Origin of the sequence: Alteromonas marina (genome assembly GCF_000808575.1) — a bacterium.
Lineage (GTDB): Bacteria > Pseudomonadota > Gammaproteobacteria > Enterobacterales > Alteromonadaceae > Alteromonas > Alteromonas marina_A.
The window spans coordinates 57,672-113,701 of the sequence record NZ_JWLW01000013.1 but is presented as its reverse complement, the minus strand read 5'-3'; the positions used below and the strand labels follow the sequence as shown (position 1 = coordinate 113,701).

The 56,030-nt window shown below is 44.4% G+C and carries 62 protein-coding genes, 1 tRNA gene and 1 pseudogene (1 of these 64 only partly in view); 34 read left to right on the top strand and 30 right to left on the bottom strand.

Features of this window, described 5'->3' with window-relative positions:
* Positions 1 to 174 precede the first annotated feature (174 nt).
* The 11 genes and pseudogenes from RJ41_RS08705 to RJ41_RS08645 all read left to right on the top strand — a co-directional run bounded on the left by RJ41_RS08705 (position 175) and on the right by RJ41_RS08645 (position 7,196).
* Positions 175 to 687, top strand: coding sequence for a hypothetical protein (locus tag RJ41_RS08705; RefSeq protein ID WP_039219443.1), 513 nt, complete (start codon positions 175 to 177; stop codon positions 685 to 687).
* Positions 688 to 807: 120 nt separating this feature from the next.
* Positions 808 to 1,191: a hypothetical protein gene (locus RJ41_RS08700; protein WP_039219442.1), complete on the top strand. Its 384-nt coding sequence runs from the start codon at positions 808 to 810 to the stop codon at positions 1,189 to 1,191.
* Between the two features lie 119 nt (positions 1,192 to 1,310).
* Positions 1,311 to 1,616: a hypothetical protein gene (locus tag RJ41_RS08695; RefSeq protein ID WP_039219440.1), complete on the top strand. Its 306-nt coding sequence runs from the start codon at positions 1,311 to 1,313 to the stop codon at positions 1,614 to 1,616.
* A 125-nt stretch (positions 1,617 to 1,741) separates the two neighbouring features.
* Positions 1,742 to 1,975 (top strand): DUF6429 family protein, encoded by a 234-nt coding sequence (locus RJ41_RS08690; RefSeq protein WP_039219472.1) that lies wholly within the window; start codon positions 1,742 to 1,744, stop codon positions 1,973 to 1,975.
* A 175-nt stretch (positions 1,976 to 2,150) separates the two neighbouring features.
* Positions 2,151 to 2,606: a hypothetical protein gene (locus tag RJ41_RS08685; RefSeq protein WP_039219438.1), complete on the top strand. Its 456-nt coding sequence runs from the start codon at positions 2,151 to 2,153 to the stop codon at positions 2,604 to 2,606.
* Between the two features lie 111 nt (positions 2,607 to 2,717).
* Positions 2,718 to 3,257, top strand: a complete 540-nt coding sequence (locus tag RJ41_RS08680) for a hypothetical protein (protein WP_039219437.1) — start codon at positions 2,718 to 2,720, stop codon at positions 3,255 to 3,257.
* Positions 3,258 to 3,320: 63 nt separating this feature from the next.
* Positions 3,321 to 3,713, top strand: a complete 393-nt coding sequence (locus RJ41_RS08675; protein ID WP_039219435.1) for a nuclear transport factor 2 family protein — start codon at positions 3,321 to 3,323, stop codon at positions 3,711 to 3,713.
* 1,593 nt (positions 3,714 to 5,306) lie between these two features.
* Positions 5,307 to 5,438: pseudogene (locus RJ41_RS19550) on the top strand (excalibur calcium-binding domain-containing protein); the annotation flags it as partial.
* Positions 5,439 to 6,135: 697 nt separating this feature from the next.
* On the top strand, positions 6,136 to 6,468 hold the full coding sequence (locus RJ41_RS08655; RefSeq protein WP_014998550.1) for a hypothetical protein: 333 nt from the start codon (positions 6,136 to 6,138) through the stop codon (positions 6,466 to 6,468).
* Between the two features lie 153 nt (positions 6,469 to 6,621).
* A complete protein-coding gene (locus RJ41_RS08650) occupies positions 6,622 to 6,900 on the top strand; it encodes a type II toxin-antitoxin system RelE/ParE family toxin (protein WP_039219425.1) in 279 nt (92 codons plus the stop codon).
* Complete coding sequence (locus RJ41_RS08645) at positions 6,900 to 7,196, top strand: HigA family addiction module antitoxin (protein ID WP_039219423.1); 297 nt, start codon at positions 6,900 to 6,902, stop codon at positions 7,194 to 7,196. Before RJ41_RS08650 ends, RJ41_RS08645 begins: the two co-directional genes overlap by 1 nt.
* Before the next feature lie 122 nt (positions 7,197 to 7,318).
* Here RJ41_RS08645 and RJ41_RS08640 read toward each other — a convergent pair whose 3' ends face one another.
* A complete protein-coding gene (locus tag RJ41_RS08640; protein ID WP_039219422.1) occupies positions 7,319 to 7,612 on the bottom strand; it encodes a type II toxin-antitoxin system RelE family toxin in 294 nt (97 codons plus the stop codon).
* Positions 7,602 to 7,850, bottom strand: a complete 249-nt coding sequence (locus RJ41_RS08635) for a type II toxin-antitoxin system Phd/YefM family antitoxin (RefSeq protein ID WP_039219417.1) — start codon at positions 7,848 to 7,850, stop codon at positions 7,602 to 7,604. The genes RJ41_RS08640 and RJ41_RS08635 overlap by 11 nt, the downstream gene beginning before the upstream one ends.
* A 213-nt stretch (positions 7,851 to 8,063) precedes the next feature.
* On the opposite strand from RJ41_RS08635, the gene RJ41_RS08630 reads away from it, so the two are divergent.
* A complete protein-coding gene (locus RJ41_RS08630) occupies positions 8,064 to 8,657 on the top strand; it encodes a hypothetical protein (protein WP_039219410.1) in 594 nt (197 codons plus the stop codon).
* Positions 8,658 to 9,065: 408 nt separating this feature from the next.
* On the opposite strand, the gene RJ41_RS08625 is transcribed toward RJ41_RS08630, so the two are convergent.
* The gene (locus RJ41_RS08625) at positions 9,066 to 10,220 is read right to left on the bottom strand and encodes an IS110 family RNA-guided transposase (protein ID WP_039219407.1); all 1,155 of its coding nucleotides are present in this window, start codon (positions 10,218 to 10,220) and stop codon (positions 9,066 to 9,068) included.
* Positions 10,221 to 10,339: 119 nt separating this feature from the next.
* Between RJ41_RS08625 and RJ41_RS08620 the strand changes: the two genes are divergently transcribed.
* The gene (locus RJ41_RS08620; protein ID WP_039219404.1) at positions 10,340 to 10,645 is read left to right on the top strand and encodes a hypothetical protein; all 306 of its coding nucleotides are present in this window, start codon (positions 10,340 to 10,342) and stop codon (positions 10,643 to 10,645) included.
* A 99-nt stretch (positions 10,646 to 10,744) separates the two neighbouring features.
* On the opposite strand, the gene RJ41_RS08615 is transcribed toward RJ41_RS08620, so the two are convergent.
* Both RJ41_RS08615 and RJ41_RS08610 read right to left on the bottom strand, forming a co-directional pair.
* Entirely contained in the window at positions 10,745 to 11,047 is a 303-nt protein-coding gene (locus RJ41_RS08615) for a type II toxin-antitoxin system RelE/ParE family toxin (protein WP_039219402.1), read from the bottom strand.
* Entirely contained in the window at positions 11,044 to 11,286 is a 243-nt protein-coding gene (locus RJ41_RS08610) for a type II toxin-antitoxin system ParD family antitoxin (RefSeq protein WP_039219400.1), read from the bottom strand. The genes RJ41_RS08615 and RJ41_RS08610 overlap by 4 nt, the downstream gene beginning before the upstream one ends.
* Positions 11,287 to 11,462: 176 nt before the next feature.
* On the opposite strand from RJ41_RS08610, the gene RJ41_RS08605 reads away from it, so the two are divergent.
* On the top strand, positions 11,463 to 11,771 hold the full coding sequence (locus RJ41_RS08605) for a DUF6980 family protein (RefSeq protein WP_084081809.1): 309 nt from the start codon (positions 11,463 to 11,465) through the stop codon (positions 11,769 to 11,771).
* 110 nt (positions 11,772 to 11,881) lie between these two features.
* Here the strand turns inward: RJ41_RS08605 and RJ41_RS08600 are convergent, their stop codons facing one another.
* Both RJ41_RS08600 and RJ41_RS08595 read right to left on the bottom strand, forming a co-directional pair.
* A complete protein-coding gene (locus tag RJ41_RS08600) occupies positions 11,882 to 12,172 on the bottom strand; it encodes a type II toxin-antitoxin system RelE/ParE family toxin (RefSeq protein ID WP_039219392.1) in 291 nt (96 codons plus the stop codon).
* Entirely contained in the window at positions 12,165 to 12,386 is a 222-nt protein-coding gene (locus tag RJ41_RS08595; RefSeq protein ID WP_012518669.1) for a TA system antitoxin ParD family protein, read from the bottom strand. The genes RJ41_RS08600 and RJ41_RS08595 overlap by 8 nt, the downstream gene beginning before the upstream one ends.
* A gap of 218 nt (positions 12,387 to 12,604) precedes the next feature.
* On the opposite strand from RJ41_RS08595, the gene RJ41_RS08590 reads away from it, so the two are divergent.
* From RJ41_RS08590 to RJ41_RS08565, 6 genes are all read left to right on the top strand, one after another.
* Positions 12,605 to 12,883 carry a type II toxin-antitoxin system RelE/ParE family toxin gene (locus RJ41_RS08590; protein ID WP_039219384.1) on the top strand — a complete coding sequence of 93 codons (279 nt, stop codon included), beginning with the start codon at positions 12,605 to 12,607 and terminating at the stop codon, positions 12,881 to 12,883.
* Entirely contained in the window at positions 12,883 to 13,176 is a 294-nt protein-coding gene (locus RJ41_RS08585) for a HigA family addiction module antitoxin (RefSeq protein ID WP_039219381.1), read from the top strand. Before RJ41_RS08590 ends, RJ41_RS08585 begins: the two co-directional genes overlap by 1 nt.
* A gap of 116 nt (positions 13,177 to 13,292) precedes the next feature.
* Positions 13,293 to 14,081 (top strand): YwqG family protein, encoded by a 789-nt coding sequence (locus tag RJ41_RS08580; protein ID WP_039219379.1) that lies wholly within the window; start codon positions 13,293 to 13,295, stop codon positions 14,079 to 14,081.
* A gap of 47 nt (positions 14,082 to 14,128) precedes the next feature.
* Positions 14,129 to 14,557: a GNAT family N-acetyltransferase gene (locus RJ41_RS08575; RefSeq protein WP_039219376.1), complete on the top strand. Its 429-nt coding sequence runs from the start codon at positions 14,129 to 14,131 to the stop codon at positions 14,555 to 14,557.
* Between the two features lie 66 nt (positions 14,558 to 14,623).
* Complete coding sequence (locus tag RJ41_RS08570) at positions 14,624 to 15,079, top strand: GNAT family N-acetyltransferase (protein ID WP_039219374.1); 456 nt, start codon at positions 14,624 to 14,626, stop codon at positions 15,077 to 15,079.
* A 24-nt stretch (positions 15,080 to 15,103) separates the two neighbouring features.
* Positions 15,104 to 15,433, top strand: a complete 330-nt coding sequence (locus tag RJ41_RS08565) for a zinc ribbon domain-containing protein YjdM (RefSeq protein WP_014948132.1) — start codon at positions 15,104 to 15,106, stop codon at positions 15,431 to 15,433.
* 90 nt (positions 15,434 to 15,523) lie between these two features.
* Here the strand turns inward: RJ41_RS08565 and RJ41_RS08560 are convergent, their stop codons facing one another.
* Complete coding sequence (locus RJ41_RS08560; RefSeq protein WP_014978205.1) at positions 15,524 to 16,381, bottom strand: LysR family transcriptional regulator; 858 nt, start codon at positions 16,379 to 16,381, stop codon at positions 15,524 to 15,526.
* Positions 16,382 to 16,552: 171 nt separating this feature from the next.
* Between RJ41_RS08560 and glyA the strand changes: the two genes are divergently transcribed.
* The gene (glyA, locus tag RJ41_RS08555) at positions 16,553 to 17,809 is read left to right on the top strand and encodes a serine hydroxymethyltransferase (RefSeq protein WP_039219372.1); all 1,257 of its coding nucleotides are present in this window, start codon (positions 16,553 to 16,555) and stop codon (positions 17,807 to 17,809) included.
* 9 nt (positions 17,810 to 17,818) lie between these two features.
* Here glyA and RJ41_RS08550 read toward each other — a convergent pair whose 3' ends face one another.
* From RJ41_RS08550 to RJ41_RS08535, 4 genes are all read right to left on the bottom strand, one after another.
* Complete coding sequence (locus RJ41_RS08550) at positions 17,819 to 18,232, bottom strand: hypothetical protein (RefSeq protein WP_240485763.1); 414 nt, start codon at positions 18,230 to 18,232, stop codon at positions 17,819 to 17,821.
* A gap of 204 nt (positions 18,233 to 18,436) precedes the next feature.
* A complete protein-coding gene (locus tag RJ41_RS08545) occupies positions 18,437 to 19,708 on the bottom strand; it encodes an NRAMP family divalent metal transporter (RefSeq protein WP_039219365.1) in 1,272 nt (423 codons plus the stop codon).
* Between the two features lie 182 nt (positions 19,709 to 19,890).
* Positions 19,891 to 20,688 (bottom strand): substrate-binding periplasmic protein, encoded by a 798-nt coding sequence (locus tag RJ41_RS08540; protein ID WP_039219362.1) that lies wholly within the window; start codon positions 20,686 to 20,688, stop codon positions 19,891 to 19,893.
* Between the two features lie 19 nt (positions 20,689 to 20,707).
* Positions 20,708 to 21,826, bottom strand: coding sequence for a TonB-dependent receptor (locus RJ41_RS08535; protein ID WP_014975544.1), 1,119 nt, complete (start codon positions 21,824 to 21,826; stop codon positions 20,708 to 20,710).
* 345 nt (positions 21,827 to 22,171) lie between these two features.
* Here RJ41_RS08535 and RJ41_RS08530 point away from each other — a divergent pair, with 345 nt between their 5' ends.
* The 4 genes from RJ41_RS08530 to RJ41_RS08515 all read left to right on the top strand — a co-directional run bounded on the left by RJ41_RS08530 (position 22,172) and on the right by RJ41_RS08515 (position 24,192).
* Complete coding sequence (locus tag RJ41_RS08530) at positions 22,172 to 22,426, top strand: Rho-binding antiterminator (protein ID WP_039219360.1); 255 nt, start codon at positions 22,172 to 22,174, stop codon at positions 22,424 to 22,426.
* Between the two features lie 48 nt (positions 22,427 to 22,474).
* A complete protein-coding gene (locus RJ41_RS08525; protein WP_039219358.1) occupies positions 22,475 to 22,861 on the top strand; it encodes a VOC family protein in 387 nt (128 codons plus the stop codon).
* A 92-nt stretch (positions 22,862 to 22,953) separates the two neighbouring features.
* Positions 22,954 to 23,265 (top strand): hypothetical protein, encoded by a 312-nt coding sequence (locus RJ41_RS08520; protein ID WP_039219357.1) that lies wholly within the window; start codon positions 22,954 to 22,956, stop codon positions 23,263 to 23,265.
* A 222-nt stretch (positions 23,266 to 23,487) separates the two neighbouring features.
* The gene (locus RJ41_RS08515; protein ID WP_039219356.1) at positions 23,488 to 24,192 is read left to right on the top strand and encodes a YitT family protein; all 705 of its coding nucleotides are present in this window, start codon (positions 23,488 to 23,490) and stop codon (positions 24,190 to 24,192) included.
* 446 nt (positions 24,193 to 24,638) lie between these two features.
* Here RJ41_RS08515 and alr read toward each other — a convergent pair whose 3' ends face one another.
* Complete coding sequence (alr, locus tag RJ41_RS08510; protein ID WP_039219354.1) at positions 24,639 to 25,715, bottom strand: alanine racemase; 1,077 nt, start codon at positions 25,713 to 25,715, stop codon at positions 24,639 to 24,641.
* 190 nt (positions 25,716 to 25,905) lie between these two features.
* Between alr and murQ the strand changes: the two genes are divergently transcribed.
* Together murQ and RJ41_RS08500 are read left to right on the top strand one after the other, a co-directional pair.
* Positions 25,906 to 26,919, top strand: coding sequence for an N-acetylmuramic acid 6-phosphate etherase (murQ, locus tag RJ41_RS08505; RefSeq protein WP_084081806.1), 1,014 nt, complete (start codon positions 25,906 to 25,908; stop codon positions 26,917 to 26,919).
* Between the two features lie 18 nt (positions 26,920 to 26,937).
* Complete coding sequence (locus tag RJ41_RS08500; protein WP_039219352.1) at positions 26,938 to 28,461, top strand: exo-beta-N-acetylmuramidase NamZ family protein; 1,524 nt, start codon at positions 26,938 to 26,940, stop codon at positions 28,459 to 28,461.
* Positions 28,462 to 28,620: 159 nt separating this feature from the next.
* On the opposite strand, the gene RJ41_RS08495 is transcribed toward RJ41_RS08500, so the two are convergent.
* Positions 28,621 to 29,691, bottom strand: coding sequence for a mechanosensitive ion channel family protein (locus RJ41_RS08495; RefSeq protein ID WP_039219350.1), 1,071 nt, complete (start codon positions 29,689 to 29,691; stop codon positions 28,621 to 28,623).
* A gap of 118 nt (positions 29,692 to 29,809) precedes the next feature.
* Positions 29,810 to 31,783 carry a glycoside hydrolase family 3 N-terminal domain-containing protein gene (locus tag RJ41_RS08490; RefSeq protein WP_039219349.1) on the bottom strand — a complete coding sequence of 658 codons (1,974 nt, stop codon included), beginning with the start codon at positions 31,781 to 31,783 and terminating at the stop codon, positions 29,810 to 29,812.
* A 196-nt stretch (positions 31,784 to 31,979) separates the two neighbouring features.
* Here RJ41_RS08490 and RJ41_RS08485 point away from each other — a divergent pair, with 196 nt between their 5' ends.
* Both RJ41_RS08485 and ggt read left to right on the top strand, forming a co-directional pair.
* Positions 31,980 to 33,356, top strand: coding sequence for a Na+/H+ antiporter NhaC family protein (locus tag RJ41_RS08485; protein ID WP_039219347.1), 1,377 nt, complete (start codon positions 31,980 to 31,982; stop codon positions 33,354 to 33,356).
* Between the two features lie 77 nt (positions 33,357 to 33,433).
* On the top strand, positions 33,434 to 35,152 hold the full coding sequence (ggt, locus tag RJ41_RS08480) for a gamma-glutamyltransferase (protein ID WP_039219346.1): 1,719 nt from the start codon (positions 33,434 to 33,436) through the stop codon (positions 35,150 to 35,152).
* 100 nt (positions 35,153 to 35,252) lie between these two features.
* Here the strand turns inward: ggt and RJ41_RS08475 are convergent, their stop codons facing one another.
* Positions 35,253 to 35,723 (bottom strand): LabA-like NYN domain-containing protein, encoded by a 471-nt coding sequence (locus tag RJ41_RS08475; RefSeq protein WP_014948113.1) that lies wholly within the window; start codon positions 35,721 to 35,723, stop codon positions 35,253 to 35,255.
* A gap of 77 nt (positions 35,724 to 35,800) precedes the next feature.
* Here RJ41_RS08475 and RJ41_RS08470 point away from each other — a divergent pair, with 77 nt between their 5' ends.
* Entirely contained in the window at positions 35,801 to 36,520 is a 720-nt protein-coding gene (locus tag RJ41_RS08470) for a PepSY domain-containing protein (protein ID WP_039219345.1), read from the top strand.
* Positions 36,521 to 36,647: 127 nt separating this feature from the next.
* Here RJ41_RS08470 and RJ41_RS08465 read toward each other — a convergent pair whose 3' ends face one another.
* From RJ41_RS08465 to RJ41_RS08445, 5 genes are all read right to left on the bottom strand, one after another.
* Positions 36,648 to 37,064 (bottom strand): VOC family protein, encoded by a 417-nt coding sequence (locus RJ41_RS08465; protein ID WP_039219344.1) that lies wholly within the window; start codon positions 37,062 to 37,064, stop codon positions 36,648 to 36,650.
* Between the two features lie 11 nt (positions 37,065 to 37,075).
* Complete coding sequence (locus RJ41_RS08460) at positions 37,076 to 38,482, bottom strand: aldehyde dehydrogenase family protein (protein WP_039219343.1); 1,407 nt, start codon at positions 38,480 to 38,482, stop codon at positions 37,076 to 37,078.
* Between the two features lie 316 nt (positions 38,483 to 38,798).
* On the bottom strand, positions 38,799 to 40,097 hold the full coding sequence (locus RJ41_RS08455) for an adenylosuccinate synthase (protein WP_014948109.1): 1,299 nt from the start codon (positions 40,095 to 40,097) through the stop codon (positions 38,799 to 38,801).
* Positions 40,098 to 40,600: 503 nt separating this feature from the next.
* Positions 40,601 to 40,783 carry a DUF2065 domain-containing protein gene (locus RJ41_RS08450; RefSeq protein ID WP_039219340.1) on the bottom strand — a complete coding sequence of 61 codons (183 nt, stop codon included), beginning with the start codon at positions 40,781 to 40,783 and terminating at the stop codon, positions 40,601 to 40,603.
* Positions 40,784 to 40,839: 56 nt separating this feature from the next.
* Positions 40,840 to 42,018 carry an aminotransferase class V-fold PLP-dependent enzyme gene (locus RJ41_RS08445; protein ID WP_039219336.1) on the bottom strand — a complete coding sequence of 393 codons (1,179 nt, stop codon included), beginning with the start codon at positions 42,016 to 42,018 and terminating at the stop codon, positions 40,840 to 40,842.
* Positions 42,019 to 42,282: 264 nt separating this feature from the next.
* Here RJ41_RS08445 and RJ41_RS08440 point away from each other — a divergent pair, with 264 nt between their 5' ends.
* Positions 42,283 to 42,708, top strand: a complete 426-nt coding sequence (locus RJ41_RS08440; RefSeq protein WP_039219334.1) for a hypothetical protein — start codon at positions 42,283 to 42,285, stop codon at positions 42,706 to 42,708.
* 144 nt (positions 42,709 to 42,852) lie between these two features.
* Here the strand turns inward: RJ41_RS08440 and trxA are convergent, their stop codons facing one another.
* Positions 42,853 to 43,722 carry a thioredoxin gene (gene trxA / locus RJ41_RS08435; protein WP_052235438.1) on the bottom strand — a complete coding sequence of 290 codons (870 nt, stop codon included), beginning with the start codon at positions 43,720 to 43,722 and terminating at the stop codon, positions 42,853 to 42,855.
* Between the two features lie 288 nt (positions 43,723 to 44,010).
* Here trxA and RJ41_RS08430 point away from each other — a divergent pair, with 288 nt between their 5' ends.
* Positions 44,011 to 44,343, top strand: a complete 333-nt coding sequence (locus tag RJ41_RS08430) for an Mpo1-like protein (protein ID WP_039219332.1) — start codon at positions 44,011 to 44,013, stop codon at positions 44,341 to 44,343.
* A 283-nt stretch (positions 44,344 to 44,626) separates the two neighbouring features.
* Positions 44,627 to 46,735 (top strand): S9 family peptidase, encoded by a 2,109-nt coding sequence (locus RJ41_RS08425; RefSeq protein ID WP_039219330.1) that lies wholly within the window; start codon positions 44,627 to 44,629, stop codon positions 46,733 to 46,735.
* Positions 46,736 to 46,935: 200 nt separating this feature from the next.
* On the opposite strand, the gene RJ41_RS08420 is transcribed toward RJ41_RS08425, so the two are convergent.
* The 6 genes from RJ41_RS08420 to purE form a co-directional block, all read right to left on the bottom strand.
* Positions 46,936 to 48,117 carry a PQQ-dependent sugar dehydrogenase gene (locus tag RJ41_RS08420; protein ID WP_039219328.1) on the bottom strand — a complete coding sequence of 394 codons (1,182 nt, stop codon included), beginning with the start codon at positions 48,115 to 48,117 and terminating at the stop codon, positions 46,936 to 46,938.
* A gap of 194 nt (positions 48,118 to 48,311) precedes the next feature.
* Complete coding sequence (locus tag RJ41_RS08415) at positions 48,312 to 48,785, bottom strand: Dps family protein (RefSeq protein WP_014948101.1); 474 nt, start codon at positions 48,783 to 48,785, stop codon at positions 48,312 to 48,314.
* Between the two features lie 186 nt (positions 48,786 to 48,971).
* Entirely contained in the window at positions 48,972 to 49,517 is a 546-nt protein-coding gene (locus tag RJ41_RS08410; protein WP_039219463.1) for a copper chaperone PCu(A)C, read from the bottom strand.
* A gap of 66 nt (positions 49,518 to 49,583) precedes the next feature.
* A tRNA-Thr gene (locus RJ41_RS08405) sits at positions 49,584 to 49,659 on the bottom strand.
* A 60-nt stretch (positions 49,660 to 49,719) separates the two neighbouring features.
* A complete protein-coding gene (locus tag RJ41_RS08400; RefSeq protein WP_014978177.1) occupies positions 49,720 to 50,856 on the bottom strand; it encodes a 5-(carboxyamino)imidazole ribonucleotide synthase in 1,137 nt (378 codons plus the stop codon).
* Complete coding sequence (purE, locus tag RJ41_RS08395; protein WP_014948098.1) at positions 50,853 to 51,347, bottom strand: 5-(carboxyamino)imidazole ribonucleotide mutase; 495 nt, start codon at positions 51,345 to 51,347, stop codon at positions 50,853 to 50,855. Before purE ends, RJ41_RS08400 begins: the two co-directional genes overlap by 4 nt.
* Before the next feature lie 278 nt (positions 51,348 to 51,625).
* On the opposite strand from purE, the gene nhaA reads away from it, so the two are divergent.
* Entirely contained in the window at positions 51,626 to 52,900 is a 1,275-nt protein-coding gene (gene nhaA / locus RJ41_RS08390; RefSeq protein ID WP_014948097.1) for a Na+/H+ antiporter NhaA, read from the top strand.
* Here the strand turns inward: nhaA and RJ41_RS08385 are convergent.
* Both RJ41_RS08385 and RJ41_RS08380 read right to left on the bottom strand, forming a co-directional pair.
* Positions 52,862 to 55,693: a hybrid sensor histidine kinase/response regulator gene (locus tag RJ41_RS08385; protein ID WP_039219321.1), complete on the bottom strand. Its 2,832-nt coding sequence runs from the start codon at positions 55,691 to 55,693 to the stop codon at positions 52,862 to 52,864. The two genes, nhaA and RJ41_RS08385, sit on opposite strands and share 39 nt — an antisense overlap.
* Positions 55,694 to 55,715: 22 nt before the next feature.
* Positions 55,716 to 56,030, bottom strand: the 3' end of a protein-coding gene (locus RJ41_RS08380) for an amidohydrolase (protein ID WP_039219319.1). Its footprint extends 984 nt past the window's final position; only the last 315 of its 1,299 coding nucleotides appear in the window; its start codon lies beyond the right edge, outside the window; it ends in the stop codon at positions 55,716 to 55,718.

Genomic DNA, 56,030 nt, shown 5'->3' with positions numbered 1-56,030 from the left:
TTGCTCTAGATGTGCTGCTAGCTTTTTATTTACTTTCGCCATTTTTTACCTATTTCAGCTATCGTGAAATAATCAAAAATAGGAATAAAATTAAATAATGTTGCTAGGTAGTAGTGGGTTTACGGGTACTAACAACCCAATCAACACACTCACTGCGTTCGCTGGGACGCATACATGCGGGGCGGCTTCGCCATTATGCCCCACATGCCTGCGCCCGTTATTGGAAAGTTATATGCCAAGGTACCTATGGTTCAACATTCCAAGAAAATAAGAGTACTTGCATACACTTGTGCGGTGATACTAATGCCTGTCTACATCGGTAGCCCACTTTCTATGATTTACATTTCAGCAAACCGGATACCAGAAGCTGACGTTTCAACCTCTATCTTCTTGGTTGTCGTTTGCGGCGTTTTGACATTCGTATTTGGAAAGTTCGCCTACTTAATGTTTAGGTTCTTAAAATCTCTAAAGGTAAGTTTTACATTTAATGAAAGTGGCATTTCCCTTACAAATAATGGAAAAACTGATGTGTATTCTTGGCGTGAACTAGAAAAATCCAAAGAATACGCAAGCTGCCAAATATTCTGCTTAATTGACTCAAAAGGCCAGCATTTGTTCTCTGTTTGGGAATACGCTGATAATTATGCCGAATTTCGTCAGATGACAGCGGACCAAATTGGCACATAACAAGCGCATTAACACTCGCTTCGCTCGCTAGGGACAAAAACACGTAGGCTCCCTGCGCTTCGCTTGGTATTGTAGCCTACGTATTTGTGCCCGTTATGCGGGTGTTAGGTGCCTTTGAGTATGGATGAACCAAATTTCGCATCTTATACATTGGAAGAACTAGAAGATGTCTTGACGCAAATAGATAAAGCTCAGTTCCCCGATAGAGTTTTAACAATTAAGAAAGAAATAGCACGAAGGAGAAGCGGTGTTCCTGCTGAAAATCACAGCCCATTGGATACTACCAACTCTTCACCGCACAACACCAAAAAAGGAAAAAAATCAGCACGAGGAATAGTGCTCGCTGTATGGCCTGCCACTGTTTTTTTTTCAGTTTATTTTGGAAAAATCCCTTCGCGAAACGGCTTTATTTATTACGCTGAAGAACCTCGCTTATTCATAATATGCTTATTAGTTTTTATTGGCGTTGGGTTTTACTTTTATCATAGTAGGGACGACACCTAACAAACCACTCAAGGCTCTCGCTCCGCTCGCTGGGACGCTAACACATGGGCTGCGTCACTTCGTTCCTAATTTTAGCCCATGTGTTATCGCCCCTTAGTGGGGTGTTAGGTGCTACTGGTATGAGTAAAGTTTTCATCTATGGTTTTACTGGCACTTTCACTGAAACACCTGAGTACGATTACGCTCACCCAGATATTGGCGCTACTCATAAATGCATGCTTTTTCTTCGCCAAGAGTCAGAAACAACAGAGTTTTTGAATGCGGAGACAGAAGCTAAAAAATTTGGCTTCTCAAGTATCACTAATTTAGCAGGCAATCAGCTTCAAGTTGACATATTGAATACTGATGCTTACAAGGGATTTACTGGTTATTACGACGAAGCGTTAAAAGAAGGGAGTTCTCTTGTTTATTACCCACGCACCTAACAACTCAATAAACTCACTCACTTCGTTCGTTGGGACGCATACACGCAGGGCGGCTTCGCCATTATGCCCTACGTGCCTGCGCCCGTTATTGAAAAGTTAGTAGCCATATGAAAATGGAGACAGCAGTGGAAATAGATGAAGATAAAATCGATGAAGCGGCACTTGCTCTATTTTACCTTACTCTGCACGACAAGTTTGGTAGGGCTTGGAAGCAAATAGATTGGAGTATAACCGAACGGCTTTATGAAAAAGGTTATATTCACGACCCTGTTGGCAAATCAAAGTCTGTTGTTTTAACTGAAGAAGGGCTCGCCAAATCGGAAGAGCTCTTCAAAAAGTTATTCGTCAAAAGTGAGTGAGTATTGTGCGCATAGCTCAGCTGTTAATCTAGGATGTATCAGCGTGGCAACTAACAAGCCAATTAACGCACTCACTTCGTTCGCTGGGACGCATACACGCGGGGCGGCTGCGCCATTATGCCCCACATGTCTGCGCCCGTTATTGGAAAGTTATGCACTTAATAGGAAGATTTAAATGAAATGGAATTTTTGGGTCGCACTGGTTTTGCTTTTCTTATTTTCCAACGAATACTTGTCCAAATTTGCGCTCGGATTATTTGTAGGTGACTTAGGGGTATCAAATGCAATCGATAGAACATTTCAGTTTGCTTCCTTTTCGAGTTATTTTTTCTCTGCTGGTTTTCGCGCCATACCTTTTCTTGCACTAGCAGTAATATCAGTTAAGTCGCATTATCGACACAAGGCCGCTGGCAGATTTGCATTATGGCTTGCATTATTTGGTATTTCCGCTTTTCATTTGTTTGGTTATTGGGAAATGCAGCACTCGCTTTTCACCAACGAAAGAGCGTCATCTACTGCAGCCATCGCGGTTATTTGGATACCGGTTTGGGCTACAATTTTATTGGGGTTAGGCTACGCAATATTGCGTATAGCAGAACAAATCTTAAGGATGTTTCGTGCACGTGCATAACAAAGCGCTTAACACGTTCACTGCGTTCACTGGGACAGTAACGCAGCGGCGCTTCGCTATTATGCCGCTACGTCACTGCCCGTTAGCTTAGCGTTAGCCACCAAAGACACTATGAGCCAATTTTTTTCATTTTCATTTTTTATTGCATATAGTGCCGCTATCCTTCAGCTTAGTTTTTTAGCCTTTAGCGATGTACTCGATGATGGCATTTTGACATACATCGCTGTTGGGCTTGGTATTTCAGGCGCTCCTGCTATAAGGCTATTTCAAAAGTGGAAACATGCTAAATCTGCAAGTTATTTAATAATAGACGAACCTGGAAAAACGCCATTCCATCAACGGTTGATTAACTTTCCCCTGCTCATAGTGTTCTCTACGTTTGGATTTATTGGCTTTATTTCAATATCTAATCATATATTCGCATCTGAAGAAGTGCACGTAGAGGAATTTGTAGTGAAAGCTATCGGGAAAAGACGTGTTAGATACGATTTATTTGAATACATTTTAATCTCAAATGGCGATTATGCAACGTCACTCAATCTTGGAGAAACTCCAAAAACGACATACAGTGTCGGAGACAAACTTGAGGTAACTCTTAAAACAGGTTTATGGGGTTACTATATAGTTGAGGATGTTGTAAATGGTGGCTAACAAGCCAATAAACACACTCTCTACGTTCGCTGGGACGCATACACGCAGGGCGGCTTCGCCATTATGCCCTACGTGCCTGCGCCCGTTATTGAAAAGTTAGGTAGCAGTATGGAATTCGACACTATAAGAAATTTGGAATTAGAGCTAAATGATCTTGCTACCCGAAAAAACAAGCAACGTCTGGAAGTTTTAATAGCCGATGAATTCGAGGAAGTCGGAAAATCAGGCAAGAGGTTTTCTAAATCGGATATTATCAACGAACTGGTCAACGAAGAATCAGTGGCTTTTTCAGCCCATGATTTTAGCTTCGTTGTACTAGCCAAAGACTGTGTTTTGGTTAAGTATCTAACCACAATAAATCAACAAAGTGCATATCGGTGTTCTATATGGAAAAAATCACAAAACAATTGGCAAATTCAATATCACCAAGGCACTCCGATTAAACATGCTACCTAACAAAAAACTAAAGGCGCTCGCGCTGCTCGCTGGGACGCTAACACATGGGCTGCGTCACTTCGTTCCTAATTTTAGCCCATGTGTTATCGCCCCTTAGTTGGGCGTTATACACAAGGAGGGAACCCTACGGGTCAGAAGAAAATATTAAAAAAATTGTAAAGCGATACAAACTTCTTTCATCTTTTTGGCTGTTTGCTTTTTTAATTATCGCAATGTTTGCCAACTGGGCGCTAGTAGATTCAAATATTCGTAACCACTCAGAGCTTGGCCTTGAATACTATTCAAGTGATACAGGCTTTATTTGGGGCGCTATCATTTTTGGCTTAAATGTAGTTTTGCAGTTACTTTTCTACTCTCTAGAAAAAATCCTGCTCTTTTTGCAGCAAGAAAGCAGTTCTTCGAATTAAATTGTGTATAACAAAAAAATCAAGCTCGCCCACTGCGCGGGCTGGGACGCAAACATGTGGGCTGCTCACTTCGTTCGGATTTTAGCCCACATGCCTGCGCCCCTTATTTAAAAGTTATACGCCATGATGAAATACTGTTGCTGCAACTGCCATATTAAGTTTCCTTGCACGGATGCTGTAGATGGATACAAGCTGGGCTTTAATAAAGGTTTTTTGTGCCCTTCCTGCAAAGCGAACTTAACAGAATCGTTTCTTAGTAGTGGCAAGAAAAAAGTGAAATTTGATAGTAAAGCCCATGAAAAGTGGATGTCTTACTCAGGTTTAGTTGGCATTGTCACTTTCATAACATTGTTTGTTGTTTCCGACGGCTCCTGGATAACTTTTTTCGTTACATTTGGTGTCATTCTTTCTTATTTGCTATGCGGTTATTGGCTCTGGGGTTTTACACCATACCCAAATGTTATTAGCACAAAAAAGCTATGAAAGGTTGTTCTGACTTGGCGTATAACAAAAAAATCATGTCGCCCGCAGGCGGGCTGGGACACAAACAGGCAGGCGGCTTCGCCATTATAGCCTGCCAGTTTGTGCCCCATATTTAAAAGTTATAAGGCGTCAGCCTAAACCGCGTTTGGCTTTATAAAAATCCCAGTGTAACTGCCCTCACCTGTTTTCATTAGCATCGCTCTGGCTTGTGGTAGGTTTAAATCCGCCGCTCATAACTCAAAGGTGGTGTAATAGGCGCTTTATCGCCAAGTTATTAGTTGAACCTCGCAAGCGCCATTACACTCGACAGCTCAGATGGCGGCTAGCTTCAGTCAAATCAAAAACATCACTGCACAGTCGTTTTTCTTGTCTGCGTTGACAATCAATCGTATGCTGGCTTTATCAGTTTTTAAAAAGACCAAAGGAACTGGCTCTGCTTATAACAAGGCGCTTAAGACCACTCCCTTCGGTCGCTCGGACGCATTTACGCGGGGCGGCTTCGCCATTATGCCCCACGCAACTGCGCCGCTTAGCTTAATGTTATGTACTCAGGGAAGAAATTTAGATGTCAAAGAAATTATTACTACTTTTAGCCGTTCTAATTGGAGCCTTTATTTACTCTAAGAACGATCAAAACGTGGAAGTATTGCCACAACCTGCCTTACCTACACAAGAAACTCTAATTCAAGCAGACCGTTTTTCATTTCGTTGCGATGGTAGACAACATTGCAGTCAAATGACATCTTATGAAGAAGCAAAATTTTTCTTAGAAAACTGCCCAAATACAAAAATGGATGGCGACAATGACGGAATACCATGTGAAAGGCAGTTTTAGCAACGTACATAACAACCCAATCAACTCACTCACTGCGTTCGTTGGGACGCATACACGCGGGGCGGCTTCGCCATTATGCCCCACATGTCTGCGCCCGTTATTGGAAAGTTATATGCTAATTGGTACTTAACTCATGGAAGAATATTTCACTGGTCTAAGAAAAATCAAGCTTCGTTCTGACAACCTACATTCTGCTCGCTGGCCGTGCTTTTATTTAGTATCAATAGGTATCTTTCTTGGCTTATTATTTCCGCCACTAGGATTCATTGCCCCACTATTCATCTACCTTTTTCTCTTTTTATTGCTTCGACTGTCATTATCAACCTGCCCACGTTGTGGTAAACGCTTTTATTCCTTGTTAAACATCATATTCAACGGTAGTTTTTATTCTAAATCAGGTATGTGGGCTGTCTCATGTAATTCATGTGGCTTAAAGTTAAGTGAACTCCCAGAGGTCGACGAAGTTACAATCAAGTCTCACAAAGACGAGTGGTTTAAATGAGCAACGCATATAACAAGCCAATTAACACACTCACTTCGTTCGCTGGGACGCATACACGCGGGGCGGCTTCGCCAGTATGCCCCACATGTCTGCGCCCGTTATTGGAAAGTTATATGCCAAAGGAATACGGACATTATCTGGTTTAAAAAACTCAAAAGCCCTCACGTACCTTTAGACATTCCAATAGAAGATGGATTGGCTATATTAAAAAAGGTTGGCAGCCCCGTCTTTTTTGAGTCCGAAGAGGAAAGGCAATATAAAGTTTCAAATGCAGCTTACAATGTAGCTATTTATGAAACGGATGGCATTGTTTCAAGTGCTTGGTACGACGATCCCATTGGAAGGTCTTGGAACCTTGGGAGACAGAAAAAAGTAAATCTATACCTTTCTCGCTACGACAATATCAGTAACTGGGAAGCTAGGCTCAATAATGGATATATTCAGTTCTATTTTAACGACACGCTTGGATTGAGCATGTCTTATGGGTTACACAAAGATGTCATCAGGTTTAATAAACAAGGCATATAACAATCCAATAAACTCACTCACTACGTTCGCTGGGACGCATACACATGGGGCGGCTGCGCCATTATGCCCCACATGTTTGCGCCCGTTATTGGAAAGTTATACGCGCCGAAAATTCCACTGGCAACTCGTAACCCATGAGGTTACAATAACTGCATGATTAAGAGTTTTATACATAAAGGCCTTCAGAAGTTTTACGCTAAAGGAACCACATCAGGAATTCAGAAGAAGCATGAAAATAAGCTTCGTCTGATCCTGTCCAATCTCGATCAAGCCGAAGCGCCTGATGACATGGATTTGCCCGGTCTTTATATGCATAAACTCAAAGGTAGCAGAAATGATATTTGGTCTGTCAGAGTGAGTGGTAACTGGAGAGTTACTTATCGCTTTGTTGGACGAGATGTCGAAATCGTTAACTACGAGGATTATCACTAATGAATATGCATAACCCAGCACATCCCGGTGAGATACTCAAAGAACTTGTTATTGAAGCTCTAGAACTCACTATAACTGATGTCGCTCAGCATTTAGATGTTAGCCGCAAAACACTGTCAAAAGTGCTTAATGGCAAAGGAGCCATCACCCCAGAGATGGCACTTCGTCTGGAGCTGGTCTTTGGTAAGCCTTCAGCTGACCATTGGCTACGTTTGCAAAATGCTTTTGATTTATGGCAAACGCGACAATATCAAAGTTCTTTACATGTATCTCCCTATAATCTGGCGGCGGTATAAAGGCGCGTATAACAATCACATTAAGTCGCTCGCAGGCTCACTGGGACAGTAACACGTGGGCTCAGTCGCTTCGCTTGGATTTTAGCCCACGCGTTACTGCCCCTTATGTGGGTGTTGAACCCTTATTCAGCATCAAGTCTCTTTAATGCTTTTTTGTAAGCCTCATTTCTCTCGCGTTTTCCCACTGCAATTACTGTAACTACAACTACGTCATCAAGTACCCGATAAACCAACCTATATCCTGATTGACGTAATTTTATTTTATAAACATTATCGGCACCTAACACTCTATCTGGGGCTACGTGCGGTGTTTTTAATCTCTCTGCTAACTTCTTTTTCAGTTGTTGCTGCAAAGTGCTACCTAGTTTATTCCATTCTTTTAGGGCGCTTCTCTTAAACTCTAATTTATAGGTCATCCAAATTCACCGAAACGCTTTCTTCACCTTGCCTTTCACTAACAAGCTGTAGTAGTTCCAGATCCTCCAAACGATCCATCATTTTTTCGTAAATCTCAGCCGGGACACAGTAGAATGCGGGTTCATTCCTATTCAATATAGCGACAGGGTCGCCATATGCACTGCTCGCAACTTTCATAGGGTTAGCTTTTAGTTCAGTAATACTTGCAGCAACATCTGCCAAAACTCTCGCCGCCATAACGGTCTCCTAAAAGGTCTTTAATTAGGTCAGTTTAGGCCATCATTGTTGGTTTAACAAGCGCATAAACTCGCTCACTACGTTCGCTGGGACAAAAATACGTAGGCTCCCTGCGCTTCGCTTGGTATTGTAGCCTACATATTTTTGCCCGTTATGCGGGTGTTATATGCCTAGCGCTTCGACTTATATTTTTCATCATTTAAAAGGATTAAAATGCTTTACATAATACTCACTATTCTTCTTTGTTTTCTTGGTGTCTTTACGTTTATACCTAAATTTAAAAGTGTTATTGAGCGTTATAGTGTCGGAATTAATTTCTTTCTTACTCTTGTTGCGACATTAGTTGGTGTTCTATTAGCTATATCTATTACAAATTACGAAGCGAAACAAAAAGAAAAACAAGATGTAATTAAACTTTTACAGTCATCGATTTCTTCAGTAGAGACTTGTTATGAATATAGTGAAGAATTGATAGAATATTTTAATAAATTGCCAAAAGAAGATGAATTGAAGGCTGAGTTCTTTTTAAAAAACCCACCACCATACCCAGAATATTTAGACACTTTCTTAATGCAAAATATAGTCAGCAAAAATTTATCAGGGACAACGTTAAGTGATCTGAACGAATATTTAATCAACCTTAAAAGAAGTCGTACATATAATGCTCCTTTATATCTCAAGGTTTTAGAACAAACACTAAAACTCTTGGAATTTGAAATGGCATATCAAAAAGGTCATATTAATGAAGCTCAATTGGACTTACAGTTAAGTGCAATCGAGAAAATTTTAACGACTACAGGCATATAACAAGTTACTTAAAAGGACGCAAAACGCTTGGCTTGTGCTCCTTCGTCGCTAATTTTAGCCAAGCATTTATGCGCCCCTTAGTAAGGCGTTGGTATGACTCCCTTTGTCAACCCTGAACGAGTATTTTCCTGACACTCTTTCAGCCCATAATTAGCTTTGTTTCCCACTCATTATAAATTGAGCTAACGCACCGGATGAGGCAGTAATGTCGTCGGTTATCAAGCTGGTATTCGTGGATTATTCATTAATTTAATGAATAGCGCCTACCTTACTCACTCCGCCGTGGCCACCTTCTCATCAGTCTATGCTCGTGGTTCAATCACAGTTAAGTGACTGCCATCATAACGACCTCGTAGGTTGTGCCACATTCCGCGGCCTGATCCGAACGCGTTAGCTCAAACTCGTTTATCATGCAGGTACTCGGCTCAGTCTTAGTTTTGGATTAACCGGTGTAAGTACCACTTCTTTTGCGATAGCCCAGATATATGCGGCCATTTCTCTGGCTATCGCGGTGATGATTAAATTGTAGTGTTTACCCTTTTTACTCATGCGCTGATAGCGTTTGTACAGACGCAGCTGTGCTTTCCAAGCAATATCGACGATGTCTTTGGGTAAGCCTTCTTGCCTTAACTGTAATTCGGTAGAGACATTCGCTGGATACCGATAGCTGTACGCGCCTTCAATCAGCAAACGCCGTGCTCGGCCATTTCCCGCTTTAGTAATAGCACCTAAGTGCCGCTTTCCGCCTGATGACTGTTCGCTGGGGACTAAACCTAAATATGCCATGAGTTTTCTTGGATGGTCGAAACGGTGTAAATCGCCAAGCTCTGCTACCACGCCAACAGCAACGAGCAATCGAACACCGCGCATCGCCTGAACGGCTTTCACCACCGGATAATAACGCCATTGGTGCACATGGTGGGTTAACTCATTGTCGAGCCTTTCCAGTCGCCGGATACGCTCTTCTATAGTTTGTAGTTGCTCCTGCAAGACTATTTGCTGGGCCGGATGAGGCAATATTAATTCAGTGAGCCAGCGAAGGTGTTTCTTCGACCAGTTGGCTGTACCCTCATAACGAATGTTGTTGCGCAGCAGTAGTGCTTTAAGCTGGTACTTGGCTTCCTTTAAATCTTTCATTGCCGCTTCTCGAGCACGGGATAAGTCACGCACGGCTTCATCTTCCGGCTCAGGTACATAAATGGGGGTAAGGTCTTCCGACTTTAGCAACTTCACCAGTTTCAGCGCATCTCGGCGGTCGGTCTTAATTCGCTCTCCAGGCTTTTTGGGAATAAGAGACGGAGCCACGACATAGCAACAATGCCCTAAGCTTGTTATCAGCCGATAAATCCAGTAGCCACAAGGCCCAGCTTCATATACGACGTGAAGTGTTGCGCCGGGATATTTAGATTCAAACTGACGAAGCAGCTTTTTTACACTAACTTTTGATGAAGGTATCCGTCCGTAGTGGACAGGGCTGGCACCACGTTGCTCCTCACAATAAGCTACTTCATGGAATTCTTTGTGCGTATCCAAGCCGATAAAAATCATGCTATGTTTATTCATGCTAGCCTCCAAATGATTTAGTCTTAAGCAAACTAATTATGGCACTGGCTTTCAGCTAACCCACGAAAATGCGGAGGCTAGCATTTCACTGGAGTCATTGTATCTATAAGGCATAAGTTTTGACTGAGCTGGTATTCTTTATCTTATTCGGAATTGTTCTCGGGCTTTGGATAAGAGCCAGTATTAGAGCCAGTAAACTCTTCGAGAAAGCGCATGAAGTAAAGGGTAATTTTTCTAAGCAAATAGAAAAACAACTTGCACATTATGATCAAATTTTTGGCATGGTATTCGGAAATCCAGAAAACTATCCACTTTATCGGCCAGAGCTTCTCCCATATATTAAGAGTGTCAGGGCTGCATTTAAGCAAGCCTGGTTCAGCATTGCTCTTTTCGCTATTTACTTGATAATCAGCAATGCCTTATAACAAACAAATTAAGGCGTGTGCACTTCGCGCACACTGGGACACAAACACGTGGGCGGCTTCGCCATTATGCCCCACGCAACTGCGCCGCTTAGCTTAATGTTATGCGCCAAAGCGTACAGGATTTACATCCATACTTTTATGAAGGATTCTTATGACCAGAATTTCCTGACTGCCCGTTTGTTTATAGAAAATAACATGGCTACCTTGAGGAAACTTTCTGTATCCATCTCTTATTTCATCGCAGCTTTTACCAATATCAGGATTTTCAGACAACATCCAAAATGAGTCGTCGAATTGTTTAAGATATACATTACGCTGATCTCGGCCCCATTTCCGTTGCGTAAACAATGCAATATCTTTTAGATCTAATTTTGCTAATACGGTTAACTTAAATGGTTTCACTCGTTTAATTCACCGTCTAGTTCTGATATCAGATGCTCAAGGTCGTATTCAGCCTCGCCGCTTTCTTCACCTGCTACAAGTAATTGACGCAGAGTGTTTAATTTGGTTTCCTGTGTTTCTAGCAAGCGAAGAGCTGAACGAATCACCTCACTCGCTGAACCATACCGGCCAGTTTGAATTTGGCTAGCAATAAAGCCATCAAAATGGTCTCCAAGGGTAATGCTGGTGTTTTTAGCCATCTGATTTCTCCAAGTACCAATATATACCTAATTATGGTACTTGCGCGATGTAAGTCAATAGCGCATAACAATCACATTAAGCCGCTCGCAGGCTCGCTGGGAGGCATACACGCAGGGCGGCTTCGCCATTATGCCCCACATGTCTGCGCCCCTTATTTAAAAGTTAGGTGTCGCGTGTGATTAAACATTGCTGTAATGAAATGGAATTAGCAATCAAGTTTGATTGTAACCATCACAAAGATGAATATGAATGTCCAGATACACTGATTTCATATAATCCAAAATTCGACGAGTACGGCATAATCATCCATGATGGCGGTACCGCTACTTCGGGTATCTCATATTGTCCTTGGTGTGGTTCAGAACTACCAAAGTCAAAAAGAGATCTTTGGTTTGACACCCTGGAAGCCCTCGGCTTTGATGACCCGAGTGAGCAAGATATACCAAAACAGTTTCAAGGGAGTGATTGGTATCGTAACACCTAACAAACAAATTATGGCACTCGCTGGGACGCTGCCATGTGGGCTCCCTTCGCTTCGCTCGGTATTATAGCCTACGTATTTTTGCCCTTTATGCGGGTGTTATATGCAATTGGTCAGAATAACTTTTTAACATCGCGATAAAAGTTTTCATGAGAGCCAAGAGCTATCAATTCAAGTATTACAGTGCCATCCTCGTAGCTGTAACCAAGTAAAGTTGACTGCTTGACCATCTTGAATTTGTACACACGAAGAAAGGCTAGGTCGCCTTTTTTCTGCTCGCCTAGAAGAGGCTCGGCCATTAGCTCCTTAACAGCTTTATCCAAGTCTTTTTTCTGATTCTGATGTAACTTTTTTACTGCTCTCTTAAAATTAGCTGTTTGTAAAACACTGGTAATTTTAGCCAAAATCGTAAGGCTCCAATTTTCCTGCCTCTTTTTCAGCTTTGGAAATAATTGCCTGTTTTACGAATTCGTAAGGCAAATCTGGATTATCTTCCATCATTTCACCTATCTTAGCCCAATGCTCTATCTGTTTTGGCATAGTTCGGTTTAGTGCTTTGCCCATAATTGTAGCTTTCTCAACTAGATCTTGGTCTAGTCTTACGCTCGCGGTTGCCATAGCATGTCTCCTAATGGTTCGTCACCACATTGTAGCAATGCGCTACAGGTGTGGCAAATTGCGTATAACAAACGCATTAACACTAGCTGCGCTCGCTAGGGACAAAAACACTTAGGCTCCCTGCGCTTCGCTTAGTATTGTAGCCTACGTATTTTGCCCGTTATGCGGGTGTTAGGCGCCAAGTTGCACCGCGTTGCGCAATACGCTACGCTCTTCCTATGATTAAGTCATTTAAACATAAGGGTCTGAAGCTCTTTTTCGAAAAAGGGAAAACTTCAGGCATACAGACTAAGCATGCGAAAAAACTTCGTATGCAGTTAGCTGCTATCCATACCGCACAAGATATCGATGACATAAATCTACCAGGCTTTTCTCTACATCAACTTAAGGGAGGAAGGTCAAACATTTGGTCGATATCAGTCAATGGCAACTGGAGAGTAACTTTCGAGTTCACGGATGGTAATGCTTACATCTTAAATTACGAGGATTATCACTAATGAATATGCATAACCCACCACATCCCGGTGAATTTATTGAGTCCATCTACATGGAACCACACGGCATAAGTTGCAGGGCACTTGCGACCCATCTGGGTGTTGCCGCTTCAACACTCAATCGTGTCGTTAAGGGAAAAAGTGCAGTAACGCCAGAAATGGCATTAAGGCTATCAAAGGTATTAGGTCGCAGCCCTGAGAGTTGGCTTAGTATGCAAGACAACTATGAACTTTGGCAAGCAAAGCAAAATATCAATTTAGATAACGTGCAGCCAATAGATCTGCATGCCACCTAACAATCAAATTAAGTCGCTTCGCTGGGACGCATACATGCAGGGCGGCTTCGTCATTATAGCCCATGCGCCTGCGCCGGTTATTTAAAAGTTAGCCATCAAATGGAGTTGTCAGAAGAATGAATGAAAAAGTTCTAGCTTTGGGTCAAAAATGTTTACGCCTAGTGAACTCTGATAAACGTACATCGAGTTTTCTTGGTGGGAAACCGTTAGTTGGAGCCAAGTTTGACTGGCCTCGGAAAAATGACAAACCTCTAGGGTTCATCGGACAATTAGACTTAAAGGAAATCAATTCAAACAAAGAAATAGATTGGCTACCTCAAACAGGTAGACTTTTATTTTTCTATGATCTAGAGGAGTGGCCTTGGGGCTTTGATCCTAAAGATATTGGTGGTTGGGCAACGCTATACGAAAATGGTGATTCCGATTTATACCCATCTGAATTGCCAGATGATCTTGATTTAGAGTACTTATCTCCGCCAATCAAATACGTTAAATCTAAGAGCTTTATTAGCTATCCCGACGGTCAAAGCCTGGATTTTGAAGCTCTTGGAATTTCAGAGAATGATGAGGATAAGTATTACGATTTTATCGATGAACATTTCGGCAATAAACCACGGCATCAAATTGGTGGTTTTCCAAGTCCTATTCAAGGAGATTCAATGGAAGAGGACTGCCAGTTAGCTAGCGGAGGTGTTTATTGTGGTAACTCTGATGGCTACAACTCCAAGGAAGCTGAAAAGCTAAGACGTGAATTACTCGATTGGAAGTTACTTTTACAATTTGACTCTGATGATGAAATAGGAGCAATGTGGGGAGATATGGGGATGCTGTATTTTTGGGTGCGAGAAAGCGATACTAGAAATTGTGATTTCTCCAAGCCATGGTTGATTTTACAATGTAGCTAAAATGGCTAACAAGCTGTTTAAAACGAATAAAAAACAACTAGCGCATTATGAAACTTACTTTTTTACCAAGTTTAAACTTACAGCGTGCTGCTGAGTTTACCTTTAATAACATGCGCGATTATTACGCTCAGTTTGCGCCTGATTGGGACGCCGACAAAGTACTTGGAGTTACCGCAGAGCTCATTAATTACGACATTCAAGTAGACAGCGAAACGGTGGGGGTTATGCGCCTTCAATACGACGGTAACACCTGTATATTGCGCGACCTTCAGGTCATACCCAGCGCCCAAAACAAAGGCATAGGTAGTGCTGCCATTGAAGAAGCAGAAAGACTTGCGTTAGGGGCCAATATTAACTCGCTTGAACTACGAGTTTTCAAAGTTAGCCCTGCAGTTTCGCTTTATAAAAAAGTGGGATTTGTCATTAAAAGTGAAGACGACCGCTTTTTTAACATGACTAAACCCTTAAGCACGTAGCAAACAGGCTTGTACCGCCGTGCTTGTACCGCCGTCTACTCAGAATATACCTAAAGGCCAAAGCACATGAAGATTATTATTGATGATCTCACCGGAGGAGAAGTTCTAGCGCTTTTAGAAGAGCATTTGTATGAAATGTATGCTACATCGCCACCTGAGAGCGTACATGCATTAGATGTTGAAGCACTAAAAGCTTCGAACATTACTTTTTTTAGTGGCTGGAAGCAGCAACAGCTTGCGGGCTGCGTCGCTATTAAAACCCTTGATACACATAGCGCCGAGCTAAAATCTATGCGCACCGCCAAACCGTTCAGAGGTTGCGGGGTAGCGTCTCAGTTATTACTTTTTGCCCTAGAACATGCGAAAATGAAGGGGTTCAGTTCGGTAAGTTTAGAAACGGGAACGCAAGACTACTTTTTAGCGGCCAGAACCCTATACAAAAAGTTTGGCTTTGTTGATTGCGGTCCATTTGGCAGTTACTCAATCGATCCCAACAGCCACTTTATGACCCGAGCGCTTTAATTTAGTACTTTAAGAGAATTCCACATGTCGTTACCTCCTTGCCCGCATTGCCAATCAGAATATGTATACGAAGATCAGCCTCTACTTATTTGCCCTGAATGTGGACACGAGTGGAACCCGAACGAGGTAGAAGAGGAAGTCTCAGCAAAAGACTTCAACGGAACACCGTTAGTCGCCGGCGACAAAATTACGCTAGCAAAAGATTTGAAGGTAAAAGGCAGTTCGTTGGTACTTAAAATTGGCACCAAAGCCGTTATCCGACACGTAAAAGATGCCAAAGACCACCAGCTAGACTGTAAAGTAGATGGCGCGGGTGAAATGATGCTAACTGCACAGTTTGTTAAAAAGGCATAGACGGCCTTTATTGAAAAGCTGTTACTCCTCTCGGTGCGCTTGCCTTGTTGTTGTTTAGCAAGCGCGCTAGCTATCCCCTGCTATTTCCTGTTAAAAATTTGCGACTTCGTTGGTGATGGTTTCAGTGAGCAAGCTAATCGCTTTCGATGACACTTTCTGAGGGTTAACTAAACAAACACCCACATGCCCAAGCTCGGGTAAACTTTCTGAATTAGATAGAACGTGTAGACCAGGCGGCACCGAACTTTTTGCAAGAACGGTTATACCCAACCCTTCGTTAATGGCCGTTTGTATGCCGTTTAAGTCGGCAATGGTATACACCACCTGCCACGGTTTTTTGATGGCCGATAAAAGGTTGGTTGCTCGCTTGCGGTAAATACATGGCGACGGTGCAGCAATAATAGGCAGTTTAGCAGGCACACTGTTTACAAAGCGCTGACTCCCCACCCATACCAGTTGATCTGAAATGATGTAGCCGTCTTGCTGAGGATCTGGTGTTTCTTGTAGTGAGAGAATTAAATCGAACTGGCTTTTAAGCGGCTCACTAAGTAAGTCTTTACTTAGCGCACAATGCACCTCTAGCGATATTTCCGGATAGGTTTGCGTGAACCGTCGAATAATTTTAGGCATAAGCGTTGTACTAAATTCGCTGGGAATGCCTAATCGAATATTTCCCGTAACCTGCGGTTTGCCGAATTCGGCCATCGCCTGATCGTTAAGTGCCACTATCTTTTCACCATACGACAATAAGCGACTGCCGGCACCAGTTAGTGCCAAGCGATTTTTGTCGCGGGAAAATAGCTTTTCCCCAATCATTTCTTCTAGTTTTTTTATCTGTAAGCTAATGGCAGGCTGTGTGCGCTGAAGCTGCTCGGCACATTGTGTGTAGCTACCCGTCTGTGCAATAAGCACGAACGAACGCAGAAAATCTATCGATAAGTTTTTCATTATTTTGCTCTACACCTTTCTATTAGCTATGCCTGCTGTTTTGCCTTGCTAGTACCAGACTTGCCCACAAGACCATTTAATAAAATTATAATGCCATATTTTTTATTAATTTTATTTATTCTTTTTACACTCCTAGTATCAGATACAAAATAATGACATTTAGGAGCCAGCATGAACCCACTTAACCAGCACCTTCACGAACAAGACCCAGATATCGCAGCGTTTGTTGAGCAAGAAAACGAACGTCAAGAACATCATATTGAACTGATTGCATCGGAGAACTACACCAGCAAAGCTGTTATGCAGGCGCAAGGCAGTCAGCTAACTAATAAGTATGCAGAAGGCTATCCGGGCAAGCGCTATTACGGTGGCTGCGAGGCGGTGGACAAAGTAGAACAGCTTGCTATCGACAGAGCTAAAGCATTGTTTGAAGCTGACTATGTGAATGTGCAGCCTCACTCTGGCTCTCAAGCGAATACTGCAGTTTATATGGCGCTATTAAACCCTGGCGATACCATTCTTGGGTTGAGCCTTGATCACGGTGGGCACCTCACACACGGTGCAAAGCCTAACTTTTCAGGAAAACTATACAACGCGATTCAGTATGGCTTGAACACAGAAACTGGTGAGATTGACTATCGCCAAGTAGAAGCGTTGGCTAAAGAGCACAAACCAAAAATGATTGTAGCGGGCTTTTCTGCTTACTCTCGCGTGGTCGACTGGCAGAAGTTTAGAGACATCGCTGATAGCGTGGGCGCGTATTTACTCGTAGATATGGCACATGTTGCAGGCCTTGTTGCGGCCGGTGTTTATCCCTCGCCAATTAACGCGGCTCACGTGGTGACTACGACTACCCATAAAACACTACGTGGCCCTCGTGGCGGGCTTATTATGTGTAAGTCAAACCCCGAGCTTGAGAAGAAATTCAATTCATTAATTTTCCCTGGCATTCAGGGTGGCCCACTTATGCACGTTATTGCCGCAAAAGCGGTAGCGCTTAAAGAAGCCATGACAGCGGAATTCCGCACTTATCAAAAGCAGGTAGTCATTAATGCACAAGCTATGGCTGATGTGTTTATGAAGCGTGGCTTTGACGTAGTATCTAATGGAACCGACAACCACATGTTCCTGCTAAGTCTTGTAAGCAAAGGAATAACGGGGAAAGAAGCCGACGCGATATTAAATAGCGTGAATATAACGGTAAATAAGAACACAGTACCCAACGACCCGCAGTCGCCATTCGTTACAAGTGGTATTCGAATTGGTACACCTGCGGTCACTTCACGCAATTTTAGAGAAGAAGACTGTGCTCAATTAGCCCACTGGATTTGTGATGTGTTAACAGCGCCAGAAGACAATGCAGTAGTACAGCAAGTGATAGATAAAGTGGCAACGCTAACCGCGGCTCGCCCCGTTTACACCGAGTAAAACCTAGTACTATACAGAGCGAACTCGTGCGTTGCAGGTAGCCACCATTACCCGCCACACGAGTTTAGCTCGCTCGTTAAAATTGCTGATTCTTGCACCCCATGCCTCTTCCATGGCGTTCTGCCACACGTTACAAGTCTCGATTGTGTTGCCGTAAAGCGGGGCTAGAGACAAACTTATTCTCAATGACTCAAGCCATTCAATAAATAGCGGGTCGTGTCGCCCTGTTTGACGCAGTTGCGACAATTGGAGCGATGCTTGCTGCTTCATTCCTTGTAACCGCCTGTAAATTTCTCGCGGATCTTCCTGCTGCCCTAAAAGATGAAGTTCGCGCTCAATATCGTAAGCATTGTGCCAGTGGATAGTTTGCTGCGGTTCTTTTGAACAGCCCCACATTGCCGCACTCACAAGCGAAAGCAGCATGATACGCTTACCCCATAATAAAAGGGTGGAAGGAAATAGTTTTTTGCCAAGCACCAAGCTGCGAACTCCTCAAACGATGTCATCTATAGTATAGATGAGTATTGCGCTGGAGCTCGCATAAGTGCGCGTAATTAAACTAATTTACTAAAGCGAGACATGTGCAGCACCTAAAGTGCTCTGCGCTCTCGTTACGGTAGGAAGTGACTAGCTAAACCACTTCCACCAGATAAACACCATTAGAAAGCCAAACAAATAAACTAAGCCTAAATAACTGAGTAGCTTTACAGCAATATTGGGGGCGGCATCTTTATGTAATTCAGTTCGCGCCACTAGCCTATGGTTAAGCCAAGCAAACATAGGCGTCGTGACGAAGGCCAGCGTCATCGCAAAGCCTAGCATGGCCAATAACGCAGACTTGAAAAAAAGCACAATAATAAAACTGAATACTGCCATGAACAGTAAAACTGGCGTAACAAGTTTAGTACGGGCCGCTTTGTTTTTGTTGAACAGTAACGCTATCGCTTCAGCGACTACCCGAGCGTAGCCGTCATAAACGGTTAACGCCGAGCCGAATATGCAAAGAAAGGCGACAACAGCGATAAGCAAGTGCGCCCACTGCCCAATGGTGGATGAGTACATACTGATAAGCTGATGAGAAAAGCCAATGCCGCTTGTACTCAACTCGGTGCCGCTACCATATAAGATTAATGCGCCTAACCCTAAAAACAATAACGCTAGAACAACCGTAACCCCGTACCCTAAATTAAAGTCAAAGAGCGCAGATTTAGGCGTAACCGCGTGGTCTTTGCACTGACGCTTTAACCAAAGAGAGGTAATGGAGGAGATTTCAATTGGTGCAGGCATCCATCCCATCGTCACCACTAAAAAGCCTAAGGTGGCGAGTGTCCATGGAGAGGGTTGCGAATCAGTGGGAATGACCGGTGCGGTGTAGTTGCTAAGGGCAACAATAAATACAGCAAGTGTTGCGACTACAAGCACCCCCATTATACCTTTGGCAATGTTGTCCAGGCCTTCAAAATGCCCTGCTAATAATATGAGTAGTATGAGTGCTAAAACGACTGATGCAGACAGTGATATGGCAATATCGAAAGGGATAAAGTAAGACAATAAGCTTGCAGCAAACAGCAAAAGTGCCGCAGCATTAACTACCGAGGCGATAGTATTTAAGCACAAGGCAATGGCTAGATACCGTTTTCCCATGCCTAAATAACCTTGCTGCAAGGTTTGTTTAGTGCTGATAGTGTAACTAACGCCAGCCCTGAAAAACGGATATTTAAGTAGGTTTACCAGCAGTATGAGCAGCGCTAATTGCCAGCCGAACTTTGCACCTGCCTGAGTGGATGCCACTAGGTGGCTTCCACCTACTGCCGCCGTCGCCATAAGCACACCTGGGCCGAGCAATTTTAGCAGGGCTATAAAACGGGCAACAAACGATACTTCAGCTTTGTACGACAAGGCAACCTCTAAATGGGCATTAGAAAATAGCCGTTAACCATATCAGGTAAATAATCCGCAGAAAAGACAGTAAGCGATGGAAGTATGAGAAGCATAAAGGTAGCGAACAGCTGTTGGTTCGCTACCGGGTTTTAGATTTAAAAAGTTTGAGAATTCGTTTGCGACTGATGCAAAGCTTTACGTTAGCGTCGGTCGAAATTCACTTTTTTCTTAGGATGCTGATAATAGCCTTCTTTCAAAAGACGTTTGAAGCGAGTTAACTTCCCGTCCAGCGTCAATTCTTCTAATCCTTTGTTGAATAAAGACAGAATAAGCTGACTGTCCCCTTGCCCTTTAGGTACTAATAAATGCGTGGTGACGGTAGAAATAAACGGCTTGATAGGCATAACATCTCTACGCTCTCCCCTGGTGAAATCGCGTTGAAGTAAATACCATCCGGTTAACTCATCAATGGGAAAAACGTCAATTTTACCGTCAATTAGCGCCTGTAAATTGTCTTTGTCTGTGGCACTTTCCACAACATTACTGCTGCTTTTAATGTAAGCGGCAAGTTCATCGTTGTATAAATACCCTTCCGTGATACCCATTTTTAAGTCTTTTAAGTCGCTTAATTCAGCCCAAGTATCAGGGCCCTTTTCAGCATTAACATAAAACACCAAGCTTTCCGCACTAATAGGGTTACTGTGGAAAAACTCACTTTCCCGGGCGCGCACAAAGTTGCCGTATGAAATGGCATCGTATTCGCCTTTTAGCGTTGCTTCAAGCGCTTCTTCCCAGGGTAAAGAGACAAACTCAACCACAACGCCCGTTTCTAAAAACGCATCAGCGATAATGTGATTGATATAACCGTCGTGCTGCATGTCAGTTGACGTATAAGGGGCATACTCTGTGGTCGCTATTCGCAGTTTCATCCACGCATGGGCAAAACTTTGCATTGGAACTAGCGCTAGTATAAATGTCGCTATTAATAGTAATCGCATGTCAAAGTCCTGTTAGTGATTAGAAGTAAATACCAAGGTTTATGTTCAGGCGGTGGGTAGTTTCTTGTCTACCACCTAAGTCGAGTCCCACGCCCGGGCCGCCTGAGAACCACATGTTTTTGCCTTGGATACTATCTACATATACAAACAATTTATCCCAGCCAAAGCTACAGCCATTTATCCACTGCGACGAGTTTTTCCCTTCACTTCCTTCACCTTTTGCCACGCTGTACTCTGAGTAACAAGTAAGTGACTCTATGTGAGTAAACTTATAAGGCACAGAGTACACAAGGTTTGCTGAATAGGTTTTACCGTCGGCCGCGGCTAAGAACGGGAAGGTGAAAGAGGATAGCGCTATGCGATCGTCCGCTTGCCCTTCTGGTGCAGCCAAATCGTATTCATAATCGATATACTGCAGTTCGACCTTGAGGTCGCCTTGGGTATGGCGCATATGCACGGCATAGGCATTCATATCACCATCGTCCAGGGTATCCAGGTTTAAGATGTTGCCGTATTGGTAAGACACACCAATATCGGTAGTGCCTCCGCGAATAAAGTTTGCTGTGTAGTTAGCGCGTAAATTGTATTGGCCGTCTTCTTTATTTCGATATTCACCGTCATCCGCCACATCAAACGAATAGCGCCCAAACTCAGCGGCATCGTTGTACTCGTCGTTCATAAAATAGGCGGCTTGAAAGTCCCAGTTACCCCAATCATGGTTTATTTTCACCCCAGCATCGTAATCATCTTCGAAGCCAAGATAATAATTTACCGAGAACCAAAAGTTGTTACTGGCAAAGGGCTGCAAACCAAACGGTGTTTGGGTTATACCTGCTGTAATCTCGGTTTGCTCATCGAAATGATAAGTCAGGTCGGCGAACCTTACTGTGTCGAAGTCGGTGTTTTCGTACCATCGATATTCGGCTTTATAGCTAAATTGATCTGACTCACCCGACACGCCAAGTTTGAATGATTCAAATTCGAAACCATCTCTAAACTCGGGAATTTGCCAGTCTTGATGCCCGTAGTTAACCCTAACATGACCGCTCAAATTAAAGGGAAGTTCGTCGGCATTTGCGAAGCTTGAAGTGCACGAGGCTATTGAAACTAAAGAAAATGCGGATAGTAGCTTGTTCATTACTGTTCCTGTATTGAATTTTTGGCGGGAACCCTTTGCTAAAAAATGCCTCTAAGAAACATGAGGGGCGTTCAAGCGCTTAGGTGTATCGCGCACCAAAATAAATCCTTCAGTACTAACAATACTGAGCAAACCTTAAAAAAAGATCATTTGTTAAGGTCTGACGTCTGTGTTGTTCCTTGCATGAATAGCAGCGCCCCCCGGCAGGCGACGGCATTTAAACATTGGTCGTTTACTGTGGAAAGTGAAGTGCTATGTATGCGCGGTAGATGCGGAAAGTTTTGCTGTGAACGTCAGATCTACTCTACTAATTGGTCGCCACTTGAACAGCGAATAGGGGAATATGTGAACATAGCGTGCCAGCTTTACGACTACATCGAAATTGCCTGTATGAATAACCTTGAAGTGAGCGTGCTATTAAAAGACGGGAATACGATAAAGGGTACAGCACTGACCACAGTTATCGATAAACGCAATGACGTGGCCACTGAGTGTATGCAAATGTCCATCGACAACACCAAGCAAAATATTGCGCTTATTGAAATCGCTCAACTTCACGCAATAACTGACAACCCGCATTTCAGCTCAGTCAGCTTTTAGGTAGTATGCGCAGCTAACTTAGCTTAACTTTCAAAGTGATCCTGATTTATGACGCAAAACCTCTCTGCCATTACTTTTTTTGTAGACGACTACGACAGTGCCGTTGAATACTTCACCACGGTTTTAAACTTTACCTTAACCGAAGACAAAGTAACCGGCGAAAACTCGCGTTTTGTTCTGGTAACCCCACCACACAGTGCTACGAGCTTGTTGTTGGCGCAAGCAAAAAATGACACAGAAATGGCACTCATTGGCAGCCAAGCCGCCGATAAAGTATTTTTAATTTTGAATACTGACGACTTCTGGCGCGACTTCAATGCCATGCAAAGCAAAGGGGTGGCATTTTTAGAAATCCCTCGGGAAGAAGTGTATGGTACGGTAGCCATCTTTAGAGATAAGTTTGGCAATAAGTGGGATTTGATCCAAACCACCTAATTGCACTTTATATAAGTGCGCCTTGTCGTTGCGATATTTTTCGCGGCAAGGTTGTAAGTGAATAGTGAAAGGAAGTATAGGAGAAGTAGCACGTGCAGGCGATGAAGCGTTCCATTATTGCTGATGTTGTTGCAATAGCGGCAATAGCACTTTTGATCACTACAACGTTTTATTGGATAGAAGCAAGGCGCGAAGTCATAATTCTCTGCGATAATTTTACGCTTGGCGTATCGAAAAAAAGTGTCGAACGCCAGCTAGATACTGCAAACTTACTGTTGTGGGACACAGAGTTTGTTGCAAATGGCAGCAAAATCGAAGCATATAGCCCGCTACACTTAGGCATTTTGAAATGCAGTGTAGAGTTTAATAAGCAGGATACCGTTGTATTCTCTATTGTTGAGTAATCAGACTCCCTAGCAGCTTCCTCTACTTTTTGCGTTTTATGTGAACCAGGTTGGTGCAATGTTTACATCGACGCAACACCCTATTCACCGGTGCGCTAAAAGTCGTAAAGGCAAACTTACCTTCCGCCATTTATCGCACCGAGTTAACTTTTCATCTCGCTGTAACCTACTGTGTTGTAAACGTATAATTACGCTGTGTCTTCTTAACGCAAACTTTTTCTTATGCAAAAAACAAAACACAGTGTCATCGAGGATGTTTTCGCCCTGATAAGCGCCGGCTTGTTTGTTGCTTTTGGCGTATATTTATTTCAGTCTCAAGACTTAATGATAGGTGGCGCGGCAGGCTTAGCGCTGTTAGGTACTTATGCCGTAGATATAGACTTCGGCTTGCTATTCTTTCTGATTAACTTACCGTTTTACACCCTAGCTTGGACGCAAATTAGCAAGCGTTTCACCATTAACACCTTTATATCCGTCACCACGGTTTCTGTACTAACTGAGCAAATTCCAGCGTTTGTGGATATTAGCCACGTAAATCCATTTTTCGCGGCGGTATTTGGCGGTATTTTAATTGGTGTAGGTATGCTGATGATGTTTCGTCATAGCTCAAGCCTTGGTGGCGTTGGTATTATGGCGTTCTATTTACAACAGCGTTTCAATATTAGAGCCGGTACATTCCAGCTAACCGTAGATAGCTGTATATTACTTAGTGCTCTGTTTTTCATCGCTTGGCCTTTAGTGCTAATTTCAATTTTAGCGGCATTTTGTTTGAACATGGTTATTTCGCTTAACCATAGACCAGAGCGTTACTTCCCAGTGCAAGGCGAATCTGAATCAAAAAAGGCAAACGCTGAGTCAAACGACGCCGATACCAATCACATGGAAAGTCATGCTGAAAACAGCCTAGAACAGTGCCTAGACAGCTAGCTTCGCGCACAAAACGGCTAAATTTACTCAGCCAGTCTTTGCCATTCGGTCATAAATTGTCGCTGTTACTCCCCTCAAAAAGAGACAGAAGCGATGATTAGAGCAACAAATAAAAAGCCCGGTTAGGCACAACCTAACCGGGCTTTCTTGTATCTTTTATTTGTATTCCTAGACGCCTACAACAAACCTATTGCTTCTTCTGAACAGGTCTTGACGGTCGACTTACTACTCCACGGTTCACTCTTGGACGAGAAAACGAAGTACGCATACAAACCTCACTTATGAGTTGTTGCTCAGCACAGTTGGAGGCGAAACATTCACCGCAATCCCGCAACAAAGCAACTACAGTATAGGCTCAAAATGGGGGTAAAAGTCTCATTCTTTTAATGAATAGTGCTTTATTAAAACTTATATGAAGTCTAGCCAAACTGGCACTGCTTTGATAACTAAAGGTATTTTACAATGCGCGGTACCCGTTGAGAAACGCGGGTCATTAATTCGTAGTCGATAGTGTCAGCATTAGCCGCAACTTCCTGAATTGGCACATTCTGCCCCCAGAGCTCAACTTCATCGCCCACCGCGACGTTGTCGATATGAGTTACATCGATTGTGATCATGTCCATAGACACGCGGCCAGCTAAATAGGCGCGCTTACCTCGAATCATTACTGGCGTACCATTTTTGCAATGCCTTGGATAGCCATCGGCGTAACCAATGCCTACGGTTGCAATTTTGCTAGGCTTGTCTGCCACCCAAGTCTGACCGTAGCCAATGCCCTCGCCTGCCGGTATGGTTCGTACTGCGAGTACACTTGAGCGAAGTGTCATGGCAGGGTAGATTTCAACGTCTATATTTTGCGAAGTAGAGACGGCACCACCGTATACCCCCACACCTAAACGATTCCAAGCATTTCGACTTGCAGGCCAGTTTACCGTGGCGGGAGAATTAGCCACGCTGGTTGGCAAGCCCAATTTACTCGCTACTTGATTGAACGCATCGATTTGCGTGTTGGTAAAGTTATTATCTACATCGTCAGCGCACGCAAAGTGCGTAGCAATAACCGTTTGCTCGCTAAGTAAATGATTGTACTTAGCAGCAATCCCTTCGATATCGGAAAGGGCAAAACCCAACCGGTGCATGCCGCTATCCACTTTAAGCCAAATATGCGGGCGCTGCTGTTCGGGGCAGCTTTCTAACCATGTAAGCTGTTCTTCGCAGTGCATAACTAATATACAGTTATGCTGAAATGCCATTTGGCACTCTTTTGCCTGATGTGCCCCTTCTAACACCACAATAGGCGCAGAAATTCCCGCGTCGCGAAGCGCAATGGCTTCTTCAATTATTGCTACGGCAAAACGCGAAGAAACATGCTGAAGAATGCGCGCTACATTTACTGCTCCATGACCATAAGCATCGGCCTTTACTACCGCCATAGACTGACTTGAGGGCGCTAAAGCAGCAAGGGCTTTAAAATTATGTAAAAGGGCATCAGCATGAATGATAGCTTGCGTTTGTCGGCTCACAGAAAAACACGTTCCTTAAATGTTTAATGAGAAAGAATATCGAAAGCCACAGTGTACCACGAGAAGCGTATTAGCTGCGCAGGATTAATAATGAAAAACGTACCATCTAACGCAAGGTTTCTTATGGCATAAAATACCGTTATGCTTTGCGCTAGCTCATTATTACAATTTCGTTGCCCCAAGGTTTTCAATGTCTTCGCACAATTCTTCTACTTCAGAATCATCCGCCAACGCCAGTATTGAAAATACAGTCAGTACTGACAATCAAGCGGCAGGTAATAAACCCACCGTTAACGAATTAGCCCAGTCACTGAATAAAATTGTGTCAGAAGGCAGAAACCCAGACACCCTCGATATAGACACGCTAAGCACCGAAGGCATTCTTGCCCGCATTAACAATGAAGACGCGAAAGTGGCAAACGCAGTTACCTCGCAAATTCCGCAAATCGGAAAAGCGGTGGATGCTGCAACCACTAGCATTAGAAATGGTGGCAGGCTCGTTTATATAGGCGCGGGGACCAGCGGCAGGCTGGGCATACTTGATGCGGTGGAGTGCCGCCCAACGTTTAGCGTGCCTGATGAACTAGTTGTTGGCGTGATAGCTGGCGGTGAAAAAGCCATTCAGCACGCCGTAGAAGGTGCAGAAGATGACGTCGACGCGGGGCGTGCTGATCTTGTAGCGCTGTCCTTAAACCACAACGATACCGTTATTGGTATTTCGGCAAGCGGTCGTACACCCTATGTAAGTGGCGCACTGGAATATGCCCGTTCGCTTGGCTGCTTTACCGGCGCTATTGCATGTAGCCCTAACGCCGCTATTTTTACCCATGCTGATGTAGCTATATGCCCAGTTGTTGGCCCTGAGGCACTTACTGGCAGTACGCGCATGAAGTCGGGTACGGCGCAAAAGCTAATTCTTAATATGATTAGCACCAGCACAATGATTAAGCTGGGGAAAACCTATCAAAACTTAATGGTAGATGTGAATGCCACTAACGAAAAACTAAAAGCCCGTGCGCTTCGCATTGTTATGCAGGCTACGGACTGCAGTGAAAATGCTGCTATAGCAGCGCTTGGTGCGTGTAATAACAAAGCTAAAGTTGCTATTTTAATGGTATTAACCGGGCAATCTGCCGAGCAGGCCACCGCTCAATTAGATGCTAGCGGTGGGTATTTACGTTCCGCCGTGAATAAAAGCGAATAACCACGGTAAACTAATGCTATGAAGGTTTTAACTTCGGTCACATTGAGCAAGGTATTCAGACGCCTAACGTCAAGCGCATTCATTGCTGTACTTTCTCTAGCATTAATTAGCTTATCGCTTAACGGCTGTGCACAACAAAGCTTATCTACACATGTATATACAAGTGATACTGATGGCCCTGCGAATCACTCAACATTAATAAACAAGCAACCTGCGCTAGGGACTAAGCAGCCCGTATCAAGCACCAAGCAGTTTACTGTAGGCGCTGAACGCTATTCGAAATACCTGCCCTTGCTAGCAGGTAAACGGGTTAGTTTGGTGGTAAACCAAAGCGCGTTGGTTTCGAGCCACAGCGCATTGCCTTCTAGCACGGTTGAGCCTGAAGAGCGCGAATCGAGCAACAGCTTGGCTGCACAAAAAAATAAGATAAAGACAAGCCAGCGCAATCAGCATCTGCTTGATGCCCTTCTTCAACGCAGTGTTAATGTTGTAAGTATTATGTCGCCGGAGCACGGATTTAGAGGAGACAAAGGCGCCGGCGAAAAAGTAGATAGCAATATTGATGCTAAAACCGGTATACCTATTCACTCCCTTTACGGCGCAACCAAAAAGCCTACCCCCGACATGTTGGATGGCATCGATGTGATTGTTTTCGATATTCAGGATGTAGGCGTACGCTTTTATACCTATTTAAGCACCTTGCACTATGTGTTGGAGGCGGCCTTTGCGCGTAATATCGACGTTATCGTGTTAGATAGGCCAAATCCTAACGGCCGTTATGTTGACGGCCCAGTACTTCAATCTGAATTTTCGTCGTTCATTGGCATGCATCCTATTCCCGTCTTACACGGTATGACCTTGGGCGAACTTGCTCAAATGATTGTGGGGGAACAGTGGTTAGATATTGACGCGAGCAGTTATGACAACGCTCAGCTTACCGTTGTCCCGGTGCAGGACTATCAACGCACTGCACATTATTCATTGCCCGTAGCGCCTAGCCCTAACCTGCCAAACGATTTATCGATACGCCTTTACCCAACGCTGTGTTTTTTTGAGGGCACCGACGTGAGTATAGGTCGCGGCACTGACTTTCCCTTCCAACTTATTGGCCACCCGTTTGTTGAATTTGGTAAAACCAAGATACCGGTAAATGCAAATAATGCAGCGCCCCACCCTAAACATGAAAATACTCTGCTAAGTGCACATGTCTTTTCTTATGCTGATCCTACGATCTTGGAAGGCTCTGACTCTAAGCAAACAACTCACAAGCGATCACCAATTAGTGGCTTAGATATCGCTACATTGATAGATGCCTATTCTCGCTTTTCTGAATATAACAAGGTGATCAGCGCCAGTGATGCCTCTGAAGAAACCTTCTTTACTCGCCCAGATTTCTTCGACAAATTAGCGGGTAACGATGCGCTACGATATCAAATTCAAGCCGGTAAAACGCCTGCAGAAATTCGCCAAAGTTGGCAGAAAGATTTAAGCAAATTTAGAGAAAAACGAAAAGCATACCTGCTTTACGAAGACACGGATTGATGTACAGATAAACGCCTTTACCCTTGAGGATTTGAGGTATCTTATCAAGGTAAATGTGGAGGAAGTGTTAGCGATGCTAAACTTACCACATAACACGTAAGTAAATACTCACACCCACACAACCCCAGATTTAGTGGAAGCTAAAAAAGTTAGTGAAAACTAACCTTCTTCATTTTTTGTTTTTACCAAAGCTGCGAGCTGAGCTTCGGCGGTGGCTTTTTGATGTTTAAGCTCATCTCTGTTTTCGCCGTCACACTCAGCGATTTTTGTATCAATATCGGCGATCGTCTGCATCAACGTTTCTTTACTTTTTTCTTTTTGCTCGGCCTCTTCAGCCTTGTCAAAAATAACGTCTTCAGGCGATGCTTCTTCTTGCTTAGTGTGTCCAGGCGATTTAGCTATCATTTTCAAACCGTCAGGCTGGGGACGTTGGTTCATAAAGCTAGGAGAAACAATTTCAATATCGGCATTATGCAAAACGTCGAGTACGGCTTTGTGAAGCCTTGAGCGCGCGCTCAGCAAACTCTTCACTTCAGTTAGTAGACCTGAAATGCGATAACTTACTGAAAAGTCGCCTAACCCAACTACTTGTAAAAATGGCTCTGACAGCTGGGCATTTTCAGCTGCAATAAGTAAGTGCTTTTCAATAATGCTGTGATGAATATCGTAGCCTAAGCTGATATCCACACTAACAATTGCGCCAGACGCTCTGGTCACAGAAACGGGCGAATTCACCATCAGCGTATTGGCAAAGGCAATAAGCTCTCTGCTCTCAGTCTGAATTTCAACATCGAGCAAGCCCATTTCGGTAACGCGACCGCTGTAGCCTTCTACCTTGATAAAGTCACCCACTTTAAACGGACGATTTACACGAAGTACGATCCCCGCCATCAAATTCCCTACCATGGTGGTAGAAGAAAAGGCAATCACACCTGATATAAGTACGCCGATAAGTGCAATGACCTGATTTCTAGTACTCTCACTTACAGGGAGCGTCATTGCAATTACAACAGCGCCAATGATAGTAAGTACCAACATTCCTACTTGACGCGGTAATTTCTGCTCACTGGTAAGATGGCTCTGTTTGGCTAGCAGAAGGTAGTGCAGTGCGATGAGAGTGCCTATTACCAATACAATAGCGATAAGGAGCGGAACAAAAGGGAACAACGCACTTAATACCGAATCGACTAATGAAGTTTGCGTAGCGCCTGATGTATTTGTTGTATTCACGATAACTCCTTTTAAAACGGCTTTTGAATTGGCTTTTGAAATGGCTTTTGGCTTGGCTCTTTGTTCGCACTTAAATGGGCAATATCTTTGGTTTTGGTCTCTGCTTTCGCGTGGCCACCTATTTCAACGAAACAGGTGAACGTCCCTCAGCGAGCGCGCTACCCAGTAATACATCAACCAAAGCATTAAGACTATAGCTCGTAACTTGCTGATTTTCTTTGTCACTTTGCTGTGTAATGTTCACCGCATAACTAAATGTAGCAATAGCAACATCGGCTAGCTCTTTCACGTCATGCGCTTTGTATGGCATGCGCAGTGGAGCAAAGACCACGGTTTTATTCTGTGCTTTTGCAGCAACCATTATTTTTTTGCTAAATGCCATCACCTCAGTTTCGCTTGCACGTCGTTTTACATGCTCAGGTAAATCGACTCCTCCTAATTCATAGTTAGCATGGAGCGGGCTAATATTACCAACCACCAGCACGTCAGCTTGTTTTAGTAGATTCATTGCTAATTGGGTTTTAGGTAACGCAGTTAACGGCAAACACGCAAACTCCAGAGTCTTATTGTTGAAGTTGGAACGTGCGCGTGTAAGCTCGGCTTCAAATGCTAAACATCTTGCTGCGTCTGGCATAAGCACCAACCAGCGATTTGAAGTTATTGGCAACTCATCCTTCCCGAAGAGTACAGATACCGACGACTTAGAAAGGGCTTTCTCAATTTGAATTCCTCGTTTTTTCAAACTGTTAGGGTTATTCATTGAAGCATTTTCTTTCGCTTCATTGAGCCACCATGACATGGGCTTGGAAATAAAACTTTGCAAAGCAAAGCGCTGTTTTGCCTTAATAATACGATTATGAGACGCTTTCAAGAAAGCGCTTTCTGACATTCGACTTGCTGCATTATCCAAAAGTAACGCGAACTTTTTTATGTCGTCTTGGGTTCTTATGGTGAACGGCATAAGCGCAATGTCAGCACCTGCGCTGAATGCACTGACTAATGCTTCTTCATGGGAGAAAAACTGAGTAATACCTGCCATGTCTAACGCGTCAGTAACGATAAGGCCTTGATATCCTAATTGGTTGCGAAGCAAATTGCTTAGTATTCTCTTCGACAAAGTAGCAGGAACTATTTGTGACTTACCATGCTTATCAATAATTGTCGTATCGTCTAAAGACGGGTACTGAATGTGTGCACTCATTACCATTGCAGGAGGCGTTGCACTATTAATGATATTCGCAAAAGGAAGGATGTCACCCGCCATAGCTTGCGCTTTGCTATGCGTTACTTGCGGCAAGCCACTGTGGCTATCTACATGGGTATCACCATGGCCTGGAAAATGTTTGATAGCACTCATTACACCTGTACTTTGCATAGCACTGACAAATGTCTGCCCGAGTGCGGCTACCTGCTCTGGATTTTGCGAAAAGCTGCGTACGTTAATAACGGGGTTCTTCGGCTCGCTATTTACATCAACCGACGGCGCAAAATTGGTGTTTATTCCCAGCGGTAAAAGCGTTTGGCCAATATGCGATGCCACACTTTGCGCAAATGCGCTGCCTCGCTGATGAAAAGTGGCGCCAATGGCCATGTTACCCGCAAACGGCGAGAGCATGTCTGAAGGCAACCTTGCTACTCTGCCCCCTTCTTGATCGACAGCAATAAACAACGGCTGACGACCTGCTTTTACCATATGCTGCTGCATGGTGTAATTGAGCGTAATTAACTGCTCGGTATTTTGAATGTTCTCTGAAAACAAAATAACACCGCCGATGTTGTGCGTACTAAGCACATTTAAAAGTGACGGTGGAATTACGGTCATGGGCGTACGGCAGCGCGAAGACGGCGTATTGTCTTCACAGAAATAGCGAAAATCCAAAATGATTTTTTGCCCGAGCATGTTTTTTACAGCGCGAATTGTTTCAGCATCAGCGCTGGGCTTAGGATTATTCGAAGCGTTAGCACTTCCAGATTGAGCGGTTGCGCTAGCAGTAAACAGTGAAGCACTTAATAAAATGAGTATGCCTGACAAGATAGCGCTCAGGCCCATCAATGAAGCACGTTTTTTACAAATAACTTGCTGGAATAACAATGTTTATCTAATCCTTGGTAACACGAAGCACAATACGGTACGCTAGCATAAATGAGAGAAGCATGTTCGCCAACTTTGAACTGCAATCACACATTCTCTTACGCAAATAGACATACCTATAGGGCAAGTAGAGCGTAGTAACTTATCAAAGCTCAACAAGTCCTAGGCACACATAAATTTAAGTTTGGAAAGAAGTATGGATTGGATGTCAGTCATCCCCCCTCTTGTGGCTATTGCCGTCGTCTTTTGGAAAAAAGAAGTCATACTCGCATTAGCGCTGGCTGTTTTGTGCGCGGAAGCGTTAATTTTGATAAATGCTGATATCGCTAGCAGCTATATGGCGCCCATTAATGCCATAGAGCGCGTGGTTGATACCGCCGCGAGTCCTGGCAATACACGGGTGCTTATTTTCTCTGTACTAGTGGGCGCGTTGCTCGCATTTATACGTGACTCTGGCGGAGTAACGGCAACGGTCAACTTTCTAGTAAACAAAGGGGTAGCGAAGAGTCGCAAACAAGTTGGCGGCTTGACCATGTTCACTGGCATCGCTGTATTCATAGAATCAAACTTAAGTGTGCTCACTGCCGGCATATTCGCCCGAGGTCTGTTTGACCGTTTCGGCATGAGCCGCGCGCGCTTAGCCTACATCATCGACTCCACCAGCGCGCCCGTTTGTATTTTGATTTTATTGAACGGCTGGGGAGCATTTATACTCAGCCTGCTCGATGCATACGAGCTACCAGCTTCGTCAGCCTCAATTTTATGGGGCAGCGTATTTTTTAACTTTTACGCTATCTTCACCTTACTTATTGTGGCCTACACTATTTCCGCTGACAAAGTGCATGGCCCCATGGCTGAGGAAGAAAAAGCACTCACGCATGCAGAGGTTAAACAAACTACGGAACCTGCCACCAAGGCTCGTTTCATGTTGGTACCGCTAATAATAATGGTATTAAGCATGGTTGGCTTCATGTTCTGGACAGGTAATGGCGTATTGTCTGAAGGCAGCGGGAGCAAATCTGTACTTTACGCTACGGCTCTTGCCACTGCCATTGCCTATGGTCTGCTCTTAATCCACAAGCGTTTTACCCACAAGGAAGCGGTAGAAATTGGTTTTAAAGGGATGGGTGAACTACTTCCTCTAGTAACCATAGTGTTACTGTCTTTAACCTTAGGCAATAGCCTTAAGGTGCTTGGAACAGGCGTGTTTGTCGCGGGCATAGTGGGAGAGTATCTTCCTTTAGTGCTTATTGTTCCCATGCTATTTGTTGCCGGAGCGATCATGTCGTTTACCACAGGCACGTCATGGGGCACATTCGCCATCCTAATTCCTATTGGTGTGCCGCTGATTCAAAGTTTAGGATTACCCCCTTCACTGGTCATTGGCGCTATTTTGGGGGGCGGCATATTTGGTGATCACTGTTCACCTATTTCCGACACTACTGCCGTATCTTCGCTAGCAGCAGGTACTGACGTATTAACGCACGTTAAAACTCAGTTTCCCTACGCACTATTTGCGGGCGCACTTACGCTTATTGCCTATTTTGTAGCAAGCTTGATCATGCTTGGTTAATGCCGTTGATTTAAGTTTGCTGGAAATCAGTTGCTAATCGCAAAAGGTTTAGCAATGTCTGTAACAAGGAGTTTGTAATGAAAAAGCGGATAGCTAATGTCGGGTTTATCTCGGTAATAGTGGCATTTATTTCAGTAGTGGCAGCGTGTTCCCATGCGCCAAATTCCCCTGTTGATAGTGCTAGCAACAATACAGTAGGGCTTAGCCAACAGGCCGTTGCCATGCCTGACAGCTACAGTGCCGATGCTGCAATGCAGGTACTCCAAGAAGGTGGTAACGCAATTGATGCTGCTATTACGGCACAGTTTGTCTTGGCTGTTACTCTACCTGAGGCGGGCAACGTAGGCGGTGGCGGCTTTATGACAATAAAGTTTGAAGATAACACCGACTTTTTAGATTACCGTGAAATGGCACCTGAAAATGCGCATCGCGATATGTATCTTGACGAGCAAGGTAACGTAAAACCGTACGAGTCTTTGTTTGGGGCTAAAGCGTCTGGCATTCCTGGTACCGTTGCTGGTATGTGGGCCGCGCACAAAAAATACGGCACCTTGGATTGGGAGCGTCTACTCGCACCAGCCGTTGATTTGGCCGAGCAAGGTTTTGTGGTTCATGAGAAGCTGGCCAATAACATTGATCACTATATTGAGCGTACCAAAGAAGCAGCTATCAATAACAACTTTAGCGAGTATTTTGCACACGCTAAAGCAGGCACTACCTTCAAACAGCCAGAGCTAGCGAAAACGCTTAAAGCTATTCAGCAACAGGGAAAGGATGGCTTTTATAAAGGCGATGTAGCAAAGCATATTGTTGATTTTATGCAGCAAAATGGCGGCCTTATTACCTATGAAGACTTACTGGCTTACAAAGCAGTGTGGCGCAAACCTCTACACTTAAACTGGCAAGGTTATGAGCTGGTGACCGCACCTCCTCCAAGTTCTGGTGGTGTTGCCGTTGCCCAGTGGATTGGCATGCTAGAAGCCTATGACGCAACGCACGATTTGCCAGCGCAAAACAGCACTGAGTACATTCACGTTATGTCAGAAATTGGTAAGCGCGTGTTTGCCGATCGCGCTGAATACATGGGCGATCCTGATTTTGTTAGTGTTCCGGTAAAAGCGCTCACTGACGCTAACTATATCACTCAACGCGCAGCAGATATTCAGCCTACCAGCATTTCTGATACCCCAAGCGTTAAGCCTGGTTTAAAAGAAAGCGAAGATACAACACACTTCTCTATTATGGACAGATGGGGTAACGCGGTTGCCAATACAACGACCATCAACCTCACTTTTGGTAGCGGTGTTGTTGTGACTGGCGCTGGCTTTTTGTTGAATGATGAAATGGACGATTTTAGTGCCAAGCCTGGCGTGCCTAACTTCTTTGGCGCAGTGGGTGGTGAGGCGAATGCTATTGAACCTTACAAGCGCATGCTGTCTTCTATGACGCCAACGCTGGTCACTAAAGACGACCAAGTGGTTCTGGTAACAGGCTCTCCTGGCGGCACTACCATTATTTCGTCAGTCACTCAGTCGCTATTGAATGCCCTGCTTTACGATATGAGCGCTGAAGAAGCCGTGAACTCACCACGTTTTCATCACCAGCTATTGCCCAAAGACACCATTCGTATGCACGACGGGTTTACAGAGGCAACCGTAAATGAGCTTAAAGCAATGGGCTATACCATAGATAACCGTCGCTTTGGTGATGTACATTTAATTAAGCGCACTAAAGAGGGTGTAGAAGCCGCATCTGAAAAAAGCGGACGAGGTAAGAGCCTAGTACAACCATATTAGTACAGCCTTATCAGCACAGGGCTGTTAGCTGAGCCACATTAGTGGAGCTTTGGGGGCTCAGCGTTATTAGTTCAGCCTTGAACAAAGTACAAGCTGAAAACTACAGCAACAGCGTGGCGTCGATAGGCACGTACTTAGACGCCACTTTTTGAATACTTTCAGCCGTTAATGCTGGAACACCGTACACAGTTACGGTTTTCCCTTTTGCTTTAAGGGCGTTTACAAGAATATCGAAATCGCCGTCGCCCGACACCAAAATGATCTCATCGACATCGTCGGCGTGTTCAAGTGCATCTACTGTTATACCTACATCCCAGTCACCTTTCGCCGAGCCGTCAGCACGTTGAATGAAAGGCTTTAACTTTACTTCAAACCCAATAGCACGAAGAATGTTTTGAAATTCACGCTGCTTGCTGTCACCCCTGTCTATGGCGTATGCAAAAGCATGTGCTATATCCAAGTTGTAGGTAAGTTCACGCCAAAACTGGTTGTAATTAAAGTTGCGTTTGTACGCCTGACGACAGGTGTAATACACGTTTTGTACGTCTACCAGCACTAATGCTTTATTCAAAACCACCCTCTTCTTCGGTTTACTCGGTTATTGTTTTCTGATGTTATAGCCTTTTGATAATAAAACCAAAAAACCTGATGATGAAATTTATGCGCAAGGCGCACAACTATTTGGGCTTAATTCTATTTATTCAAATAGGCCTATGGTTTTTAAGCGGCTTGGTTATGGCCTGGTTACCCATAGATGAAGTAAGAGGTAACCACTTAAAACACACCGTCAATACGTCGTGGCACAACGTTACGGTTACCCCTTCCGACATTTTGCGCCACCATAATAGCGCTGCCGTACTTTCACTTACTCACCGTATAAATGAAGTAGGCCATGCTGCCCCAAACACGCTTGATGCTATTCCTGTTTATCATGTCGTGGATGACAACACTGCCTATCGCTACAGCGCATTAACAGGTGAAGCTTTGCAAACCATGCCAGAGAGCGCTATTCGTGAAGCAGCAAAAGGGCAATACGCAGGTACTGGCGATATTGGTGCGACCCAGCTATTAAGCGTGTTACCTCAAGAGGTGCAGAACCTGTCTGCGCCATTATGGCAGGTAAACTTCGATGACGACCTTAATTCGCGGTTTTATATCGACCCAAACACAGGCAGCGTTGTGCGCGTACGTACCGACACATGGCGGCTGTTCGATTTCATGTGGATGCTGCACATAATGGATTATAAAGATAGGAGTAACTTTAACACGCCGTGGTTAATTGCTTTTTCGGGCAGCGCTTTTTTGTTCACCCTTACAGGTATTGCGCTTTTATATAAGCGCTTCAAACCGAAAAAGAAGAAGCACTAACCCAGAGCCTGTAATCTTTAACGTACTGACTTTGGTCTAGATGGAAGTCTTTTAAAGAGGGCAACAGTGCTGCCCACAAAGGGAACTGCGCTACAGGACGCTAACAAAGAGTAAAAGACCCCAATTATTATGAAGCGAAAAGCTGAGAAATATCGGCGAACGCTTTGAACTCTAACGCGTTGCCGAAAGGGTCTTTGAAAAACATGGTGGCTTGTTCACCCGGCTTACCTTTAAAACGAATATAAGGTGCGATAACAAACTCGGTATCGGCAGCCTTTAGTTTACTTGCCAGTGCTTGCCAATCGTCCATGGTTAGCACAACGCCAAAGTGCGGCACCGGCACAGCATGATCGTCTACCCCGTTATAGGCAGGCGGCGACGGCATAGCCTCTACACAATGGGTCACTAATTGATGGCCGAAGAAGTTCCAATCTATCCACTGGGTGTCACTGCGGCCCTTTTCACAACCCAACAACTTACCGTAGAACGCTTCTGCGTCGATTAAATTAGTGACCGGAATGGCAAGATGAAAAGGTTGAACCATGAAAACTCCTGTTATAAAAACTTCTTAAGCAACGACAGCTTAAACTTAGAAAACGGCGCATAACGAAAGAACACGTCGAGGGCGAATGAACGTTTCATTACCGTTTTAATATGGCTGAATGTATCAAAACCTGCTTGGCCATGATAGCTACCCATGCCGCTATTTCCTACGCCACCAAACGGTAACTCAGGGTTAGTCATAAACAGCATAGTGTCGTTAGTACACACACTGCCTGAACTGGTTTTGCTGATAATGTTATCAAGCACATCGTCCTTATCACTAAATGCATAAAGTGCGAGTGGCTTAGGCCTGCTGTTCACAAACTTAATGCCCGCCTCCATATTGTCGACAGTGATAATAGGTAGAATAGGGCCGAAGATCTCTTCTTTCATTAGCGGGCTATCTAGCGATGGCTCCAGTACAAGGGTAGGCACCATTGCTGGACGAGATTCATCAAGCTCGCCGCCATACACCACGTTGACATTTTCGAGGTAACTTTCAAGACGCTTTAAGTGACGATGATTAACGATGTTACCGTAGTCCCGTGACGATAAAGGCGCTTTGCCGTATTGCTTTTTCAGCTCTTTTTTAACCGCATCAATAAGCTTTTGCTCAAAGCCCTTTTCAACAATGACATAGTCAGGCGCAATACAAGTTTGGCCCGCATTCATCCATTTACCCCACACTAAACGGCGCGCGGTTACAGCAAGGTTGGTATTTTTATCAACAAAGCACGGACTTTTACCGCCAAGCTCAAGGGTTACTGGCGTTAAATGTTTGGCCGCGGCGCTCATGACAATTTTGCCCACCACTTCACCACCGGTGTAAAAGATATGGTCCCATTTGCAGGCAAGTAGCGCCGTCGCTTCATCTTTACCGCCTTCTATTACGGCAACGCATGAATTATCCATATATTGGGGGATAAGCTTAGCCACCAGCGACGATGTTTCTTCAGCCAATTCAGAGGGTTTCAAAACCGCACAGTTGCCCGCTGCAATAGCGGCGATATAAGGGGCAAGCAATAACTGAAGCGGATAATTCCACGCCCCGATAATGAGCACAGTACCAAGCGGCTCAGGCTTGCGAAAGCTCTTACCTGGCCATGCCACCATGGGCGTTGATACTTTGCGTGGCTTTGCCCATTTATCCAAATGCTTAAGCGTATGCTTGATATCAGAAAGCAGAAACCCTTGTTCGGCCACCATGGCTTCGGTCTTACATTTGCCTAAGTCATTTTTAAGGGCCTGTAAAATGTCGTGCTGGTTGTCTTTCAGTAAAGTTTCTAATGCCTTTAACTGGCTTTTACGCCACTCCAAGGACTGGGTTTTCCCTGTATCGAAACTGTCGTTAAGCTTGTGAACAACATCAACGAAACACACGCCAGTTTCCACTGCGTGAAGAGAAGGTCTATTTGGCATAAGAAGGCTCCGATAGCGTAACACCCACTGCAACAATTCTAAGGCTCATCGTAAGATTGTTGTCGGGCAAAGCAGCGCAATAATTAACTGATCCTATCTTATATTAATAGGGATGTTCGAAGACAACGCAACTAAATTGTTAATTAATGTTTAACGAGCTCGTATTTTAGGTGCAAGTGGCTGACGTTACACTTAAGAAGTATAAACAGTTAAGGTTGAAGCAATAACAAGATTATATAAAAGTAAAAGGTCGAAAAATTACAAACAAAAAAGCCCAGTGAACACTGGGCTTTTAAACATATTTAATGTGAAACTATTACGCGTCGTATGGGCTGCGTAAAACGATAGTTTCGTTTCTGTCAGGGCCTGTTGAAACGATATCAACCGGCACACCTGTTAGCTCTTCAAGGCGCTTAATGTAGTTTTTCGCAGCTTGTGGAAGCGCTTCAAACTCAGTTACACCAAAGGTGTTGTCTGTCCAACCTGGCATTTCTTCATATACTGGCGTTACTTTCTCGTAACCGTCAGCCGCCATAGGAGGAACGTCTTTCACGTTACCGTCTGCATCTTTATAGCCTACACAAATTTGAAGGCTTTCAAGGCCGTCTAGTACGTCAAGCTTAGTTAAGCAGAAACCTGTAATAGAGTTGATTTGTACTGCGCGTTTCATCGCAACTGCATCGAACCAACCTGTACGGCGCTTACGGCCTGTGGTTGCGCCAAACTCGTGACCTTTAACACCTAAGTGTTGGCCTACTTCACATTCTAGTTCAGTAGGGAAAGGACCTGAGCCTACACGGGTGGTGTACGCTTTAACAATACCCAGTACGTAATCTAGCTTAAGTGGGCCAAAGCCAGCACCCGTTGCTACACCACCAACGGTAGTGTTTGACGACGTAACATAAGGATAAGTACCGTGATCGATGTCTAGAAGTGTACCTTGTGCACCTTCAAACATAATAGGCAAGCCAGCATTGTGTGCTTTGTCTAGTTCGTCAGTTACATCAACAACCATTGCTTTAAGAATGTCAGCAACTTCCATTGCACCTTTTAAGGTTTCATCAAAGTCTACTGCTTCTTCGCCATAGTACTGAGTAAGCGTGAAGTTATGCACGTCTAACACTTCTTTCAGCTTTGCTGCGAAGTCTTCAGCATTAAATAAATCGCCAACGCGTAATCCACGACGGGCTACTTTATCTTCGTACGCTGGACCGATACCACGACCGGTTGTACCAATTGCTTTTGCGCCGCGGGCTTTTTCGCGCGCTACGTCTAGTGCAATGTGATAAGGAAGAATAAGCGGACAAGCTTCACTAATCTTTAATCGCTCGCGCACTGGAACACCACGCTCTTCAAGCATAGTCATTTCCTTCATTAGTGCGTCTGGGCTAAGCACAACACCGTTACCAATAATACAGGTAACATTATCGCGTAGGATGCCTGATGGGATTAAGTGAAGTACGGTTTTTTCACCGTCGATTACTAGAGTGTGACCTGCATTGTGTCCGCCTTGGTAACGAACAACATATTTTGCGCGATCAGTGAGTAGGTCTACGACCTTGCCTTTACCCTCGTCACCCCATTGAGTGCCGAGTACCACAACGTTCTTTGCCATGAATCATATGTGTAAGAAAATTAGGCGGGGATTCTACAAAATTCTAGGGCAAGGATCATCTTTTTTTCGAACAAAAATACGACTATTTTATTTTTATTTTTGAAATCACAAAGATGCCCCACTGCCGCTCGAGCCTTTTTGAAATAAGGCTTGGCTTCTTATTTTCCAGCACAAACATTCTAAGACGCTAATTTTTAAAGCTTTCTAAACATTACCTGGTATGAAAGCTGAACAGACGGTCTACCGCAGTCTGCACTACGCCCATTTATATAACGTTTTGCTATTATTCGTGGGCATTCGGTACTTAAGAGCTAATGAGGTATTCAAAGGGCTGAAAATATACCTCTGAATGTTGAATACAGGTTTAAGAGCACACTTTTCAGTCAACGGTAAAGTCGCGCTCCTTTTCGTACTATGTATTACGGTAAAGCGCGTGGCAGTGTTTGATGAGGTCCGTTTTCACACCGCTTTACGCCACTTAATGCCTAGTTCTGGGCGCTAACTCAACTGAAATAAAACAGCAGTAGTGCGCCTATTATCACAAGGGTTCCGCCAATTTGACGCAGTTGATTGCTGGGCTGTTGGCTTATCTGAAGTAAATAATTGCGCCATTTATTAGGAAAAAGAAGCGGCCCTATTCCTTCTATAATAAGTACAAACGCTAAAGCGGGTAGTAGCCACTCCATAAAACTATCCTTAAATAAGTGTGACGTTAATATTTACGTATGTTTAAAGCAACGACTTACGCTTTCTGATTCAGTGCGGTTAAATCAATGTACTCAGGGGTGTGGTACAGACCAAAACCAAACCGTAAACGGTTTCCTCTAAAATCGGTAAGGATATGGTGCTCTTTAAGCGCTGAAGCAAGGGCTTTTGTTTCATCGGCACTATCTAATTCAAAGGTAAGGAAGTGCCCTCGGTTTGCTTCATCACTTACTGCTAGATGTTTTTCGTTTAGCAAGGGATGGTTGCAGGTAGCAAGTTTCTCTAGAAATGTGCGCTGCATGCCCATTATATATTCGTTAACTGTGGCTACATCAATGCCATTGTCGTCGAACATGCGAAGCACGGCTCTTAATCTGTAGAGCGCGGTAAAATCCATGGTCGCACCAGCAAAGCGCATTCCATCTAGACTATATTGAACGCCCTCTTTGCCGCCAACCTTGCGAGGCTTATCTAGCTCGCCAAACTCTGCAAACCAGCCTGTGTAAGCAGGTCTTAGCTCACAGCCCACGGGTACGTGCGCAAAACATGCCCCCTCTCCTGCCTGAGCATATTTGTAACTACCGGCAAGATAAAAGGCTCGGTGGGCAATGTTCGCTATATCGGTAGGCTTTGCCATAAACCCGTGATAGCCATCAACCACAATAAGGGTATTGTCGTTAGTTACGCTATTTACGATATCTGTGACATCGTTCACCACGTATCCGGAATTAAAAAACACCTGACTAAAGAAAACCAGCTCGGGATCGTGTTCGGCAATGGCGGCCTTAAAGCGCGACGCAAACGTATCGTAGGGTTTAGTAGGTACGGTAATAAGTTCTATCGCACCCTGCTCTTGCATCCTAGTCGCTTGGCGCTGAAAACTGTGAAACTCGCTGTCTGTCGACACTACTTTATAAGGCGCAGTACTATCGATGCAGCTCATTACGCGATAAAGCAGCTCATGGGTATTGGGCGCAAAAACGATTTGCTGTGGTGCACCCGTGTTCAGTATGTTGCTAATGCGCTGCTGTAGCTCTGGCACCAAAGTTTGGAAGAAATATCCCCATTTTTCGTCAACATACTTAGCGCTGTCATCCCAGTAGTTGAGCATTGCATCACGCGTGCAGTCGGGCCAAAAGTAGTGGCTGTGACACGCATAATGCTGTTTACCTTTGTTCGCATTAAGAAAACCCGTATAAAAATGCTGATATGCCATGCTCTATTGCCCAATATAAAAACTGCGTAAACCCTAACAGACTTCTTTATTTTTCGCATGATTCTGCGCCTGCAACAAAACATTTATTTACAAATTAAGTGTAAATTGTTTTGCCCAAATCGACGTGCTTAGTGATATTTCTTATATAAACACAATCACAGCAAATTTTAAGAACTCTGCTATACCCTAAAGAGGCAAGATGTTTTTGTTAGCTGAGTTAGCAAGCTCCGTCTGTTCCACGCAGACAAACATTAAAGGTATTTTATGCGTTTTCCTAAATACGGAAATTATTCATTGGATGTCTCAGGTAACGTACTTGAGGTGTTTGCAACCGGGGCGTGGAACCTGAAAACGACAGAGTTTTTTATAGAAGAAATGCATGAACTTATCGCTAAGTTCGACAATAAGCCTTGGGCTGCCCTAATGGACGGTCGCCGCTGGGTGTTATCTACTCCAGATTGCCAAACTCGGTTAGCCGAGGCAATTAAGGTGAACATTTCGCGAGGATTAACTCGCTCTGCTTATGTGCTGGAGACTGGCATGGTAAGGCGAGCCCAGTTAGAAAGAACGCACCCCTCTAAGCAACGGGAGTTTGAAACTAGCAACTACGAACGAGAATATTTTCAAAAGTACTTTCAAGCTCTAAACTGGCTGCACAAAGAAGGTTTTTCCCCTATTGTTCAGCCTTAGTAAATGGGTTTATCAATGCGCTGGTGAAAAATAAAAGCGCATAGTTACAATTTTTTGTTCACCAGCACAAAGTCGCACGCCCCATTTATTGAAGTCAAAATGACCGTTTTCACGCTTTAACTACTTTTAAAGCGCTTTTAAAGCTTAATACAATAAACTGTATACTTTACGGCGGTATTCCGACTTAAGTGGGTCGCCGTCGGCTAATGCATTCATCATATCCATCATTAGCTTTCTAGCATCGCCAAACCCAAGTTCTTTCTTTAACACACTATAAAGAAGTTCTAGTGCATCTTGTGCTTTGTTCGCTTGCTGCAACTGTACCGCTAAATCAACTTTAAGCTGCAAGTCGTCTGGGTTCGCCTCTACCGCTGCTTGAAGCTGACGAATTTCAGGGGTGTCTGCCGCTTGCTCTGCCAGTTCAATTTTCCCTGCCAAACTTTTATAGCGAGAGTCTTGATCCACCAGCTTAATCTCTTCAAGCAAAGCTTTAGCTGTATCAATAGAACCGGTTTCAACGTAGCAATCAATAAGCATATATTTAGCGTTTACGTTATCTGGGTTAAGCGCTAGGGCTTCTTTAGCTGCGGGCAGTGCCTCTGCATAATCACCTTGCTGAATCGCTTTGCCAGCAGTGGCAAGTAGATCGTCTTCAGGATTAGGTAAATATTTAGCGAGCATTTCGCGAATTTGCTGCTCAGGTTGCACACCCGCAAAGCCATCGACTGGTTGACCATTTTGCACCACCATCACAGTTGGTAGACTTCTAATACCAAACTGTGCAGCGACTTCTTGCTGGGCTTCGCAGTCTACTTTAGCCAGGATCAAGTGCTGGCTATATTCACCCGCTAGCTTTTCCAAAATAGGCATAAGGTCTTTACAGGGCTCGCACCAATCTGCCCAAAAATCGATTAGCACCAGCTTATCTTGCGACGCTTCAATGATGATTTGTTGAAAGTTTTCTACCGTAATATCTACGATGGTTGCTTGGCTATTCGCAACGAGATTTTCCATAACGCAGGCCTTTAATTTCTTGTATTGAGAGGAATATGGGGCAGACGGCCTGAAATTACAAGGTTAAGGAAGGCTAACTTTGGTCACCGCGCCTTGCACTAGGACGCACCTTTTAATTCGCCACATTGCTGGATCTGCGCCAGTGAGCACGCATGTTTGCGAAAACTCATTCTCTTTTTGTCGTATTCACGACAATCTATTTCAAAATAGAATGTTAATGTAGTGTAAACCATTACTATTAAGTCACTCTACTTCTGCAAAATACATGCTTATGGCCGAGAGGGTTTTATGTCTACACAAACACGCGCTGACACGCATTTTGCTTCATTCAAAGAGTTCTACCCGTTTTACTTAAATGAACATAGGGATAGTACATGCCGTACGCTTCATTTTATCGGCTCGTGGCTGGTTCTCGGCGTTATAGCACTAGCGGTATTCATGGCTGATTGGTCGCTACTGTGGTTTATTCCGCTAGTAGGTTACGGTTTCGCGTGGGTAGGTCATTTCTTCTTTGAGAAAAATCGCCCTGCAACATTTAAGCACCCGCTTTACAGCCTAATGGGCGACTGGGTCATGTTTAAAGATATTCTTGTAGGCAAAATTAGCCTTAAAGGCGAATAAAGCTCAAATGACTTAAAGGGCGGCCAGCTCTCTTTTAAAAATGACAACCGCCATTGCTAGCGCCCTGCGTTGTTAAACGTTCCGCTTAATGTTGGATATGTTCTTTTAACGGACAATCCAGCCTCTTCACCGCACACGCTTTACATAAAAGAAACGAAAGCGATATGGTTAGAGACAAGGTTCGCAGGTTGCTACATTTGCGTTAGGATTTACGCTAAGCACACGACAGCGAACATTCTACCTATCGCGCTCAGCGCAAAAAACAATAACAAAAGGAACAACTATGTTTGCGTCTCGTTTCGCCTTTCGCTCCGCACGAAAAGGCTTATGTGTTACCTCGACTGCAGTATCACTATTGGTTTTAGGTATAAGTCAGGCCAATGCGTTGCAGGAATCTGCCTCTGATTCGACTAGCTTAAATGCGCTGACATACGATGACACTTTTAACTTAGAGTTTGTCGCCAACCCACAGTTTCTTAACAAGGATACGATAATTTATTCTCGTCAGAGCATGGATATTATGACTGACGGAAGGCAAAGCCGACTTTGGCAAGTAAATATTAAATCCGGTGAGCATCGCCCGTTTATTGGTGTAGATGAAAACTTGTCACAGGCTACCTTATCGCCCAACGGTAAAATGGTGGCATATACAAAATCGGTCAACGGCCGCGCACAAATCCATCTTTATTACTTAGATACCATGCAGTCTGTGCGCTTGACCAACACCAGCGAAGCACCTCGTCAGTTAACCTGGTCTCATGACAGCAAAACCTTAGCCTTCACCCAGTTTACTGAAGAAAAGCAAAAGCCATTGTTTACCGGCATGCCGAGCAAGCCTAAAGGAGCAAAGTGGGCTGACCCAGGCACCTATATTGATGCGGTGCAGTATAGAGGTGACGGAAGAGGCTACTTGCGTGAAGGCTTTGACCAGATATTTGTTCTGCCTGTTGAAGGCGGTACGCCGCGTCAATTGACAACTGGAAAATTCCCTAGCGGCGGCACCCTTTCTTTCTCTAAAGAGAATGACTGGATTTATTTTGCCACACTACAACGAGAAGACTACGCGCTGCACCCTTTGTTTAGCGACATCTATAAAGTGAATGTGAATACAGCGGCAGTTGAACAAGTTACCGATATTGAAGGGCCTGAAGGTAGACCAACCTTGAGTCCGGACGGAAAATACTTGGCGTTTACTCAGCTCAATGACAGAAAGCTTTCTTATCAGAATGGCGACCTAGTTGTACTTGAGCTTGAAAGTGGTGACATCACTCGATTAACCACGTCACTAGATAGAAGCCTAGGCAAATTTGAATGGCGCAAAGACAGCCGAGGATTAATCTTTTCTTACCTTGATCATGGCGAAACTAAACTTGCTGCGGTGAACCTGAAAGGCGATGTGAAACCGATCGACGTTAGCATAGGTGGACAAGCGTTTGGACGCCCTTACACGTCGGGCGACTTTGCCGTTAGTGATAAAGGCGACATTGTTTACACCACGGCAAGCCGCACTGTGCCTGGCGACCTAGCGCTTTATAGAAAAGGTAAAGGCGATACGCAACTCACCGATTTAAACAGCGACGCACTTGGTCATAAAGCGCTGGCAGAAGTACAAGACCTTTCCGTAGTATCAAGTGTTGACGAGCTACCTATCGACGCATGGATTGCATTGCCTCCTGGATTTGATAGCAGCAAAAAATACCCGCTTATATTAGAAATTCACGGCGGCCCGCATGCTGCCTACGGCCCTCATTTTGCCATGGAAATTCAGCTAATGGCCGCGCAAGGTTATGTCGTGGTATGGGCTAACCCAAGGGGCAGCAGCTCTTACGGTGAAGACTTTGGTAATTTGATCCACCATAACTATCCGTCAGAAGATTATAACGACCTGATGGACGTGGTAGACGCAGTTGTTAAACAAGGCTATATAGATTCAGAGAATCTGTTTATTACTGGCGGCTCAGGCGGCGGAACCCTTACCGCATGGTCCATTGGTAAGACTGATCGTTTTAGTGCAGCTGTTGTGGCGAAGCCGGTTATTAACTGGATGAGCTTTTCATTGACTGCCGACGCATACCCGTACTTTAGCAACTACTGGATGGCAGATATGCCATGGAATATTGCCGATAAGTTATGGCAGCGCAGTCCGCTAAGTCTGGTGGGCAACGTGGTAACACCAACCATGTTGCTAACCGGTGAAGCCGATCACCGTACGCCAATTAGCGAGACAGAGCAGTATTATCAAGCCTTGAAGTTACAGGGCGTAGATGCTGCAATGGTGCGGATTCCAGGGGCTTCACACGGCATTGCAAGCCGCCCTTCTCGCTTAATACAGAAAGTAGGAAATATTGTGGCGTGGTTTGAACGTTACAAAAAGGGTAACGACAGCGAATAAGTCAATACGAGACCCGATGTCTTTATAAATAAAAAGGGCGCTTACTTCATTTTACAATAACAATGAAGTGGCGCCTTTTCTCATTCTACGTCTTATACCAGAATTTGAAAGGGAACAGCCATTCCTGCATTCCCACGCTTCGCTATGAAGCTTGCCAGCGCCTTCTGAGTGAGCACTTATCTATGCGGACTGGTATTATGCTATTTGGTTAGCTTTAATACTTTGCCGTTCGGTGCATCGGTCAGTAAGTAAATGGCACCTTCTGGGCCAACTTCAACGTCGCGAATACGGGCGTGATTGTCACGAACATATTCAAACTGCTCTTCGGGCTTTCCACCTTCTACCTTGATACGGCGAAGGTGGGTAAATTTCAACGAACCCACTAATATATCGCCGTTCCACTCTTTGAACATGTCGCCTTGGTAGAAGGTTAGGCCGCTTGGTGCAATAGACGGGTCCCAGTACAACCAAGGCTGCTTCATACCATCCATATGGGTTTTGTCGCTGATAATGTCGCCACTATAGTCAACGCCATAGGTAATCACAGGCCAACCGTAGTTTGCACCGCGCTCAAGGATATTGATTTCATCACCACCTTTCGGGCCATGCTCCATCGCCCATACCGCACCAGTTTCAGGATGAATAGTAACGCCTTGCACGTTGCGGTGACCATAGCTGAATATTTCAGGGGCTTTGCCGTCTGTGAAAGGGTTATCTTCTACTGCGCTGCCGTCACGCTTTATGCGTACAATTTTACCGAAGTGGTTATCGGTATTTTGTGCTTCTTTCATATACTTATAACGGTCGCCCATTGTGACGTACAAATGCTTTTTAGCATCGAACGCTAGACGACAGCCAAAGTGAAAGCCGTTATCGACGATTGAGTCGGCACTAAAGATAACATCAACATTTTCAAGGCCTGAATTAGTAAGCGTGGCTTTTGCAACACTACTGCTGCTGCCCGGCTTGCCCTCAACCTCACTCGCTTTGCTGTAACAGAAGTAGATAGTGTTATTGCTGGCAAAATCCGGGTCGATAGCGATGTCCAACATACCACCTTGGTTTTGCGCAACTACCTTAGGCACATTACCTAGACGTCCTGATAACTTACCGTCTTTTGATAAACGCTGAATGCCACCTTCACGTTCCGTAACTAGCAGATCGCCATTTGGCAAAAATGCCATTCCCCAAGGATGAACAAGCCCTTCAGCAAGCGTGGTTACGGTAATATCGCTGTCGGTGATTTCATGCGCTTCGCCATGTTTGTGGTCTCCGTGAGCTAAAGCGGATTGGCTGATCGTAAGCGCCAATACACAAGCAAGTGACTGCGCCAGCGCGCTCACAGGTTTGGATGGTACAGCTAAAATAGTTGATGGTTTCATCGCTAGGAGCCTCATTTTAAAAAGCCGTGTAAGCGTTGACACAGGCTTCTTCTATTATTTTTAGTGGAAGGCAGTATACAAAAAAGGGCACAGCGCTGCTGTACCCTTTGTGATAATTTCACTTGCTTATGCGATAAAGGTGCCTAGTCGATTGAGCCTAAGTTAAACCACCGTCACCGCACTTATATAGCGATTTACTTTGGTAATGTTGCGCGAAGCATCCACGCAGTTTTTTCGTGAACGCGCATACGATCGCCAATTAACGCTGCAGATGACTCATCGTCTGCGTCTTGCGCTAGCTTTAACGATTCACGGCAAGTTTTCACAACTTGCTCATGACCGTGAGTTAACAATCTCACCATTTCCGTCGCTTCAGGCACACCTTCCACTTCTTCAATTGAACTAAGCTCAGCGAACGACTTATATGTGCCCGGTGCAGCAACACCTAGAGTACGAATACGCTCTGCAATTTCGTCTACCGCTTCGGCAAGCTCTGTGTAATGCTCTTCAAACATTAGGTGCAATTCACGGAACTGCGGCCCTTCTACGTTCCAGTGAAAATTATGCGTTTGAAGGTACAAAGTGTAAGAGTCGGCCAATAGCTTTTTAAGGCCTTCTGCTACTGCGTTACGATCGCTCTCAGAAATACCAATATCAATCTTGCTCATGTCACACTCCTTAACGTTAAAACCCTTTTTAGATTTACCTTCAGCCCATTCATCGGCGCTGAAAAATCTTGGTTTAAATAATATAAGTTAATAGTACTACAGAAATTTTGATTTAGATTAACGGTTTAGTTGATTGCATTCATCGCATTAATCGATGACTTTATACATTCTGCCTCAGCCACTCTATTAATGGTGGTGATGGTGGCTTTCGCCCGCTTCTTTTTTAACAGGTAGCAAAACCGGTAGTTCACTCCCATCGCTAAATGTGAGGGTTAGTGCTACTTCGCTGCCCTCTTCTAATCCTTTGGTCAGCCCCATCAACATGATATGACGGCCGCCTGATTCAAAAGAGACCATTTCGCCCGCTTTTATTATAACGCCGTCAGTTAGCTCACGCATTTTCATCACGTCTTCCTCCATCACCGTTGTGTGGATTTGAGCTTCACTTGCTACATCGTTTGATACTGAAACAGACGTCAGTGTTTTATCGCTGTCACTATGATTATGCAAAGTAAAGTACACTGCGCCGGTTTTTGCCAAAGCAAATGTTGCTCTGGCATAACCATCCATAACCATTACATCTGATTGCTTACTGGCGTGCTTGTGCTGCTCTTTCGGCAAGTGATGATTTTCATGGTCATTGCCATGCGCGTAAATAGTCGCAGACATGCTTAAAGAAAATAAGCCAGTTACGATAACTAATGGTTTAAATGATTTGGAAAAAAGTGACATACAGTCTGCTCCGAATGAATACTCGTAAGCAAGTGTACGTAAGATTGGCATAGGAAAAAAGAAAAATGGTGCCGACTGCCGGAATCGAACTGGCGACCTACTGATTACAAGTCAGTTGCTCTACCAACTGAGCTAAGTCGGCACACTTTAAAAACCGCTGCCTAGACAGCGGATGCGTATTCTAGCGATAAACGCGTGGGTGTCAACCTTTTAATCGCGTTGCTTCACCAACTAATTTTGGGAAGTACTCAAGTGGTAAATATTTGCTCAATGCCATGAGCTTTTCACCCAAGCTTTCATAACTATTCGTGGTGACATTGATGTGTCCCATCTTGCGCTTTTCACGAACAGATTTTCCGTACCAGTGAAGATGACTACCATCGATGCTTAGCAAATCGCGCGAGAAGCTGCTGCAACCAATAATGTTGACCATAGCGCTTGGGCCAATGGCTGACGTGTCACCAAGAGGCAATCCACATACTGCGCGTAAGTGATTTTCAAACTGACTGGTTACAGCGCCCGACTGGCTCCAGTGCCCAGAGTTATGTACACGAGGAGCAAGTTCGTTTACAAGTAGCTTGTCGCCTACTTGGAATAGTTCCACAGCCAGCACACCGACGTAGTTCATACCCTCAGCAAGTTTCACAAAAATATCGTGAGCCTGGGCCTGAAGTGCATCATCAACGTTAGTCGCTGGTGCAACCGACACGTGAAGTTGACCTTGGTGATGCAAATTTTCAGCAAGTGGATAGGTGCGTACGTCGCCATTAGCATTGCGTACACCGATTAATGACAACTCTCTGTCGAAAGCCACCATTTTTTCAACCACTAAAGGCACAGTCTGCAAATCTAATCCCTGAAGTGCATTTTTTAGTTCAGGTAAGTCAGCCTCATCACTTAAACGCCATTGACCATATCCGTCATAGCCATCGCGGCTAGCCTTAAGAATGAGTTTGCTACCCAACTGCTTTACGCAATCGTCTAACTGGGCAAGGTCGGTAACTATTTGGTGCTCACAATTTGCCACCTGCATGCTTTCAAGCAGCTTTTTCTCACGTACGCGATCGGCGCCAACAAGAATGCTGTCAATATTTGGCATCAACTTGTTTGTTTTCGCCGCGTCTTCAAGAAGCCTTTCAGGTACATGCTCAAATTCTACGGTAAGAGCATCTGCACCTTCTAGTGCTTGAGCAAGTGAGATTTCAAGAGGGGTTTTGCTAACTGGATGTACAACGGTATCGTTGTTTACGTCCACAGCTTGAACGTCAATACCTAACGGGCTTCCCGCCAGGTACATCATTTGAGCAAGTTGGCCTGCGCCGTAAACGACTACTCTCATTCATCTAGCTCCAACGTATTGCTTGAAGCAAGTACCGTATCAGTTTGCGATTTTCTAAAAGCGATAACGGCATTGCGTACGCTTTCGTCTTGCAGCGCAACAACTTGTGCCGCGAGAAGACCCGCATTTGCTGCACCAGCCTCACCTATTGCCAGTGTACCTACCGCAACACCTTTCGGCATTTGAACGATAGAAAGCAGTGAGTCTAATCCATTGAGCGCCTTTGATTTAACCGGGCAGCCAAACACAGGTAAATGCGTGTGTGCAGCAATCATACCCGGTAAGTGAGCTGCGCCGCCTGCGCCAGCAATGATTGCGCTAAAACCTTCATCTGCAGCGCTTTCTGCAAACTCTACTAGCAAGTTGGGTGTACGGTGCGCCGACACCACCTTCGCTTCAAATTCAACACCAAACGACTTCAGCATTTTTGCGGCCTGCTGCATAGTAGGCCAGTCTGAAGTTGAACCCATTACAATCGCGACTTTTGCCATCTAGAGATCCTCGGGGTAGGTAAAGTGGACAACCTTGGAAAGGCCGCGATTGTAGCGTAAAACCGTTCAAAATCCCACCGTAAATGGCGTCAATTATAGCGCCACTCGCTTAAGGGTTGTTGAGGCTACTCTCTTATAAGGGTGATCTATCTCTTCGCTGTCAGTCGTATTAACTATAATTAATTTATGTAGAAAAGTTGCCTGACTACACGGATTAACGAACGCTTTTATTTCCACATTTTGCGACGTTGACCATGAACGGGCGTTAGAGGTTATTGATGACAGATAAACACGAACCCGACGTACTTGATGAGGTGATAGAAGAAGTACAAGACGTGGTCTCTGACTTCTTAAATCGCGAAGCCGCTCCCGGCATATTGTTAATGGGTGCAACGATTCTTGCGCTCATTATTGCTAATTCTCCCCTAGATACGCTTTACGATCATTTAATCAGTATGCCGGTACAAATATCAGCCGGTACGTGGGCTATCGATAAGCCATTATTGCTGTGGATTAACGACGGGTTAATGGCGGTGTTCTTTTTTCACGTGGGTCTGGAACTGAAGCGGGAAATCTGCGAAGGTGAATTGGCCAATCCTAAAGATATTATTTTACCCGCAGCGGGTGCTGTTGGTGGTATGGCACTACCCGCCTTGATATATGTAGGCATCAACTGGGACAACCCCGTAGCCATTGCAGGGTGGGCAATTCCCGCCGCTACTGACATCGCGTTTGCGTTAGGTATTTTGGCGCTACTAGGTAGTCGAGTACCTACGAGCCTGAAAGTTTTCTTAGTCACCCTGGCTATTATTGACGATATCGGTGCTATCGTAATTATTGCCCTGTTTTACACCGAGCACATTACCGCGGGTGCGCTGTATATTGCTGCAGGTTGTTTATTGCTGTTGTGGCAAATGAATAAACGCAATGTGGTAGATATTCCGCCTTATGTTTTTGTGGGAATCATTCTGTGGGTAGCCATGTTGAAGTCAGGCGTTCACGCCACACTGGCAGGTGTCGTACTTGCTGGCTTTATTCCTATGCGGGATGAGAAAGACGAATCTTATTCTCCGGTAACGCGACTAGAGCACGGTTTGAATGGCTCGGTGAGTTTCGCGATCCTACCTTTATTCGCCTTCGCTAACGCCGGCATAAGTTTTGGTAACATCAGTCCGGAGGGTATTTTCCATCCTGTTACCTTTGGGATCTTTCTTGGCTTGGTTGTGGGTAAACAAATTGGCGTATTCGGTTTTTGCTACTTAATGGTGAAGTTAAAGCTGGCTAAGTTACCAGAGGATCTTAACTTCAAGCATATCTATGGCTGTGCGCTACTTTGCGGTGTTGGCTTTACAATGAGCTTATTCATTGGGGGACTGGCCTTTGCACAGACAGGTATCAATCAAATTTTTGACGAGCGTGTGGGCATTTTAACCGGCTCTCTTGTCTCGGCGTGCTTAGGATATATTGTACTGCGATTCGTTAGCGAAGCGCCGAGCGATAACACTGATGTAGCCTCAAACGCGAGCAAGTTCACGGGCAATACAGTCAAATAGAACCTGCTTGCGAATAGGCTTACTTAAATGCGCATTCATGCCTGCTTCTAAGCAGGCATTTTTGTCTTCGATAAACGCATTGGCGGTTAAGGCAATAATTTTAACCTTGTCTTTATTTCTGCCTTCTTCGCGAATAAGCCTTGATGCAGTATGCCCGTCCATGATGGGCATTTGGCAATCCATTAAAATCACATCAAAGTCGTGTTTTTTTTCTGCGGCCACCGCGTCTAGCCCATTCTTAGTTCGAATGCACTTGATATTCTCTGACTTAAGCATTTCTATAACGATGTCTGCGTTTATGTCATTGTCTTCTGCAAGTAGTACACGAATTGCACTAGGTAAGGATGGAGGCGCTTCACGCTGCTGTTGAATGCCGCCCCAACAGATTGTGGCTGGAATATGAAAAGTGAAGCTAGTTCCTACATCTAACTCGCTTTCAACGTAGAGTTCACCGCCAAGTAATTCGATCAGCCCTTTTGAGATGGCCAGCCCCAAACCGGTTCCCCCATAGTGGCGCGTAGTCGATGCATCTGCTTGCTCGAATTTCTCGAAAATAAGGTGCAATTTGTCGGGCGCAATTCCGATACCAGTATCAAGGACTGAAACTTTCAACCCTTGATGGGCATAACTCACGTTAACCGATACCTCACCTTCATTGGTAAATTTTATGGCGTTGCTTAGTAAATTATTAAGTACTTGAGCTACTTTACCAGCATCAATGTTCAAGACTTCTGGCACATCGCTGCTAATACGAAGCGTAACATCATAGCCTTTTATTTGCGCAGTGTGGCGATATAGCTCACAGGATGCCGTTAATAATTCACGGATGTCGCAACGCTGAATGTCACAGAGCATCTTCCCAGATTCGATTTTAGACCAATCTAGAATGCTATCCAAAATAATCAGTAGATTCGTCGCTGAGCGAGAGATAGTTTTTGCCCTCACTGCGACATGCTCAGGCAAAGCATTGTCTAGCATTAAATCACATGAGCCAACGATACCGTTCATTGGCGTTCTTATCTCATGACTCATATTGGCAAGAAACTGAGTTTTGGCCACGTTTGCAGCTTCGGCCTCTTTCAGAGCTAGCGCTAAATGCTCGGTTTTTTCCTCTATGCGCTGCTCTAAAGACTGGTTCAACTCATTAAGTTCTTTATTTAATTCTTGCTCTACTTCCTTCGCTTTTTTAAGTTCGTCAAACGCACCAAGTAAGCGAGCTTCCAAGCCCATAAACTCATCGCTTAGCGACGAAAGCTCTTGGATGTGCAAAGCTCTTTGCGGAGCTTTATTTCCATTTTTTTGATTAGGATCGAACTCAGCAATGTAACGGACAAGTCGGCGAATAGGCGCACCTACCATTTTGGCCACCACATACCCCGTGAATGTCCCAAAGGCAGATAAAGCCAACAACAACAGGAGGTCTTTTAGCAAGTAACTGCTCATTGAGGCGTGTAAAAGCCGCTTATCGAAGTAATAGCTAACCTTCCAATTGGCAAAAGAAAGGCTTTCGGTGAACCTTAGCCACTTTCTACCTTGGGAACCGGAACCGTTATTAACTTCTTCAACTTCGACGCCACAATTGGGTTCACACGAGTAAAACGGCGCTTTGGTCAGCGGTTTCATCGCTAGCGCATCAGATGCGTAGATCACCTCACCTTTTTGATCTTCTATCAGCATCAAAAATCCACCAAGGCTCAGGTCATCAATTGCGTTAAAACTTTTTAAAGATAGTGAACCTTCTACAATACCTTTGGGCACTCCGTCCCTATCTAAGATTGGCGCAGATATCGCGACAATTGGGTCGTTGCCGAAACCTCTGCCTTGAAAAACATTGGACAAGAATGGCGTGCCTGACTGCATGACTTCGTAAAAATAAGGACGATAAGACACGTTAGGTAAGCCATTTTTTCTCGCCTTTTCTAGCATACTTGACGGATAAGCGTGTGTGATGTCGCCGCTTTCATCTGCTACTAGAAAGGTTAAAAACTCAGGGTTGTGCGACGCAACAATTTGTAAATTAGCACCGGCCGTTGTTTCTAAGCTATTTTTCGATGCAGAATTTGAAAGAACTTGCGCTGTACTGATAATGGCATTTTGATGATGGCGTATAAAGGTTGAAAGCTGAAATTCAAGCACTTTCACCCGCTGCTTCATGTAGCTATGGATTTGTTGCTCTTGCTGATGTTGAAACAAGCTGACTGATAGATAAATGACGGCCATAGACGCAACGAAGAAGCAACCCGAAAAGAAGTATCCTAAAAGAAAATGAAGCGTAATACGTTCCGATTTGTTCGAGGTTTGCCGCTTGAGGCCATGTATAGCCAAGTACGCAAAATGGCCGGTAACAAGCCCTAATACACCACTCACCCAAGTCACTAAAACACCTGAGAACAGCATATTTACGTTGTCACTATCGTAAAGAGAGTGCTCTAAAAGCAAAACCGGTAAAAAGACAATAGACCAAAATCCTGCGCCTACTTTAATGACCTGCCTTAGCGATTTGTTATAGCCGAAAAAACTCAGCACTATTGGTAGTAACGTCAGGCTTTCTTTCCCTACAATACTGCCTTCGCTCAGCCACATAGGAAGACTTATTACAAGGGCAATGGGAACAGATATAAGAGGTGAAAAACGGAGCGATGCATACACCGCAGCGCCCACGCCAAAGGTAGCAATGCCCGAACTATCAAAAGGTGGATTTAAAGCATTTAGCCCTGCGCCAAGTGCACATACAAATAGCGCTTGAAAAGCCGAAGACCATGTAAAAGAAAATGAAATACTACCTATTTTCAACGCATGTCTCCGGCGAATACGCTTAGTGTTGAGCCATATAATCTAAAGTAAAGTTTGTGAGAAGCTTCACACCTAACTTCATGCCTTCATCGTCAACATAAAACTCCGGTGTATGGTGAGCGGGGCTATCTTCTTCAGATACATCCAATGGCTTGCCGCCTACCCAAACATACAAACCTGGAATTTTCTCTTGAAAAAATGAAAAGTCTTCTGCACCAGTGACCGGTTTAGAAAGCAATGTGTTCTCAACGCCAGCGGTACGCTGCATGGTAGGCAGCATAGCTTTTGTCAGCTCTGGGTCGTTGTAGGTGATGGGGTAATAGTAATCTAGCGGTAA

What these genes read in the sequence shown, in the direction of transcription:
- RJ41_RS08705 (WP_039219443.1), top strand. Translation starts at nt 175, where the DNA reads ATGCGGGGCGGCTTCGCCATTATGCCCCACATGCCTGCGCCCGTTATT.
- RJ41_RS08700 (WP_039219442.1), top strand. Translation starts at nt 808, where the DNA reads ATGGATGAACCAAATTTCGCATCTTATACATTGGAAGAACTAGAAGAT.
- RJ41_RS08695 (WP_039219440.1), top strand. Translation starts at nt 1,311, where the DNA reads ATGAGTAAAGTTTTCATCTATGGTTTTACTGGCACTTTCACTGAAACA.
- RJ41_RS08685 (WP_039219438.1), top strand. Translation starts at nt 2,151, where the DNA reads ATGAAATGGAATTTTTGGGTCGCACTGGTTTTGCTTTTCTTATTTTCC.
- RJ41_RS08680 (WP_039219437.1), top strand. Translation starts at nt 2,718, where the DNA reads ATGAGCCAATTTTTTTCATTTTCATTTTTTATTGCATATAGTGCCGCT.
- RJ41_RS08675 (WP_039219435.1), top strand. Translation starts at nt 3,321, where the DNA reads ATGCCCTACGTGCCTGCGCCCGTTATTGAAAAGTTAGGTAGCAGTATG.
- RJ41_RS08650 (WP_039219425.1), top strand. Translation starts at nt 6,622, where the DNA reads ATGATTAAGAGTTTTATACATAAAGGCCTTCAGAAGTTTTACGCTAAA.
- RJ41_RS08645 (WP_039219423.1), top strand. Translation starts at nt 6,900, where the DNA reads ATGAATATGCATAACCCAGCACATCCCGGTGAGATACTCAAAGAACTT.
- RJ41_RS08640 (WP_039219422.1), bottom strand. Translation starts at nt 7,612, where the DNA reads ATGACCTATAAATTAGAGTTTAAGAGAAGCGCCCTAAAAGAATGGAAT.
- RJ41_RS08635 (WP_039219417.1), bottom strand. Translation starts at nt 7,850, where the DNA reads ATGGCGGCGAGAGTTTTGGCAGATGTTGCTGCAAGTATTACTGAACTA.
- RJ41_RS08630 (WP_039219410.1), top strand. Translation starts at nt 8,064, where the DNA reads ATGCTTTACATAATACTCACTATTCTTCTTTGTTTTCTTGGTGTCTTT.
- RJ41_RS08625 (WP_039219407.1), bottom strand. Translation starts at nt 10,220, where the DNA reads ATGAATAAACATAGCATGATTTTTATCGGCTTGGATACGCACAAAGAA.
- RJ41_RS08610 (WP_039219400.1), bottom strand. Translation starts at nt 11,286, where the DNA reads ATGGCTAAAAACACCAGCATTACCCTTGGAGACCATTTTGATGGCTTT.
- RJ41_RS08595 (WP_012518669.1), bottom strand. Translation starts at nt 12,386, where the DNA reads ATGGCAACCGCGAGCGTAAGACTAGACCAAGATCTAGTTGAGAAAGCT.
- RJ41_RS08590 (WP_039219384.1), top strand. Translation starts at nt 12,605, where the DNA reads ATGATTAAGTCATTTAAACATAAGGGTCTGAAGCTCTTTTTCGAAAAA.
- RJ41_RS08585 (WP_039219381.1), top strand. Translation starts at nt 12,883, where the DNA reads ATGAATATGCATAACCCACCACATCCCGGTGAATTTATTGAGTCCATC.
- RJ41_RS08580 (WP_039219379.1), top strand. Translation starts at nt 13,293, where the DNA reads ATGAATGAAAAAGTTCTAGCTTTGGGTCAAAAATGTTTACGCCTAGTG.
- RJ41_RS08575 (WP_039219376.1), top strand. Translation starts at nt 14,129, where the DNA reads ATGAAACTTACTTTTTTACCAAGTTTAAACTTACAGCGTGCTGCTGAG.
- RJ41_RS08570 (WP_039219374.1), top strand. Translation starts at nt 14,624, where the DNA reads ATGAAGATTATTATTGATGATCTCACCGGAGGAGAAGTTCTAGCGCTT.
- RJ41_RS08565 (WP_014948132.1), top strand. Translation starts at nt 15,104, where the DNA reads ATGTCGTTACCTCCTTGCCCGCATTGCCAATCAGAATATGTATACGAA.
- RJ41_RS08560 (WP_014978205.1), bottom strand. Translation starts at nt 16,381, where the DNA reads ATGAAAAACTTATCGATAGATTTTCTGCGTTCGTTCGTGCTTATTGCA.
- glyA (WP_039219372.1), top strand. Translation starts at nt 16,553, where the DNA reads ATGAACCCACTTAACCAGCACCTTCACGAACAAGACCCAGATATCGCA.
- RJ41_RS08550 (WP_240485763.1), bottom strand. Translation starts at nt 18,232, where the DNA reads ATGCTGCTTTCGCTTGTGAGTGCGGCAATGTGGGGCTGTTCAAAAGAA.
- RJ41_RS08540 (WP_039219362.1), bottom strand. Translation starts at nt 20,688, where the DNA reads ATGCGATTACTATTAATAGCGACATTTATACTAGCGCTAGTTCCAATG.
- RJ41_RS08535 (WP_014975544.1), bottom strand. Translation starts at nt 21,826, where the DNA reads ATGAACAAGCTACTATCCGCATTTTCTTTAGTTTCAATAGCCTCGTGC.
- RJ41_RS08525 (WP_039219358.1), top strand. Translation starts at nt 22,475, where the DNA reads ATGACGCAAAACCTCTCTGCCATTACTTTTTTTGTAGACGACTACGAC.
- RJ41_RS08515 (WP_039219356.1), top strand. Translation starts at nt 23,488, where the DNA reads ATGCAAAAAACAAAACACAGTGTCATCGAGGATGTTTTCGCCCTGATA.
- murQ (WP_084081806.1), top strand. Translation starts at nt 25,906, where the DNA reads ATGTCTTCGCACAATTCTTCTACTTCAGAATCATCCGCCAACGCCAGT.
- RJ41_RS08500 (WP_039219352.1), top strand. Translation starts at nt 26,938, where the DNA reads ATGAAGGTTTTAACTTCGGTCACATTGAGCAAGGTATTCAGACGCCTA.
- RJ41_RS08485 (WP_039219347.1), top strand. Translation starts at nt 31,980, where the DNA reads ATGGATTGGATGTCAGTCATCCCCCCTCTTGTGGCTATTGCCGTCGTC.
- ggt (WP_039219346.1), top strand. Translation starts at nt 33,434, where the DNA reads ATGAAAAAGCGGATAGCTAATGTCGGGTTTATCTCGGTAATAGTGGCA.
- RJ41_RS08470 (WP_039219345.1), top strand. Translation starts at nt 35,801, where the DNA reads ATGATGAAATTTATGCGCAAGGCGCACAACTATTTGGGCTTAATTCTA.
- RJ41_RS08465 (WP_039219344.1), bottom strand. Translation starts at nt 37,064, where the DNA reads ATGGTTCAACCTTTTCATCTTGCCATTCCGGTCACTAATTTAATCGAC.
- RJ41_RS08460 (WP_039219343.1), bottom strand. Translation starts at nt 38,482, where the DNA reads ATGCCAAATAGACCTTCTCTTCACGCAGTGGAAACTGGCGTGTGTTTC.
- RJ41_RS08455 (WP_014948109.1), bottom strand. Translation starts at nt 40,097, where the DNA reads ATGGCAAAGAACGTTGTGGTACTCGGCACTCAATGGGGTGACGAGGGT.
- RJ41_RS08450 (WP_039219340.1), bottom strand. Translation starts at nt 40,783, where the DNA reads ATGGAGTGGCTACTACCCGCTTTAGCGTTTGTACTTATTATAGAAGGA.
- RJ41_RS08445 (WP_039219336.1), bottom strand. Translation starts at nt 42,018, where the DNA reads ATGGCATATCAGCATTTTTATACGGGTTTTCTTAATGCGAACAAAGGT.
- RJ41_RS08440 (WP_039219334.1), top strand. Translation starts at nt 42,283, where the DNA reads ATGCGTTTTCCTAAATACGGAAATTATTCATTGGATGTCTCAGGTAAC.
- trxA (WP_052235438.1), bottom strand. Translation starts at nt 43,722, where the DNA reads ATGGAAAATCTCGTTGCGAATAGCCAAGCAACCATCGTAGATATTACG.
- RJ41_RS08430 (WP_039219332.1), top strand. Translation starts at nt 44,011, where the DNA reads ATGTCTACACAAACACGCGCTGACACGCATTTTGCTTCATTCAAAGAG.
- RJ41_RS08425 (WP_039219330.1), top strand. Translation starts at nt 44,627, where the DNA reads ATGTTTGCGTCTCGTTTCGCCTTTCGCTCCGCACGAAAAGGCTTATGT.
- RJ41_RS08420 (WP_039219328.1), bottom strand. Translation starts at nt 48,117, where the DNA reads ATGAAACCATCAACTATTTTAGCTGTACCATCCAAACCTGTGAGCGCG.
- RJ41_RS08415 (WP_014948101.1), bottom strand. Translation starts at nt 48,785, where the DNA reads ATGAGCAAGATTGATATTGGTATTTCTGAGAGCGATCGTAACGCAGTA.
- RJ41_RS08410 (WP_039219463.1), bottom strand. Translation starts at nt 49,517, where the DNA reads ATGTCACTTTTTTCCAAATCATTTAAACCATTAGTTATCGTAACTGGC.
- RJ41_RS08400 (WP_014978177.1), bottom strand. Translation starts at nt 50,856, where the DNA reads ATGAGAGTAGTCGTTTACGGCGCAGGCCAACTTGCTCAAATGATGTAC.
- purE (WP_014948098.1), bottom strand. Translation starts at nt 51,347, where the DNA reads ATGGCAAAAGTCGCGATTGTAATGGGTTCAACTTCAGACTGGCCTACT.
- nhaA (WP_014948097.1), top strand. Translation starts at nt 51,626, where the DNA reads ATGACAGATAAACACGAACCCGACGTACTTGATGAGGTGATAGAAGAA.